Below are 42,546 nucleotides of genomic sequence, written 5' to 3'. Positions count from 1 at the left end.
GCGTATTGTGTCATACGACACTAAATTACTACCCAACGTTCGAATGTTCATTGATTTTCTAGAACAAAACAAAATATGATCTCATCTCATCTCAAAAATAGGGTGATAAATCTTGAATAAAAAACATTTTTAGGACACCGTTGCGTTATAATGGATCATAGCACACTATAGAAACGGATATGATTAAAACATGAAAACATTACTCATTGTTGGCTATAATGCTTTTGATTTAGGCATTTTTGATGAAAAGGACATGAAATTAACCGTGATTAAGACTGCCATACGCAAAAATCTTGAAGCATTCGCAGCGGATGGCCTAGAATGGTTAATTTTTGGTGGTAATCTAGGTTTTGAATACTGGGTACTTGAAGTGGCTAATGAGATGAAAAAGGATTATAACCTTAAATTTGCGACCATTTTCCCGTTTAAAACGCATGGTCAAAATTGGAATGAAGCTAATCAAACCAAGCTTGCACTTTTTAAACAGGTGGATTTTGTTCAATATGCCTATGATGATTATCAAAATGCAGGTCAATTTCGTGAGTATCATCATTTCTTGATTAGTAATGCGAATGGTGCTTTTGTCTTTTACGATGAAGAAAATGAAACTAAGTTGAACTATTTAGTGGCGCAATTGAACCGAGCGGACAATTTCCCTGTTCAGATGTTGCGATTTGATGCCTTGCAGGATATTGCAGATGAAATGGCTGATGAGATGAATCAGTAATGATATCAAAAAGCTATACTCCCTAGATTTAACGGGGCATAGCTCTTTGATAACTCCTTATTTTCTCTCTTATTGTTTGTCTTTGACTAAACGGGATTGCATTTCCTCATAGATTTTTTGCGCAATATTTTTGGCTTTTTGAACCTTATGATATTCTTGAGAATGTTCTTTTTCTGTCACTTCTTGTTCTGATTCAGTGATCGTATCAACTTCATCTACGATAAGAGCTTGCTTCTCTTTAGCCACTTCGAGCTCTTGCTCTTTTTGCAGATGTGATCTTTCAAGTTGATTTTCGAACGCCTCCAACTGCTCTAACGTTTCCTCAAGATGAGCATTTTCATTTTTGAAATAAACAATCTCTTTTTGAAGCTCTGGACGACTATTTCTACACTTCTCTTTAAGATCGCTTTTTTTCTGCATTAACTCATTATTTGTATCATTTAGTTGACCATTCGAATCTTTTAATTCACTGATAAGCTTGTTTTGATCAGCAAGATTTTCTGCCATCTTATCCAACGATTGTCGAATTGACACAATCATCCCCTGGTAATCTGACAGTAAAACTATACTAGCATAAAGACTTTTTCCACCGATTTTCAGGCAAGATAATTCATTTTTTCATATCAGGCTGATGATCTTTCACGATTGATAATTCCTTTCTCCACTCTTACACGATTGATATCTAACTAATTGCTAGGTAGCCTTTTTATAATTAATCCTAAAATTTCTAATCTCTAAAAGCTTGTTAAAATTTATTTTCTCTTATTTATTGCAATACATTTTTGGTTTAAATATATCGAATTCACATGGTACATATACAATTCTAACAAATAAATGTAATCTAAAATAGATATTTTCAGGACAATCAGATTGTATTATTAGGACTTTTTATCCTTTTCTTATTTTTATGTTTTTCCTTACTTTTGTAGAATACTCGGGTTATGAAATCAAAAAACACCTAAGTCTTTTCAGACTTAAGTATTCTTTGAACTTCTTTAATGAATCAAACGACAGTATATCTCAATTTAGATCATTTACATCTTTTTTCTCTTTTTCCAAAATGCTAGCATGCCAAATGTGGCTGCCACAATTGTCAATAGAACACCTGTTGTTTTAGTTCCTAACTCTTTATTTTCACCTGTTCGAGGCAGTCTGATCTTATCATTTGAATCCCCTTGGGCGTAAGTCCCCTTAGATATTAATGATGGTCCAGAAGGTTTGGGTGTTTGGGGCATATTAGGTTGTTCTGGTGTTTTTGGTGGTACATTATGTTGCGGTGCAGGTACGTCTGGAGTGTTGGGCACACTTGGTGTTGCGGGAGGTTCCGGATCATCTGGTGTTACAGGAGGCTCTGGAATATCTGTAAAAGCTTGTTCCTGCCAGTTAACTTGGTATTTATTATCATTTAATTGCAAACTTTGTTGGTGGTTGACAGGTGCTTCTTTCCAAGTTGTCACCGATGATTTTGCAATCTCTTCCCATGCTTGCTCAGGACTTGAGGTATAAATCAAAGCATTGATTTTCACTTGCTGCAAATTAGATGAATAGCCTGTTGACCCTGAAATCATAAATTTCACATTGGTACCAGCTTCTTTTAGCCATTCTGAAATATCCTGTGTCCAGGTATGCCCTTGATAAGTAATAGTCATGGTTTGGCTTGCTGCATCATAATGGATTTTGATGTTTTGCCATGGTGTTGTTTGACCATTATTGCCACTGATAATGCTTGCGAGTTGACTTTCTTTGGATTCACTAGCATTGATAGTCGCAATATCCATTTGACCAATGCCTTTATTTTGACCTTGACTAGGATCATCAATAAAGTACGGATTACCACCCTCACCATCATAAGTATCCCCATAGGTATGTACTGTGCCATTTGAATCGGTATAAATGAAGGCACCAAAACTATGGCCATTCATATTATCCTGAGGTGTTCCATCAGATTTGGTTTGAAGAGGATCTGGACCATATGGCAATGAACCGTGTGCCTCAGAAAGTTTTTTATTGTTATATTGGCTGGCATTGTCTGCCATAACATCTTTGATATTATTGTAATAGGTATCTAGCTTAAAGCCAAAAGAATTGTTGAGATAGCCTAATCCAAAAGAATTGCCCCAATGGCCGACATCATCATTACCAATTGGGTTGAAACCAAAGGAAATACCATCACCACCTTTTTCAGGACCTGTATGTACTTGCACCCATTCCCCGTCTTCTTTTTTTACCCATTTGTTCGTGCCACCGTCGCTTTTCTCTACGCTGTGACTACCAAGATTGACACTAGCATCAAGATCAAAATCTTGCGATAGGTCAATGCTTTTATCACTACCTAATATCGCTGTTCCTGCTTGGTCGTTTTTATCTGGTGTGAGCTGAATCACATTATTGGCTTGATCAAGGGTTGCACTGTTGACGATATTTTGACCTGTAACCGCATCATTGATATGTTTAGGAATGGTAAAGCCTTTTGTTTCATCTACATTTTTTCCTGGCTTATTTTTAGTAAAGATAACTTTAGACGTTTTTTGAGCGTCAGAATAATACGTTTGGCCAACATTGACATTTCCCAACTGGACTGAATTACCGTTTTCATCATAAACCATGCTTGGTGCGACATCACCATTGATCGTCGCATAAAGTGTTGTCTTACCATCTTTTGACGTCGTCACGACATCTGATACAATCGTTTTACCATCCGCTGTTTTATCAGTGACAGTATCATACTCTGGCAAAATATCGCCATTTTCTGTTGACTTCTGAACAGGTGTGCCAATGGTGGTTGTCACATCGCCAACGATAGCTATTTGAGACTTATCTGCAGAGGTATACGTACCTCTTGACACATTACCGTTTGAATCTATTGCAACATCCTCAAAACCAGAAATGCTATTTTTCACTTCATCAGGAGCTTTATTTTCGGGTGTCCCTATTACAGAGTCTTTCGCATCTGTCGATACTGCTGCGCCATTTGCATCTGCAATGTGTTTAGCTTGACCATAACTTAAATTGCTTTCATTATGATCTGCGCTTGAAACCTGTTTCGCACTTGTTAAACCATCTGGTGTTTTAACAGGCTTTGTTTGATCGTTTCCAGTTGCTTCTAAACCTGCACCTACTGGTGTTAGTTCAGCTGCATAGGCAAGGTCATTACTCGTTGCAACAGAATCATCTCCTCCAACAGTTAATGTCGGTGTTAATTCAGCTGTGTTGACATTGTTAAAATCCGAAATCACACAGGTTACTTCATTTGTCTCAGCAAGTGCCTTGTCTGTATCGACTGTTTCCTTTACTTTTTCACTTTCACCAAAAAAACCGCCTCTAATAGCACCAGCAGCAATCGCCACAAAGGCGCCCGCTTGCACTAAAAATCTGTGTTCTTTTAATGATTTGTTCTTTTGTTTTTGTGCCATCCTGTTACCTCCGTTAATTATGTTGGACAATGGTTTCTGAAATTTACTTGTAAAATCATTGTTCTACGACATATTGTACGCCTTCTTCGACAATAAATCTAATCAAAAGCACTGTTTTTCAAACTTTTTCTATTGGATTATTAAACTTACCTTATACGCTTATTATATCTAATTGAATATTATTTCTCAACAAATATGATAGCGTTTTCTTTTGATGGCTTGTGTAAAAACAATAAAGTCTTTAGTAGATAAAGAGATAAAAAACGAGCATGCCAATTAAAGCAATACTCGCATTTTCATATGGCATAACTCTGACAAAGCTTTTCCTTAAAATTTTTCTAGATGAGACACCTTATTTTTTCATTTCAAATTCTGAAATTTCAATACTTGATGTTTCTGAAAGCGTCCTAAAAAAATGTGCTGACTTTTTTAAAGATTTTTTTTGCGTATGGTAGTTTACCGAAATCAAACCATAGCGATTTCGATATGAATTACGCCAGCTGAAACAATCAATCGGTGCCCAAAGATGATAGCCAAAGCAATTTGCACCTTCCTCTATTGCCTTATACAGATAGTAAAGATGCTCTTTAATAAAGGTCATCCGATAATCATCATGAATCATACCATCTTCAGATAAATATCTGTCTTCACGACTAACCCCCATGCCATTTTCTGACACAAACCAGGGAATATTACCATAATTTTCTTGAATATTTTTAGCAATATCGAAGAGTGCTTTAGGATAAATTTCCCAACCTTTATCAACATTCATTCGAACACCACGTTTGTCATAGGCTTCAAAATACTTATTGGGTAACCAGTCTACAGCAAGCGAATCAGACGAATATCTCGGTGCCTGGGCTCTATTGGGATGATAAAAATTTACACCTAAATATTCAACTGTATTTTTCTTAATCGTTTCCAACTCATCATTTGACGTTTGCCAGATAACGTTATCTCTAGTTAAAATATCTACCAATTCTGTTGGAAATTCACCATTGACCGAAGCATCCATAAATAAACGATTTTGCCATAGATCTGCAAAATGTGCTGCTGCTTGATCACTTTCAGAATTCGTAGCGGGATAATTAGGTGTGAGATTAAGCACAATACCAATTTTCCCATCAGGATGTTTATTTAACTTACGAAAGGCTGCGATTGCCTTTGAAGAGGCGAGCTGCAAATTGTAGGCAACTTGTACAGCTTTTCTACCGTCGACGATATCTGGATAATGAAATTGATAAAGATAGCCGCCTTCAACAACTACCATAGGTTCATTGTGCGTGAACCAATCCGACACCCGATCAGAAAACAGCTCAAAACATTTTTCAGCAAATGCCACATATAAATCGACAACATGCTTAGATTCCCAGCCACCATAACGATGAAGAAGCGTAACTGGCAAATCAAAATGGTGTAAATTAAGAACAGGTCTGATATCATTTTTTATAAATTCATCAATGACATCATTATAAAATCTGACCGCATCTGAATTGACCGTACCTGTTTCCAAATCATCGATTAGTCGTGTCCATTGGATTGATGTTCTAACTGAATTTAACCCTGCTTCTTTCATCAAAGCAATATCTTGTTTAAAATCATTATAGAAGTTTGATGCTGTATCTGGACCAATACCGTGCCAAAAATGCTCTGGAAATTTGTCAAAATCATAGTCGAAAATATTCGCATGAGACTTATGAAATCGACCTTCTGTTTGTGGTCCAGATGTTGCAGCACCCCACCAAAAGTTTTTTGGAAATTCAAGTCTTGTCATAAATGTACTTTCTATTTTTTACTAATAATCTTAAATCTTACGACATTCAGGTCATCACGAAATGTTGTAGAATTTAAGTTTAATCTTCTTTTATTTTATCTATCATCATTAAGAACGGAAGATAAATCAAACCAACAGCAATCATTTGCACAATTTGAAGTAGACTGCCCATAATCGAATTGGTGGCAAGAAATCCTGAGATAACAGCAGGCATCGTCCAAGGCACTTGTGCACCCGTTGTCAACGGTACAATGCCTGAGGCAAATCCAGCATAGGCAATGATGACTGATACGATTGGCGCAAGCAACCACGGAATAAATAATGACGCATTCATAACCATTGGTAAGCCAAAGATAACTGGTTCATTGACATTAAAGATTCCAGGTGCAATGGCTAAACGTGCCACTTCTTTATACTGCTTCTTGGTCATAATCACCATAATCAAAATCAAGACGATCAAGGTTGATCCAGATCCACCCAATGACACTGTAAAAGTATCCATAAATGATTTTGTGACAATGTGACCATGCTCTTGAAGAGCAGCATTTCCTTTTTTAAGTAACTCAGCATTATCAAGACCATTCGTTTGCCAGAATGGTTCAAAAACTGAATTGACAATAACTTGACCGTGGAGGCCAAAGAACCAAAGAAACTGAACAAAGAAAATGGCAACAATTGTTCCTGGTAATGACGTGCCTAAACCTGTCAATGGTTTTTGTATAATATTGTAAATCACATCATGCAAGTTTGTATCAAAGACACCAATCATCACAGCATTACCAATTAGAAATGGTAAGAGTGTTCCCAAAACTGGGATCAAAGCTGAAAATGATTTTGATACAGCAGGCGGTACGCCATCAGGCATTGTAATCACAAAACCTTTTTGTGTCAAATAAACATAAATCTTTGCTGCTAGAAAAGCAGCAATCATACCAAGAAACATCCCTTTAGCACCAAGTCTATCAAGAGACATTAAACCAGAAGCTTGAATTTCTTTTTTACCATCTACAACTGTCATGAAAAATGGTGTTAAAATTAGAAATGAGGCCAATGAAACAACTGCACCAAAAATGGCTTCAACTTCTTTAGCTTTTGAAAAATAATACCCTATACCTAGTGTTACAAATACTGTCATTATAGACATTGTGGCATTTTGACCATTGCCAAACAAATTTGAAAACTGTGTTTTGATTGAATCCGGCCAAAATGGCAAATTATTAAAGACAACGATAAATGAGCCAAACATTGTGAGTGGAAAACTAAGCATAAATGCATCCCGGAGCACCGTCAAATACAGGTTAGCACCAATTTTTTGTGCAATTGGTGCTATTTTGGCACCCAGAGCATCCATAAAGTTATTCATAAGAAACCTCCAAACATTATTTTATGTTCTCATGATAACGCTTCCATGTTCGCATTACAATAGCATTTCTAGTAATGTATAGCTATTATAGTACTATTTGACTGAAAACTATAGGTATTTCTCTTTTAATGTATAGCTTAATTTTTACGTGTTAAGATAACTTCTAGGCTAAATTCTTCACCTATATGTGTTACTCTGGAATATTCAAATACTTGTCCTGTTAAAAATCGTGCTGTTTGTGTTGTTAATACCACTGGTTTTCCAATATCAATCTTCAGCAACTTCGACTCTTGTTCATCCGCTACATGAACAGCAATCCTCCTATGTGATTCTTCAATAATATAACCTAAATGTTGTTCAATATATTCATAAATGGAATTTTCCACATGCTCTAGTTTCAAATTTAAAATCAGTTTGACAGGCATCCACATTTCCTCTATAACAAAGGGCTTAATTTCCTTACTTCTTACACGTTTGATATGGTATACTTGCTCATCTGCTGTCATAAGACTTAACTTTTGCTGGACAGTTGCATCAGCAGAAACAACTTCAAAAATCAAAACATTAGAGACTACTTTTTTATCTGCATATAAAGCTGTTGAGCCTCTAAAATAATTAATTTCTCGCATTCTATCTAGTGATGCCTTCGAAAAATCATTGACAAAGGCACCTTTAGCTTTAACTTTCGTGATGAGTCCTTCATCCATCAATAAATCTGTCGCTTTTTTCACCGTCATTTTAGACGCATGAAAAGTTTCGATTAATTCTCTTTCATAAGGCAATTTACTTTTAGCAGGGAATTCACCCGATAATATTTTATTTCTAAGAATATTTGCTATCGTCAAGTATTTTTGTATTTTCATGCTTTAATTTTAGCATAAATTTCAATCATTTTTTCTAATTCGTCTACAGACTAAAACGAAAAAACACTTACGACTAAATCGCAAGTGTTTTTGTCAATTATTCAGTTACTTCTTCAACAACTTCTTGTGTTTCAGCAACTTTTGCTAACGGTTCAAGGTTACGGTAACGCGCCATACCAGTACCAGCTGGGATGATTTTACCGATGATAACATTTTCCTTAAGACCAAGCAATGGATCTTTCTTGCCACGGATTGCAGCATCAGTCAAGACACGTGTTGTTTCTTGGAAGGATGCAGCTGACAAGAATGAGTTCGTTTCAAGCGATGCTTTAGTAATACCCATAAGAACTGGGCGAGATGTCGCAGGGATGCCACCATCAAAGAGAATTTGTTGGTTGGCTTGCTCGAAATCAGCGATGTCCATGAGTGTACCAGGCAAGAGATCTGTATCGCCGGCATCCATGACGCGGACTTTACGGAGCATTTGACGGACCATTACCTCAACGTGCTTGTCGCCGATCTCAACCCCTTGGCTTCTATATACTTTTTGCACTTCTGCAAGTAAGTAGGTTTCAACTGAAAGTGTATCGCGAACTTGAAGCAAGTGTTTTGGTTGAATAGAACCTTCTGTCAACGGTGTACCACGGTGAATGAAATCACCAACTTCAACGTGCATACGCGCTGTAAATGGGACTTCGTATGTCCGTGTATCTGTTTCACCTTTGACTGTTACTTCTTTCTTACGAGTCGCTGCTTCTTCAGTGATTTCAACGACTTCACCCGTCACTTCAGTGATGACCGCTTCCCCTTTAGGGTTACGGGCTTCAAAGATTTCTTGGATACGAGGGAGACCTTGTGTGATATCTTCAGATGACGCTACACCACCTGTGTGGAAGGTACGCATGGTCAACTGTGTACCAGGTTCACCGATTGATTGGGCAGCGATTGTTCCGACTGCTTCACCAACTTCAACTGCATCACCAGTTGCCAAGTTGACACCATAACAATGTTTACATACACCATGACGTGTTTTACATGTAAAGACTGAACGGATTGTGACTTCTTTGATACCAGCTGCAACGATTTGCGCTGCAATAGCTTCTGTAATCAACTCATCTTCACCGATGATTTGCTCACCTGTTTCAGGATGTACAACCGTTTTACGTGTGTAACGACCATTGAGACGCTCAGACAATGGTTCTACCATTTCTTTACCGGTCGCAATATCGCTAATCACAAGACCACGGTCAGAACCACAGTCATCTTCACGGATAATCACATCTTGGGCAACGTCAACGAGACGACGTGTCAAGTAACCTGAATCGGCTGTTTTAAGGGCCGTGTCGGTCATCCCTTTACGGGCACCATGGGTAGAGAAGAACATTTCCAAAACGGACAAGCCTTCACGGAAGTTTGAGATGATTGGGAGCTCCATGATTTTACCATTCGGTGCTGCCATCAACCCACGCATACCCGCGAGCTGTGAGAAGTTGGAGATGTTACCACGGGCACCAGAGTCCATCATCATAACGATTGGATTTGACATGTCTTGCGCTGCGATCAATCGACGCTCAAGTTCTTCTTTCGCACCACGCCAAACGTCTGTTACCATTGTATAACGTTCATCATCAGTCATGGCACCACGACGGAATTTCTTCGTGATTTGCGCCACTTTATCATGCGCTTCTTCGATGATAATGTGTTTATCTTCAACGACAGGAATATCTGCGATACCCACAGTCAAACCAGCCTTAGTAGAATGGTGGTAACCGAGGTCTTTGAGACGGTCAAGCATTTCAGATGTCAAAGTCGTACGGAAACGTTTGAAGACTTCTGCGATGATATTACCCAAATGTTTTTTCTTGAATGGTGGGACCAAATCAAGATTTTGGATAAACTCAATCACATTTTCACCAGGCGCCATGAAGAAACGGTCGTCTGTTTGTGATGTCAAGTTTTCTTGTGTTGGTTCATTTAGATAAGGGAACTCTTCTGGCATAATCGCATTGAAAAGGATTTTACCAACAGTTGTTGCCATGATCTTATCTTTTTGATCAGCCGTCCAAGGTTTGTTCAATGATTTTGTTGCGATCCCGACACGTGTGTGCAAGTGAACAAAACCATTACGCCAAGCCACTTCAGCTTCATCTGCGTTAGAGAAGACCATGCCTTCACCTTCACGACCAGCTTCTTCCATGGTAATATAGTAGTTACCCAAGACCATATCCTGTGACGGTGTAACAACTGGTTTACCATCTTTCGGGTTAAGAATGTGCTCAGCAGCTAGCATCAAGATACGCGCTTCTGCTTGGGCTTCTTCAGAAAGTGGCAAGTGAATCGCCATTTGGTCCCCATCGAAATCGGCATTGTAGGCTTCACACACAAGTGGGTGAAGACGAATCGCACGACCGTCGATAAGAACTGGTTCAAAGGCTTGGATACCAAGACGGTGAAGGGTAGGTGCGCGGTTAAGAAGAACTGGATGTTCTTTAATCACATCTTCAAGGACATCCCAAACATCTGGATCTTGACGTTCAACTTTACGTTTCGCAGCACGGATATTCGGTGCCATGTCACGTTTCACGACTTCGCTCATAACAAATGGTTTGAAGAGTTCAATCGCCATTTCACGTGGCACACCACATTGGTACATTTTAAGTGTTGGACCAACGACGATAACCGAACGACCAGAGTAGTCGACACGTTTACCGAGCAAGTTTTGACGGAAACGTCCTTGTTTCCCTTTCAGCATGTGGCTGAGGGATTTAAGTGGACGATTACCTGGACCTGTAATTGGACGACCACGACGACCGTTATCAACCAATGCATCAACAGCTTCTTGTAGCATCCGTTTTTCATTTTGAACAATGATATTTGGTGCATTCAATTCCATCAAGCGTTTCAAACGGTTATTCCGGTTGATGACACGACGGTACAAATCATTCAAGTCAGAGGTTGCAAAACGACCACCGTCAAGTTGCACCATTGGACGTAAATCAGGTGGGATGACTGGTAAAACATTGAGTACCATCCACTCTAATTTATTGTTTGATTTATTGAAGGCATCCAAGACATCCAAACGACGGATGGCTTTGACACGTTTTTGACCTGTTGCAGTTTGCAACTCTTCTTTAAGGGCTGAGATTTCAACATCCAAATTCACATTTTTAAGCAAATCTTGAATGGCTTCAGCACCCATTTTCGCAACAAATGAACCAAAACCATTTTTGAGCATTTGTTCGCGGTATTCGCGTTCAGTCAAAAGTTGTTTTTTCTCAAGTGCTGTTTCTTTAGGGTCAATGACCACATAACTTGCGAAATAGATGATTTCTTCAAGAGAGCGAGGACTCATGTCCAAGGCCAATCCCATACGTGATGGAATCCCTTTAAAGTACCAAATATGTGAGGTTGGCGCTGCTAATTCGATATGGCCCATGCGTTCACGGCGAACTTTCGCACGTGTGACTTGGACACCACAAATTTCACAGACTTGGTTTTTATAAAAAACGCCTTTTAGCTTACCACAGCTACATTCCCAGTCTTTTGATGGTCCGAAAATACGTTCATCAAAGAGGCCTTCGCGTTCTGGTTTTTGTGTACGATAGTTAATTGTTTCAGGTTTTTTGACTTCACCAAAAGACCAAAAACGGATTTTTTGAGGAGACGCAATCCCAATTTGCATACTCTCAAATTTATTTACATCGACCATTTTTTCTCCTGTAAATTGAGATTATCTTTAGTGACTTGACTTGCAACTAAGCGCAGATCGCTGTTTAAAGATAAGCTCAGCAAGATATGAGTCAGCCTTTCTTCAAAGTCTGACTAACATCTTTTCGTTTATGATTTTCTGCTCTGACACCAAGTTCAAAAGCTTTGGCATGAAAAAGCTTATTGACCAGCTTCTTCAATTGCCACTTCCTCAGCTTCAATCGCTGCGGCAACTTCTGCTTCTTTGGCTTCTAACATTTCCAATGTCACTTCGACTTTGTCGTTGTTATGTGGATCTGTATCGTCATCCAATTCACGAAGTTCTAAGACATTATCATCAACGTCCAAGACTTTCATGTCTAAACCAAGTGATTGCAATTCTTTTACCAAGACGCGGAATGACTCAGGTAGACCTGGTGCAGGGATTTTTTCACCTTTAACAATCGCTTCATAGGCTTTAGTACGGCCAACGACGTCATCAGATTTATAAGTCAGGATTTCTTGCAGAATATTGGCAGCACCATAAGCTTCCAGCGCCCAAACTTCCATCTCCCCAAAACGTTGTCCACCAAACTGCGCTTTACCGCCGAGTGGTTGTTGAGTAACGAGTGAGTAAGGTCCGACTGAACGGGCATGGAGTTTATCATCAACCATGTGGTGAAGTTTGATCATGTACATGACACCAACTGACACACGGTTATCGAAGGCTTCACCTGTACGACCATCATAGAGTACAGTCTTAGCATCATCTGCCATGCCTGCTTCTTTAACGGTATTCCAGATGTCCTCATCACGCGCCCCATCAAAGACAGGTGTTGCAATGTGGATACCAAGTGTACGAGCTGCCATCCCAAGATGAAGCTCCATAACTTGTCCAATGTTCATCCGTGATGGGACACCCAGTGGGTTCAACATGATATCCACTGGTGTGCCATCTGGCAAGTAAGGCATGTCTTCTACTGGCAAGATGCGGGATACAACCCCTTTATTACCATGACGACCGGCCATTTTATCCCCAACATGAATTTTACGTTTTTGAACGATGAAGACACGAACGAGTGTATTGACACCAGTTTGAAGTTCATCACCATTTTCACGACGGAAAATCTTCACATCATGGACGATACCATCGGCACCATGCGGTACACGAAGTGATGTATCACGAACTTCACGTGCTTTTTCACCGAAGATAGCACGGAGCAAACGTTCTTCTGGTGTTGGATCTGTTTCACCCTTAGGTGTGACTTTACCAACGAGAATGTCGCCTTCTTTAACTTCAGCACCAATACGGATGATACCAAACTCGTCCAAATGACGCATGGCTTCTTCACCAACGTTTGGAATCTCGCGTGTAATTTCTTCTGGCCCAAGCTTTGTATCACGTGTTTCAGATTCGTATTCCTCGATCGCAATTGAAGTATAAACGTCATCTTTAACAAGACGTTCACTCATAATAACGGCATCCTCGAAGTTATACCCTTCCCAAGTCATGTAGGCAACAAGTGGGTTTTGACCGAGGGCCATTTCGCCACCTTCCATTGAAGGACCGTTACCGATGATTTCATCTTTATCAACTTTGTCACCAACTTGAACAAGCGGGCGTTGGTTGTAAGATGTTCCTGAGTTTGAACGACGATATTTAGTGACCGTATATTTGTCTAATTCACCAGTTGTGCGACGGATGCGGATTTCACCACCGTCAACAAATTCAACTGTTCCTTCATGTTTAGAAAGGATGGCAGCACCTGAATCATGCGCTGCTTGATGTTCCATACCAGTTCCGACAAATGGTGCATGCGGATCAATCAATGGTACTGCTTGACGTTGCATGTTGGCTCCCATGAGGGCACGGTTGGAGTCATCGTTTTCCAAGAAAGGAATACAAGCTGTTGCGACTGCGACTACCTGTTTAGGTGATACATCCATGAAGTCAGCTTTATCCGCTTCAACTTCAATATTGTTACCACGTGTACGGGCCATAACTGTTTCACCAGAGAATTTATTATCTTCTGTTAATGGTGAGTTAGCTTGGGCAACGATGTAGTTATCTTCTTCATCAGCTGTCAAATAATGAATTTCGCTAGTTACAACACCATTAGCACGGTCAATACGACGGTAAGGTGACATAATGAAGCCATATTCATTGATTTTACCAAATGATGACAAGTTATTGATCAACCCGATATTTGGTCCCTCAGGTGTCTCAATCGGACACATACGGCCATAGTGGGTATAATGCACGTCACGTACTTCATAGCCGGCACGGTCACGTGTCAAACCACCAGGTCCGAGGGCTGACAAACGGCGTTTGTGAGATAACTCAGACAGTGGATTATGTTGGTCCATGAACTGTGACAACTGTGAGCTACCAAAGAACTCTTTGATAGCTGCCGTTACAGGACGGATGTTGATCAAAGATTGTGGCGTCATGTTTTCGTCATCAGCTGAACTCATACGTTCACGAATGACACGTTCCATACGGCTCAAACCAATACGAACTTGGTTTTGGAGCAATTCGCCAACTGAGCGAATCCGGCGGTTACCCAAGTGGTCAATATCATCCACACGACCAATACCTTCGTTAAGTGCTAACCAGTAGTTAACGTTTGCGATAATATCAGCAGGTGTTAAATGACGAACTTCTGGTGCGATTTGACCATTTGAAATCACGTTGATCACTTTTTCTGGATCTTTTGGTGAGTAAACTTTAACGACTTGGATCTCGATAGGTTCTGTGACCACAGCATCATCTGACGGATAAAGTGTGACAGTGTTCAAACCATTATCAAGTTCAGTCTCAATGCTGTCCAACACATCACGTGTCAATTCTGTGTCTTTATCAACTAAGATTTCGCCAGTTTCACCACTTACTAATGCTTCTGCAAGCGTGAGACCCAAGAGACGGTTTTTAAGGGCTAATTTTTTGTTAACTTTGTAACGACCAACTGGTGCAAAGTCGTAACGACGTGGATCAAAGAAACGTGCTGTTAGTAAGCTTCGTGAGCTATCAGCAGTTTTGGGTTCACCAGGACGAAGGCGGTCATAGATGTCTTTAAGGGCTTCTTCTGTCCGTGTGTCGCCGGCATATTTATGAATGTCTTTTTCGATTGTTGCGCGAGTTAATTCGCTATCACCAAGGATTTCGAAAATGGCTTCATCTGAACCGAAACCGAGAGCACGCATGATGGTTGTAAATGGTAATTTACGTGTGCGGTCGATACGGACATAACCGATACCTTTGGCATCAGTGTCTAACTCAAACCAAGCACCACGGTTAGGGATTGTTGTATGGCCATATGATTCCAAACCATTTTTATCAACTTTTGGATGGAAATAAGTACCAGGTGAGCGAACCAACTGAGAAACGATGATACGTTCAGCACCATTGATGATGAAGGTACCCATTTCTGTCATGAGTGGAAAATCACCGAAGAACACTTCTTGTGTTTTCAACTCGCCAGATTCTTTGTCAACCAAACGGAAAGTCACAAATAAAGGTGCTGAGTAGTTGGCGTCATGGGCGCGCGCTTCCTCAATTGTGTATTTAGGTTCTTTCATTTCATAACCAACAAATTCCAGGTCTTTTGTACCTGCAAAGTTGTCGATTGGTAACATTTCTTTAAAGACATCAGCCAATGACTGGTCTAAGAAACGTTGATAAGAGTCGGTTTGAATTTCGATCAAATTCGGCAAATCAAGTACTTCTTTGATTCGCGAAAAGCTGCGTCTAGTACGGTGTTTACCGTATGCTACGTCATGTCCTGCCAAGATCTTCTCCTCTAATACTTCTGGTCATCTCTGCTACGATTTGAGCGATGACCTTTACAGTGGATTATATGCAATGCGGCCAACTGATTTTGCAATCATTGACCATTTTTTAGTTTGTCGTTGTTATACTTAATAAAGTATACTTTCTGAAAATATTAAGAATTTTCAGAAAGATTTTTTTTGCGTTACAATTTGCAGTTTTTACTGCTTCAGACGTCAAAAAAAGCAACGAAAATAAAACTTCTCGCTGCTCACAAAGCACTAGGGACAATATTTCCTAGCATTTTGCCGACAAACTCTTTAAAACATTATAGCATATTTCATGCCAGATTTCAAGGGATAATGCTTTAACTGACTGTGTTTGAGTACTTGTCAAAGAATAAGTTTACTACTGGTATTGAAATCAAAACAGGTAACTCTTATTAATTTTTTAGCCTACTTTAAGTTAAATCGTTTACAATGAGACTTGTAATACTTATAACAGCTCTCAGGAGCCATTTTGAAAGGTAAGAAAGATGAATTTTTTCAAGAGATCGTGGCTGTATTTAACAGCGAAATTAGGAAAAACTGCTATTTTAATGTTAGTTTTCACTGCAATTATGGTATTTGTTTTAGCCGGTTTAACTATTCGGCAAGCTGCTATCAAAGCAACAGAGAATGCCAAAAAAGAAGTTGGGGCATCCGTCACCTTATCCGTTGACCGAGATAAGATGATGCGAAAAGCGATGTCGATGGCAAATAATGATGGCTCGCCTCTCCGTATCGAAGAAACACCTGTTCCACTTGAACAAGCGGAAAAAGTTTCGAAAATGAAGAATGTTAAAGATTATTCATTTTCAACATCTGCTAATGCTGCAGCAGGCGAAGGTGTCAAACCCATTACCGGAAACGCCGACAACTCTGCTCAACAAGGCCTTTCAGGTCGTAGTCCTGGTGAAGAAATTGATGAATCAAAGAGTACCGTTTCCATGAACCCTGATTTTCATGTCACAGGTGTCAATACCCTCTCAAGCCTTCCAACATTTGAAGATGGAACAGCTAAAATGATTAATGGTCGAGCCATTAACGAAAAAGATAAAGGGACCAACCATGTCAACATTGAAAGTCAACTAGCAACCGCTAATAAATTAACTATCGGTAGCACCTTCACCTTAAAAGATGAAGATGGTAAAAAACGTGAAGTTAAGGTTGTCGGTATCTACAAAACATCAAAAACAGCCGATGCGGCTACTCAACGGATGACTTCTTTAAATCCGGCCAACACCATCTACGCCCATTATGTCTTGACCAACAGTTTTAAAGAAGGTGCAACCGATAAAAGCAAACAAACGATTGATAGTGCCGTTTATTACTTGAAAGATCCCGCAAAAATGGAAAAGTTTGTGGCCTCTGCTAGCAAGAAACTAGATACTGATACTATGACTTTATCGGCCAATGACCAAGCCTATCAACAAATGCTGACACCATTGAACAATGTCGCAAGCTTTGCAACCAACATTGTAATTCTGGTTGCTGTTGCCGGTGTGATCATTCTCAGCTTGATCGTTATTCTTAGTATTCGTGAACGTCGTTTTGAGATTGGTGTCTTGATGAGTTTAGGTGAAAACAAAGCCAAAATTATCGGGCAGTTCTTCATCGAACTTTTCGTAATTATGCTCGTCAGCGTCAGTCTTGCTGGTATGACAGGAAATGTCATCGGAAATGTCATCGGTAACCAACTCTTAAGCCAACAGAATGCTACACATCAAGAACAATCGCAAAACAATACCTCTCAAGGCGGGGGTGGCTTTATGGGCGACCTAAGTAGTCCTTTTACACCAAGCAAACAAGAAGCGAAGCAAATTGAGAAGATGAATGTCAAAATGACTCAAAAAACAATTTCCCTACTAGGCGCTTTAGCCTTAGGTATCGTTCTGATCGCCATCTTCGTTGCCTCTATCGGCATCTTGAGGATGGAACCTAAAACGATACTGACAAGCAACTAAAGCATTTAGCAAGAGATGAATCACCGGAGGAAGATAAATGTTAGAAACAAAAAAACTTGGTTTTTGGTATCAAGATAAGGTAGATACCCTATTTGAAAACGTTAATTTACAATTTGAAGCAGGCAACATGTATGCCATTCTAGGTAAAAGTGGGAGTGGGAAAACAACTTTTCTATCGCTCATCTCAGGCTTAGATTCAGCAAAAGAAGGCGAGATCTTTTACCAGGATAAAAGCTTGAACCAAATCGGTTTAACCCGATTTAGAAAGCATCATCTTGCCATTGTTTTCCAAGCCTATAACCTCTTTACTTATATGACTGCCTATCAAAATGTCAGCAGCGCACTTGAAATTAGTGGTGAGAAAAAAGAAAATAAGCGCGCATTCATTACAGAAAGTCTTAAGTCTGTTGGGATTACTGAAGACTTACAACATAAAAAAGTTGGACAGTTATCCGGCGGTCAACAACAACGTGTAGCTGTCGTCCGTGCCATGGTGACTGGCGCTGATATCATCGTTGCTGACGAGCCAACAGGAAATCTGGATGAAGAAACAGGACGTGATATCATCAATCTATTTGAAAAAATCGCCCATGATCAAAAGAAAATCGTCATTTTGGTCACTCATGACAATGATATCGCCAAGAAAAGTGATGTAACCTATGAATTGAAAGATAAGGTCTTTCATAAACGAGTTAAAAAGTTAAGCCAAACGAAATAAACGCCAACTCCAAAAACTCTCAAGAGATCAATCTTTCTCTTGAGAGTTTTTGCATGTTAAATCGAAATCGAACAGTCTAACCAAGCGCAGCTAAGATTTTTTTAACAGCATCTTCTGTGCCTAGTGGCAGAGCATGATAGGCATTCATTTCTAGTTTTTTAGCTTCGATGAAACGTAGACGTTCTGTCATACTCGCTTTTAGCGACGCAACATAACCTTCGTGTTCAAAATCAGGATTGAGATGCTTAATTGGCAGATAAGACAAACCTTCGATTGGACCAAAAGGCACGAAACTACCAATGCCATCAATAATTGCTTCGATAGCACCTAATGTATGATGTGGTTTAACTTTAGCACCATTGAAATAACCGGTATTGAGGATGTAGCAATCAATGGCCTTATCCTCAAATAATTTTTTGAAGGCAGTAAAATCCTCACCTAAGGCGTAAGAGCGAAATGGATTGGCGAAAGGTTCGATGACGATCTCATTGACATCAATATCCCCAACTATATTTTCTGCGGTAGAACGCTTGGTCGCCAAGGTCAAACCAAAAATAGATGCCAGATTGGGTTCACTAACTTTTACAACCGGCGGTAAACTTTCGTCCTGCATGATCCAGTAGACAGCATTGATCTTTTCTTGGATATGGTCCACACGATTAGGTGTGACTAGTTTAGACTTGACTGTTCGACCATTTCCATTGCGAATATCTTCTGTGACAAGAACTTTCCTACCAGCTTCATCTAAAGTAACCCCAACATTTTGACAGGTTAGGAAATATTTGACCATTTCACTGGTCATGGGATAGTCCTGCGTTTTGTCGAAATATGCAGGTTCCAAGGCTGTAGTTGACCCATCTTGGTGATTGATGATAAAGGCGTCATCATGCAGGACGGTGACGTGATACTTACTATCATTTTTAGCTAGGGTGATCGTTGATTTTCCGGAACCTGATAAACCAAAGGCTGCCATGGTGTATTTTTTACCATCGCTTAAGGTGTATTGTTTCATTCCTCCATGACAGGCAATATAATTATGATCATGTGCCGTTGCCCAAGCCAGTGTTAAGGTCGCCTTCTTATACTCGCCGAAATACCGTAGGCCTAAAATCACAGCAACATTATGCTTGGGATCAAAGAGGGCTAAACCATTAGGATAATCTGGCTGCTGCCAGTCTGGATCGCCGAATATGTATAAATCCCCTGTCTGATAGGATTTAGAATGGGTATACATCTTTTGGTAATCTTTCGTTAACCGTTGGAAATTAAGTAAATAATTTAAGATGGTATTGGCATAAGCTGTGGGTAACAAGAGGTGACTTTTAAGCATGAACTCAGGATCCAGGCCGACGTAAACTTCAGTTGTATAAACTTTTTTCTGACTGATACCGAACACAGCTTCACGAACCAGACGTGCAAAATAAGCAGTATCCACACCTGGTTGACCGATGATTTTTCTAGCAGCTGAGGTGCGCCCGACGACTTCACCGTCGTTAAAGACAAGTACTTTGCTGTTTTCTGGGAATCCATGGACTTTTGGCTCATGAATCGGTAAATCAGTGACGATGGTACCCCTTGTTTCCTTAGCTAAGGCATAGGCCTCCGCGACTGTCTCAATTTTTTCGACATTATTGGCATAAAAAGCTGTTTCGACCGTTGCTCTAATCGCCGAAAACAAGGGATTCTTTTTTCGAATGTCCTCGATTTTATATTTTTCGATAGATGTCATCTGATATCCTCCTTGATACCTTATCCTAATCACATGTTCATGTTTTTATTATACGCCTTTTATCGAAATTTTCAAAAAATTTGTAAATCTTTTTATCCCTTGCATTTTTGATAAATAAAAAACCTTGCCACGCCATATCTCATTTAAGAATAGAAAGTAGACAAGATTTTAACTAGAAATTACCAGATTTTAACGCGTTCTGCTTCAGCACGCCACATACCGTCACCTTCTTGAATATCAAAAGTTGCAAAGAATTCATCTAAGTTACTCGCTTGCACATTGGCACGGAGTTTACCTGGGGCATGGACATCCATTGACAGCAACATTTGTTGGTATTCTTCTGAAGCTTTGAGGCGCCAGATTTCTCCCCACTGGGTGAAAAAGGCTTTCAGATCTGCGTCAGGTTCTCTGAGCGCTGCGGTCATGGCTGCTGTCAATCCGCCGGCATCGGCGATATTTTCTGAAACGACCAGCTTGCCATTGACCTTGCCGCCTGCGATTTCTAGGCCGTCAAACTCGGCAATCATCAGCTCTTGCTTGGCTTCGAAGGCTTTGAAATCTTCATCCGTCCACCAGTTATTCATATTGCCGAATTCGTCAAAGAGGGCACCATTATTATCAAAGGCATGAGAAATTTCGTGAGCGATTACCGCACCGATGCCGCCGTAATTTTGACTAGGCGTTTGCTCTGTCGCTGAGTAAAAGGGCTTTTGCAAAATGGCTGCAGGAAAGACGATGGTGTTGCTATCTGGGCTAAAGTAAGCATTGACCATGTGTGCTGGCATGTGCCACTCAGTCTTATCGACATCTTCGTTGAATTTGTCATAGTGTTTGTGACTACGTGCGACATCAAATCGCGCAATATTACTATAAAGACTGTCATGAGAGACAGTAAATTGCTGATAAATTTCTGGTAATTTATCAGGGAAACCGATAAAGACCGTCATGGCATCCAATTTCTTGATGGCTTTATCAATCGTCGCACGACTCAACCAAGTATTTTTATCCAAACGTTCTTGGTAAACTTTGATCATCTCAGAGGTCATCCGTTGCACATCTGCCTTGGCTGCTTCACCAAAATATTTGTGACCATAATATAAACCAACAGCTTGCGAAAACTGACCAGTTGCCAAATCAAAAGCATGTTTTTCTTGGCTACGCGCTTCAGAAGTCCCTGATAATTTGCGTGAAAAGTCACTTCCCAAAATCCGCATATCATCAGACAAGTACTGGGTTGAACCTCTCAGTAATTTGACCAACATCCATGACTTAATCAGCTCAAAATTAGCCACATTAACGATTTGATCAAAGTTTTCATAGAAACGTTTTTCATACACAACAATTTTTTCAGGTAACTTGCCGATCAGCGCTTCGATGATTTGGGCAAATGGTACAGACTTGATGTGCGACGTGAAATCACTGATGACAACAGGATTATAGAGCTCAGCATACTTGGCCCATTCTTCTGATGTATTGACGTACTGGGCTAAAATAGCATCAAATTTGACTGTGTTCTCCACTTGTTGCTGTGCTGCTTCTGCTGAAAAGCCAAACTCACGCAAAATTTCTACAGTATTCGTCCTATAAAAATCAAGCAACTCAGCCTTACGTGGATGTTCATCCGCATAGTACGTTGTATCAGGCAAAATCAAGCCAGCACCAGAGAAAGTCATGGCATAATGCACAGCATCTTTCATATCTGTGTCAACTGACAAACCAAAAGGTACTGGCACTTGAGAGTTTAAAATCAAGTCCGCAAATTTGCTAGTTAAAGTTTCAAAATCTGAAATAGCTGAAATTTTTTCTAACTCTGGTTTAACAGGCTCTGTCCCAAACTCGAAACGTTCGATAAAATCGCCTGCTTTTTTATAGAATTTTGCAAATTCAGTCATGACAGGTTCATCAAATTCATAAATCGTCGCAAAATCGTGCATCAAGGTTTGTTCATTACTAATGACAAGTTCATCAAAGGCTGCAATTCGTGGGCGATCTGATGGGATTTCTGTTTTCGCTAACCACTCGGCGTTGACTGCTTCAAATAAATCATCCTGAATTCTAACCATTCTCAAAACCACCTTCTAAAATTTCAATCACGCGCAACATCTGCGCATCCGTTATCAGTTTTTCTGCACCATTGATCACAGTTTCGTAAGCTGCATCATAAATTCGACCGTAATCCCCCATCTCTGATGGGATATATTTCTCGATTCGGTCACCGTTTTGGTTGAGATAAGTCAGATGACCGTAGGCTTGCGGGCTATCCTCACCAAATCCTACTGTGCCTGGCATAATGCCAGCTTTCAGATCATTTTCCTGCTGGTCAACATCTTGCTTGATGAAAGTACCTTTGGTACCTTGTATCAGCCATTTTGGATAAGGCACAAGCGCTGACTCTGTCGCATGCACGCTAGCTTTCAAGTTATCGGGATAAAACAAGTCCACGGCAAAATGGTCGTCGAGTGTGCTCAAAGGTTGGCGGGTACTTCTAATATCGTACTGCACCTTTTCAGGACTACCAAATAGACTGACCATTTGGTCCACCAAGTGGACACCATGACCGTAGAAAGCACCATCGAAGTTCGATCCAGTGACGGTTGTGTCATCAGGTCGGAAATGATCCATGTGTACCTGAATGTCGATCACGCGCCCCAGATAACCAGTTTCTAACATTTTTTTAACCGTCAAAAAGTCACTGTCAAAACGGCGATTTTGAAAAGGCATGAAAAAGAGATTGGCATCCTGGGCAAGCGCTACTAACTCTTGCATTTCAGTCAATTTTTCAACAGCAGGCTTGTCTAGTAAGACGTTTTTACCCGCCTGTAATAATTGTTTAGCCAAGGCAAAATGAGATTTAGCAGGTGTTACGACAACAACCAGATCAATGGTCTTGTCTTGGATAATATCCTGAATGTCTGTCGAAAAAAGCGTACCAGTTGCTTCTAAAGCAAGCTGCGCCTCAGGATTTTTCATTAAGGTTGGCGTCACGATTCGGACAATCTCAAAATTGTCGCGTGTTTGCAAGTAAGGAATGTGATAACGGTTGGTTGATTTGCCAAAACCAACATAGGCAATTTTCATTTTTTTCATGTCTATATTTTAACACACTCATCAAGCAAAAGCAGGTCTTAAAAATTGCTAAGCCACACACATTTCAAACCGCACGACTTAAGCATGAAAACGTTTTAGCATTAACGACTCTATCTAGGCTTCTAGCTTGACCAAAATTTGGTTGTTAGAAAGATCTTCGATTACAAGACTGTGATCTGTGTAAGATTGCAGCCGTCCTAATTCGTCAGCTTTTACTTTGATCCTTGCTAGATCATCTGAAGTCGCAACATAGACTGTGAAACCAAATAATCCCGGCGTATTATCTAGATGATTGGCTAGATTTGTGCCTTCCCAACTATTGAAAGCAAAATGATGATGGTAATCACCAGAAGCAATCCAACTACCAGAGGGCACTGCAAATTTTTCAATCATACCAAATAGGACTTGATAAAAATGAGATGTCTCAGCGACTGACTTCACACTCAAATGAATATGACCCATTTTCGTTTGAGCTGGTATGTGAAAGTCACTCGATTGACCAGTCGCATCTGCTAGAATCCCCGCAACGTCAAGTTCTTCGGTGATGGCAATGATTTGATCCCCTTGTTTATCCCAGACTGTTTCATGGTTATCCTGATAAACTTCTATCCCATTTCCTTCTGGATCCTCTAAGTAGATGGCCTCACTATAGCCGTGGTCAGCACCACCAATAATTGGGACTTTGTTTTGAATTAAGTGATTGAGAAAATCACCTAGATCCGAACGCTTTGGTACAAGTATGGCGATATGATACAGGCCAAAAGTTTTTGATAGATTAGCCGGCACTTGCTTTAAGCGGACCAATTCTGTCTGAGTTGACACAACGCCCAAGATAGCGTCTGTGCTCGTTTGACTTATAATATCCAGTCCTAAGACTTTTTGATAATACTGAATTTCAAGTTCTAAATTACTCACATTTAGAGTAACTGCGCCTAAGCGGACTTTGGATTGATAGGAATACATGATGTTCTCTTTCTATAATAATAACAATGGATGATATCATCTATAGTTTACAAATGTAAACATAAAGTTATTATAACGATATTTATAAATATAAACAAGCAAAGCAACTCAGATTTTTGAAATTTTATGCCAATCAAAAAAAGTGCCGTAGCACTTTAGATTAATTTTTCTTTATGAAACTGTTCCACGATTTGTTCACCATCATTGAGTTTCTCCCAGATGACAACTTTTCCTGCTTTCAGAGATTTTTGAACATCAATAATCCGCTGATTGCTTGAGCCGCGGAATTGTAGCAAGAGATTTTTCTTAGAGAGGTCAAAACGGCCATCAACTAAGATGTCAATATTGGCTAACAACTCGAGTTTATCTGGCGTCTCTAACATGAGCTCATCCCATGTATAGCCAGTCCATGACCAGATATCCTTGCCAGGCAGCTCAGACTTGATTCTTTTCACAAGCGGTAAAACCGTGCCAGTGTTAAGGAATGGCTCGCCACCTAACAAGGTCAAACCTTGTACGTAAGACAGTGCCATATCTGCCATGATCCGCTCTTCTAGTTCAAGCGTATAAGGTACGCCGAACCTAAAGTTCCAAGTTGCTTCATTATAGCAACCTTCACAATGAAAAGGACAGCCACTCACATAGAGGCTATTTCTCACACCCTCACCGTCAACGAAATTGAGCGGTTTATAATCTGCGATATAACCCTGAGATAAATCTTCAGCACGCCATTCTTGTGGTTTGGGATTGTTCATTTTTTGCCTGATTTCTTTTTGTTGAGATACTGCGCTTTAATCGCTTCAAGTTTCAGTTGTTTATCGGATTTTCCGATATTTTTTTCGTGGAACTTTTGGACACTTTGTTGTCCCTTATTATCTAATTGGTATTTACCCATTTTTCACCTCTATATAAACTTTAAATATGCAATTTCCGGCGAAGGGATGTGCCTTTTGCACCAAATAATTTTTCTAAATAGCCTAGTTTCGCTGCCATAACTAAGTAAGCAGCGAACCCAAAGCCTCCCGCTACGACAGTTTTCAGCAGGACATGGTTCGGCAGTAACCATTTGGCCAGGCTCACAATGATGGCCATAATTAAGGTCATTGTGGCGATACCCAAGAAGCCACGGAAGGTCACTTTGATCGAAAACTCAGAGACTTGCTGGACTTTGCGCAAGAAGAGGTAGATCCCGATACCAAAGGCAATGGTCGTCGCAATCATCGGTCCGTAAGCCTCGTAAAGCAAGATCGCCGGTACCTGAAGCACTAACTTGATCACTAGCGTCAAGGCAAAGTACCGCATCGCAATGCGACTATGGCGCAAGGCTTGAAGCATCGGTGATAACAAGGCATAGCTTGCAAGAAGGAAACTCTGTAGAAAGGCAAAGACAAACAAATTGAGCTGGAGTTGGCTTGGTGACACGTAGAAGATCGTATAGATTTCACGCGCCAGAATACTCATCCCCACAACAGCTGGCAACATGAAGACAGCAAATAACTGGAGGTTATAGCTGATCACATGCGCCGTCTCTTTTTTATCACCCTTGACATAAGATGAGGTGATGACGGGAATCCCAACCCCACCCAGAGTCGTTGCCACACCAATCAAGACCATGGTCAACTTATCTGTATTAGCAGAAAAGTATGAGAAGAAAATCGCCAATTGTGCATCGGTATAGTTGGCAACCATCCGCATGACATGTGGGAAAGTCGTTTGGTCGATCAGTTTGAAAATCTGAATCGCAGAGCCAATCACGATGAAGGGAATGGCCTGCGTCAAGGTTTGCGTGAGGAGATTCACCGCATTAATCTGATGTTTGGACGGTCCAGGATTAGCAATGTTAGCAATATCGCCCTGTTTCATCAAGGCTAAAATCAATACAACAGAACTTGCGATCATCCCGATAAAAGCGGCAGTCGTTGACTGTGTCACCGCCGCCACCCAGTCGCCTGAGCCAAGTTTCATGATCATAAAAGCTGTGACTAACATCCAGATCACGCGCACAATTTGCTCAAAAAGCTGACTAAGAGCGTAGGGTTTCATATTGCTCAGCCCTTGGAAATAGCCTCGAATCACCGACATGGCCGGAAAAACAAGAACAGCTAGAGACAGGGATTTCATGACCGGAATCAGATCCTTACCACCACCCGAAAGCGCCGCAAAAAATGGCGCAAGCAAGTACATAACCCCTGCAAAAACAGCTCCCAAGATGACCATGAAAACCAACATTTGGCGAACCAAACGGTAGGACATGTTGCGATCACCGAGCGCATTATATTTGGCCACTTCCCGGGAAATGGCGACTGGAATACCAGCCGTCGAAATCAAAAGAAAGAGGGCGTAGACATTGTAGCCCATGGAAAACAGTGCATTGGCCTGGTCACCATGACTGCCCATCCACGCATACCAAGGGATGATATAGACAGCACCCAAAATTTTCGACAGGAAATCACCTGCCGTCATCCAAAAAGTACCCGCCAGCATTTTATTCTGCTGATTTTGTGAGCTAGAAATTTCTTCTTCTATAAACTCTGCATTTTCCATTTTAGACAGTCACCCTTAAAAATCATCTTTACGATAACCCATTGCTTGGATATCAATTTTTTTATCACGCCAGTTAGCTTTAATTTTGACCCAAGTTTCTAGGTAAACTTTATCGCCTAACATGACTTCGATATCACGGCGGGCCATCTTACCAACCTTACGGATCATATCACCACCTTTACCAAGAATGATCCCTTTTTGGCTCTTACGTTCAACGTAAATCGTCGCCATGATATGGATTTTTCCTGTGTCTTCATCACGTTTCATCGAATCAACCGTTACAGCGATTGAATGTGGGACTTCTTCACGTGTCAAAATCAAGACTTTTTCACGGATCATCTCACCTACCAGAAAACGTTCTGGGTGATCTGTAATCATGTCATCTGGGAAGTATTTAAAGCCTTCTTCGAGATTACTTTTCAGAATCTCAAGGAGTTTTTCTGTATTGTTACCTTCAAGGGCAGAAATCGGCACGACTTCTTTGAAATCCATTTGTGTGCGGAAATCATCGATTTGTGCTAATAACTGATCTGGATGGACTTTATCGATTTTATTAACAACCAAAATCACAGGGACATTGGCTTTTTTCAAGCGCTCAATAATCATATTGTCGCCCTTACCACGCGCCTCATCAGCTGGCACCATGAATAAAACCGTATCCACTTCACGTAAAGTTGAATAGGCAGACTCAACCATATAATCGCCCAAAGCGTTGTGGGGTTTATGAATTCCAGGCGTGTCGATGAAAACGATTTGCTCGTTTTCTGTTGTATAAATCCCTTGGATTTTATTACGTGTCGTCTGCGCTTTGTCACTCATGATGGCAATTTTTTGCCCCATCACGTGGTTAAGCAAGGTTGATTTCCCGACATTTGGTCGGCCGATAATTGAAACAAATCCTGATTTAAAGGTCATATTTTTTCTTTCTGTTTTGAGGTAATCTTGACATATATTCTGTCAACGACTGCAGGTGTCTTTTACGCCTATCCAAGATTGAACAGACTTATTTTATTATAACATAAAAAGCCGTTGCCGACTTTTCAGTTTTGTGACGGGAGTCATTTACTCTCGTCTTATTTGTCGCCTTTATTACGAATCACGAAACCAGGTTTCTTTTCAGTCGCTTTAGGGTGAACTTTTTGTTTATCTTTTTTGTAGTAATCTTTTTTGTTGCGATCATCACGGTCGCGACCACCACCACGTTTGTCACGGTTATAACCACCGCCACCACGACGATCGTTACGTCCGCGGCCACCGCCACGATTGCCGCCACGACCGCCGCCTTTACCACCTTCACCGTTAAATGGTAGTGGTTTTTCAGCAGCGATTTCTACTTTAGGACGTGTATCAGGATCATTAACTTTGGCTTGCAACAAGAGTGAAACTAAAAGTTTCACATCGTATTCAGCAAGTAAGTTTTCAGCATCTTGATCAAATTTATCTAATTTAGCTGAGATTTTTGGATCAGTCAAATCACGTTTGATTTCGTCGAAAGCAACAGCGAGGCTAGCTTGGTAAGCTTCTTCGCGTGTTGGTGGCTTCATGCCTTTCATTTCTTTCTTAGTCAAACGCTCAATGGCACGTAAGTAGCCCATTTCGTTGTTAGACACGAAAGTGATTGACAAACCAGATTTACCAGCACGACCAGTACGGCCGATACGGTGAACATATGATTCTTGGTCTTGTGTGATATCGTAGTTATAAACATGAGTTACGCCAGAGATATCCAAACCACGTGCTGCAACGTCAGTTGCGACTAAAACGTCAAGGTTATCATTTTTGAAATCGCGCAAGACAGCCAAACGTTTTTGTTGAGCCAAGTCGCCATGGATACCTTCAGCACGATAGCCGAGTAATTTCAAACCACGTGTGATTTCGTCAACACGACGTTTAGTCCGACCAAAGACGATTGCCAATTCAGGTTTTTGCACATCAATCAAACGTGTCAAGACATCGAATTTCTCGAATTCTTTTGTTTTAACATAGTATTGATCGATTAGGTCAGACGTCATTTCTTTCGAAACGATTTTGACGTGTTGTGGTTCTTTCATGAATTTCACGCCGATTTTCTTGATGGCGTCAGGCATTGTTGCTGAGAACAAGAGAGTTTGGCGCTCAGCAGGTGTTGCTTTGATGATAAACTCAAGGTCATCGATGAAGCCCATGTTCAACATTTCGTCTGCTTCATCAAGGATCAATGTTTCGATGTCGCCAAGTTGCAAGGCACGACGTTTGATCAAGTCAACCATACGACCTGGTGTGCCGACAACAACATGTGCACCAGATTTAAGTGCTTTGATTTGCTTGTCGATGCTTGCACCACCAAAGACTGAACGGACTTTGATGCCTTTATCGCGACCGAAGCGGAAAAGTTCTTCTTGCGATTGTACTGCTAATTCACGTGTCGGTGCAATAACAATTGCTTGTAAACCACCGTTAACGTCGATTTTGTTCAAGGTTGGTAGACCAAAAGCAGCTGTTTTACCAGTACCTGTTTGGGCTTGACCAATCACGTCTTTGCCATCAAGGGCGAGCATGATTGTTTGTTCTTGAATCGGTGTTGGTGTTTCGTAGCCAGCTTTAACGATGGCTGATAGGATGTCTTCTGACAATCCGAGTTCTGTAAATTTCAAGTGTTTCTCCATTCATATAGAAGTGGAGTTTTCGGTTATTTTTTCTAGTTTTCTGTGAGAAGATGCTAGTGTGCCACATCTTCGATAGGCTGCTAATCGATGTCCTAAAATTAGACATCTCACGACCTATCAATATATAAAAACTTGTCTGCATTCTAAGCAAACAAGCTCAAAACGCTAAATACAATAGATAACTCTAGACTTTATTAGTCTAAATTCAAACAAGGTTGATTTTATCAAAGTTGTCTATCAATCCAAATACTCCATTGGGTGACGGTTGCCCCAATTGGACAACTTAATCAGTATAGCACAATTTTAGGGTAAATGATAGGGAAGCATTTAAGAATACGTTTTCACGATAAATGCGATTTTTTATTCTATCAAACTGACAAGAAATTTAACTGGAAAGATTACTTTTTTCTAACCTAATCCAATGGTAATCACGGTTCTGCGAAATCAACGATTTTTTACCAATTTCGCATTGTTTCTCTGAAAGAATACGAAATTGGTATTTTTCGACACGATTTACGATCGCGTAAAAAAATCCCGACACACAAGCATCGGAATTTCAAGTACTTACTATATTATCTCTCAACAAACGGCGTATCACTCAAGACAACATCCGGATATTTGTCCGCAAACCAACGTTCTGCAAATTGATTTTCAAATAAGAACAAAGGATTGTCAAAACGATCTTTAGCTAAAATATTACGCGAGCTAGACATGCGCTCATCCAAATCTTCTGGCTTAATCCAGCGCACTGTCTTTTTGCCCATCGGCGTCATAACCACTTCGGCATTGTACTCACCTACCATGCGGTGTTGGAAGACTTCAAACTGAAGCTGACCAACAGCACCCAGCATGTACTCGCCAGTCTGGTAATTTTTATAGAGCTGAATCGCGCCCTCTTGCACCAACTGCTCAATCCCTTTATGGAAAGATTTTTGCTTCATGACGTTTTTCGCTGCAACTTTCATGAAAAGTTCCGGCGTAAAAGTTGGTAGTGGCTCAAATTCCACTTTAAGCTGCCCTGTTGTCAACGTATCGCCAACCTGGTAAGTGCCCGTATCATAAACCCCGATAATATCACCAGCCACAGCATTTTCCACATTCTCACGGGCCTCCGCCATAAACTGGGTCACGTTACTAAGCTTCACAGCCTTACCAGTACGCGCTAGCTTCACCGACATCCCACGCTCAAATTCACCCGAAATAATCCGAACAAAAGCGATGCGGTCACGGTGACGCGGGTCCATGTTGGCTTGGATTTTAAAGACGAAACCTGAAAACTCGGGAGTCGTAGGTGACACCACCTCATCAGTTGTGGTTTTGTGCCCTTGCGGCTCTGGTGCGTAGTCTAAAAATGAATCTAGGAAAGTCTGCACCCCGAAATTCGTCAAGGCTGAGCCGAAGAAGACAGGGGTCAAATCACCAGCAAGAACCGCTTCAGCATCAAAAGGATTGCCAGCTTCCGTCATCAACTCAATATCATCTTTAGCTTGTTGGTAGAAAGGATTTAAGGCAAAAACTTGATCACCTTGCTCAAAGTCAACGTAACGCGTGTCCCCTTTGTAGAGTTCCAAACGTTTGTTGTGCATGTCATAGAGACCTTCAAAGTTTTTACCCATCCCGATTGGCCAGTTCATCGGCGTTGAGAGAATGCCCAAGACATCTTCCAACTCCGCCAGCAAATCAAGTGGCTCACGACCATCACGGTCAAGTTTATTGATGAAAGTAAAGACTGGAATGCCACGTTGTTTGACAACTTGGAAAAGTTTCTTGGTCTGTGCTTCAATCCCCTTAGCGCTATCAATAACCATAACTGCAGCATCGACAGCCATCAAAGTCCGGTAAGTATCTTCTGAGAAGTCCTCATGCCCAGGTGTATCTAGGATATTGACACGTTTACCGGCATAGTCAAATTGCATCACTGATGAGGTCACCGAAATCCCACGTTGTTTCTCGATATCCATCCAGTCGGATTTAGCAAAATGGCCGGTTTTCTTCCCTTTAACGGTTCCCGCTTCACGGATTTCACCACCAAAATAGAGCAATTGCTCAGTAATTGTCGTTTTACCAGCATCTGGGTGACTGATGATGGCGAAGGTCCGTCTACGTTTTATATCTGTTTCTAATGTCATTGTTCTTCCTTTAAGTGTTTGTATCAACTCTTGTCATGCCTAGCTTGGATTCTAGTTTACATAATAGTAGTTACCTCATATTTTGACTCAGTTACTCCTATTATAGCATATTTATAAAAGTCCTTTTGTAATAAATTGTCATATTCGTCATTAAAAGTTCACGCATCTTTCATATTAGGGATAAATTTATCTGATAGAATAAAGAACATGAAAACTTATAACAGTAACACAAACAACACAACAGCAAAACTGTCACTTAAAACAATGGCACTTTTAGCTGGTATACTCTTTACTAGTGGCTTATTCGTGACAAGCCAAACAGCTAGCGCTGATCAAGTCACTTACACCGTTCAATCTGGTGATACCCTATCAAGCATTTCAGATCAATTCTATCATGACCAAGCACATGTACAAACGATTGCAACAGCTAATAAAATAGACAATATCAGCCTGATTTATGTCGGTGAAGAACTCAAATTCGACACAAACACTAAGGCTGACAGCAAAGCACCCGCTAAACCAAGTGCAGCGCCTAGCTCACCTGCTGTTGCGCCAGTCGCAGCCGTTGCACAGCCTACAGCGAGCATTGCGACCAACAACGGTTTTACCGCAAACTCTGCCAAAGAGGCAATCGCCATGACTGAATCCGGTGGTTCTTACACGGCGCAAAACGGGCAATATTATGGTCGTTACCAACTGACGTCTTCGTATCTTGGTGGTGACTTCTCACCTGCTAACCAAGAACGTGTTGCCGACGCTTATGTCGCTGGCCGTTACGGTTCATGGGAAGCTGCTTGGCAGTTCCACCTTGCCAATGGTTGGTATTAAGCTGTAACTCAATAAATTTGATCAAAGCGTTCGAGGAGCGCTTTTTTTGATGCTACAGTGAGCTTTTGGATTCAAAAAAACTTTAACGAATTATCATTCGTTAAAATTTTTAATTATTAGTATCAACTCAATGAATTGATACTATTTTGTTACCATCCCATCTTTCGATTAAAGTCTCGCCGTTCTTCATCACGAGCTTCTTCAAGTTCTTCTTCTTTCATTTTCAAGATGCTATCATACTCATTAAATTCTTGTTCAAACTGAAAGCTTAAATCCCTCGGTGCGCCACCAGGTAAATTTTGATAAAAACTATAAACATAATCAACTAACTGACTTGTTTTTTGGTTCACCTCTCTACGATAATCGTTTATGATTCCCTCTGCTTCATTGAATAAACGTACATTATCATCATGCGCATCCTCAATTTGTTGGCGTTCGTAATTATCCATCATCATTTCCTCTATACACCAGCCTTTACTGGACTTTTTAACTCTGGTTTAAATTTACTTGTCTTCAAACTTTCTTCTGCTGCGACCGCAGATTGACCCGATAATCCCTCTTTAAAATTAGAGACAATGGTTTGACCCGCAAAATCAGTCATCTCAGTTTTCTATTCACTTAGGCTTTGAGATAAGCTCATGCCTTGAGCTGTTATTTCTACTCTCTTTGCCTCAAGGATGGCTTTAATGGTAATCCGCTCTTGCGCCTTCATTGTTTCTGTAAATTGATTATTCATAAAATTAATATCTACAAACGGATTTCCTAGCGTATTTTCATATAACATTTTCCTACCTCCAGTTCACTTTTGTCTCATTCATCAAGTTGCTAAATCCCGTAGCACCCTGTGCATCCACTTCTTGAATGTTTTGGGCGATTTTCAGCAGAGTTGCAGAAAATTGTTCTATTTCTGTTTGATACTTTTGAGCTGCCTTGTTCGTCCCTTCTTCAATACCAACATCCCAAAAATTTGACAGATTAAACTCTGATAATAGATTATTCACTTCCCAATACTCTAAATACTGGATCACATTATTCACAGCTTGGTGCCCATCATTGATTCCTTTTTGAACTTTTTCTTTGGCAGATGTTAACTTTTCGTTGACATCTTTCGTAAAATCTTCAGACTTCATGACAGCATTCTGTGCAACCATTTGTAATAGCTCTGCTCGAAGTGCTATTTTTTGAACACCAGTCGCTGAACGAATTCGATCTTGATACTCAGGCATATGTTTTTTATTCCATTTCTCGGCTGCTTTCTTAGCTTTTTTGATAATCTTTTTATAGTCTTCATCAAACTGATTATAGATAGCCTTAGCTTGATCAGTTGGCAGACCAAGTTCAATCAAACCGGTAATACCTTTTGAAAGTGCTGCAATTATGGTTTCTGCTGAAATTACCCCAAGCATTCCTTCTGCTTTGATGAAAGTATTTTGAATTAGCTTTGCCAAATTAGTCCCAGCTTCTAACATTTCTGGGTGAAAATCTTTCGTCGCGACCATCGGCAGGCCTTGAGCATTTATCTGAAATTCACCAAAATCATGACTACTATTTTTGGTTTCAAAAGTCGTATTAAAATTTAGTGGTACAATGACATGTACTGTACCAAACTGCTCTTCATAAGGCGTTGTCCGATTCAACATACTTACAAGGTCAAATGGATTTACATAGTAGGTAACCTTTTTACCAGGTGCTTTGATTTCTTTATCTGTCATCCCCATATTTTTTAAGCTCTGTGTCACATCTGCTCCATCAAACAGTACCACTTCCCCTATCGTCTCAAATGCTTTTGGATCATCATGATAAAGTTTTGCGACTGCTTGTACTGCGACCATCGTACCGAGTGAATGACCAGTGACATTAAGCTTGGCATTCGGCGCTTGTTCGTTTAACGCTTTGATTTTTGATACCAAAACTTGATTGGCAAGTTTGGCTTGTGGGATATAGGAATTGGTCAGAGCGAAGTTGGCATCGTTTCCTATCCAGTCGTTTAGCGTGGCGATGCTTGCCTTATCACTCCCACGAATAGTCAGATAGGTTTGCTTGGTATCTTTATTTAAGCTAGGTGTATCTGTCAGCATACCTTGTTCTTTCCCACCAGTTGGATACGTTTGAGTTTCATAGCCACCGTTCGCTTTAGGAACTTGGATACTCATTGTTTTATCTACGAGATCGGGTTGGAGATAGACGATGCCATCGTTTGGAAGATTGGTCCCGCCTTTTGTGAAACTGGCTTCTCCGCTATTAGTCTTGTAGAGGGTATCTTGGGAGTAGTCAATTTTTTTCCATATTGAGTTTTTTTGATATTGTGGAAAATTAAGTGGTCGTTTATTATATGCTGATTCGGCTAAATTTGCATACATATTATTAAAATTGCTTAGATTACTCATAGTCAACCCAACCTCCATTTTTTACTACACTTACATCAGTAAGATACATCGCACTTATCTTAGGAAAAGATTTTTCATCTTTTAGTTGCCAAGTCATGGTTAATTTTGACTCTTCAATATCATTGAATTTTCCTGATATATCTAAATAAATTCCAGCTCCTTGTGGCGTTCCATTACCTGCCACACCTACGTCTAAACTATCCCAATCCCATTGCACGCTTTCAACTTTCGAGTTTTCAGATTTGACATAATCTGTCATTTTTTGTTCGTATTTTTTTAAATAATTGATTTGTTCATCTTTTGTTGGTTTAGTAAAATCTTTGATTAAAAAAATATCAAATGGTGTTTTCATTTGTGTCATGATAATGCCTCCTATTATCCCCGATGCTAAGATAGTTATGCTTATTCCAACCACTAATTTTTTATGTTTCATATTATATTCCTTATCTAATTAATTTTATGTTTTTAGACATATTATATAGAAAATAAACATTATTACCTCCCAAATCGTTTAGCGTATCAATACTTACCTTATCACTCCCACGAATAGTCAGATAGGTTTGCTTGGTATCTTTATTTAAGCTAGGTGTATCTGTCACAAAATACGAGTTAAACCCTGCCTTGGCATCTGTCAGCATACCTTGTTCTTTCCCGCCAGTTGGATAAGTTTGAGTTTCATAACCACCGTTCACTTTAGGGGCTTGGATACTCATTGTTTTATCTACGAGATCGGGTTGGAGATAGACCTTACCATCGTTTGGAAGGTTAACTCCGCCTTGGGTAGTTTCATAGATTGCTTTACCATCTTTATCTTTGCCAATCTTTACGGTAGCATTTTGAGAAAAATCAAATTTTACTGATTATCCTGACTCTAAGTCTTTCTTTTGATATGAAGTCAATTGATCATAGGGAAAGTTATTGGGACGTTTACCATTATATGCGCTCTCGGCTAAATTTGCGTAAATATTATTAAAATTGTCTAGATTACTCATTTTATTCTCCCAAATTTTGTATTACTTGTCCTAATGTCATACTACTTATTTCAGGTAAACCTGTATCATCAACATCAAGATCCATTCTAAAATCTTTATCTTTATCATTATTCACATAACCAAATAATAATAAATAATCCCCAGCACCCTGCAGTGTTCCGTTCCCAGTTACGCCAGTTTGGATACTATCCCAATCAAACTTTACGCTTTCAACTTTTGGATTTTGAGTTTTGACAAAATCTATCATTTCTTGCTCGTGTTTTTTTAAATAATCGATTTGTTCATCTTTTGTTGGTTTGGTATAATCTTTAATTAAAAAAATATCAAACGGTGTTTTCATTTGTGTCATGAGAATGCCTCCTATTATCCCCGATGCTAAGATAGTTATGGTTATTCCAACCACTAATTTTTTATGTTTCATATTATATTCCTTATCTAATTAATTTTATGTTTTTAGACTTATATAGAAAATAAACATTATTACCTCCCAAATCATTTAGCATGGCAATACTTGCCTTATCACTCCCACGAATAGTCAGATAGGTTTGCTTGGTATCTTTATTTAAGCTAGGTATGTCTGTCACAAAATACGAGTTAAAACCAGCCTCGGAATCTGTTAGTAAGCCTTTTTGTTTCTCTCCAGTGATATAAGTTTGAGTGTCATAACCACCATTCGCTTTAAGAAGTCGATGGGTAATTGTTTTATCTGTGACTTTTAATGTTGGGTCGGGTTGGAGATAGATGATGCCATCGTTTGGAGGGTTAGTGTCACCTTGAGTTTCAACTAACCCTGTATTGGGATCTGTAAAATCATTCGAATAATTAAATTGAAGTGTTTCATCAGAATCTAAAACCTTTTTCTGATTTTTTTCAACTTGTCATAAGGAAAACTATTAGGACGATTATTATAAGCACTCTCAGCCAAGTCTGCATAGATATTGTTAAAGTTAGATAAGTCACTCATATAAATTACCACCTATTCTTAAAGGCTGAGTTATTGATTTGTGTTTCATATTGGGATATAAAGTTTTATTATCAAAACCAAAACTTAATACAAAATTTGAGTCTGTAATATTATTAAAACCACCTTCAATATCTAATGATTGATACTTATCTCCTGTCGGAATTCCTCCTGCATCAGGTTGAATTGTTTCAATTTCCACACTATCCCAATCCCATTGAACGTTTTCAACTTTCGGATTTTCAGATTTGACATAATCTGTCATTTCTTGTTCGTGCTCCTTTAAATAAGCAATTCGCTTTTCATACAAATTCAACGTAGGTGTAGGATTTTTCTGTCCCTATACTGTGCCAAATATCAAGAAAACAACAAATCCCATAGCAGTTATTATCATTAATCTTTTTTTCATACATTTTCCCCTATTCTTTCAAATGTTAAAAGGGTTACGACCAAAATCGATATTTTTTGTGATTCATCTCATATCCTCAATTAATTCCTTACTTTAATTTTTATAAAAAGCAAATAGAGTTGTCTGTTAAGCCATTCAAAATCACATTATCCGGAGCTTCCTTTTTTATAATTATCAGAAAAATCTCCTAATTTACCAACCTGTTTTTTAATATTATAACATTTTATAGAAAACGTTTCCATTTTTTCTTATTTAAATAGTGAGATAAGAATGATGTCCAGAAGCAAAACAATTAATTGCTTTCACAAAAAAAAGCTGAGTTCGCACTCAACTTTTTTTAGTCTATAACTTTAAACTTCAACTGTTCATCAACTTGCAATTGCCCTGTTTTCTCCAAATAGGCAATCATCAAGTCTTGAATCGTCAAACCTGTATCTTGAACGACTTCTGCTGCTTTATAAGCATTGTACTCACCACCACCGACTGCTCGATAGTTATTCAGTGCAACACTCAGGACATCCGTGTCTTGAACTGGCTGACCTTGATAAGTCAGCTCGCGCACACGACTGCCGACTAGCTGTGACACATCAAGTGTATAGCCCAGACCGTAATAGAAATCGTAATTATAGTGCTCGGTTTTCGGCACCAACCACTTAGGATTGATGACGATTTCTCCCGCATCCAAGGCAAAGTACTCGGCTGTCTTCTCAAGATTTTGCTTGAGTTGCTGACCTGTAACTTTCATCAAAAAGAGGGTATTGTCATAAGGATAATTTCTCAGAATATCCCGGACTTTCACATCTTGCGGCAAATACAAGGTATTGTTATTCATACTAACGATTGAAATATCAGCCCCTGTCGCAAGTCTTTGAACATGTGCGGTGAGTGCGAGGATAGCGTTGCTGGTTTGCGCCAAGTCTAGGTGACTTTGCGCCGCAACTTCGGTATCGAGATGAACGATAGGTCTATCCAGATAACGATTAACCTCAGTCTGGAGGTCGTCCAAAGCTGCTTTCAAGTCAGGAGATTGATTAATCCCTGGCGTTTTCAGCTCACTTGTGATGCTCGGTTGTAGATTATCGTCAAAATTAACGGCAATCTCGAAGTATTTGCGTGCCATGTTGGGTGGCTGTAAGGTATAAGTCCCGTGGACAGATTGTCCCTCGATTGTCGCGTGCTGATGGCCAGTCAAAAGGAGGTCAAAGTCCAATTCTTCTAAAAGTTGATAGCCGACATTTTCACCAGTATCAGACAAACGTTCACCTGTTGCCAGGTCAGACTCAAAGCCACCGTGATAAATCCCAACCACAAAGTCCACTTGAGGTTTCAAGCGCTCAAGCTCAGCTTTCATGGCTGGAAAAACTGGTGTAATTTGGATATCTGCGATATTTTCAGGATTTTCCCAGATATTAACATAGTCCGTGACGGCACCAATCAAGCCAATTTTCAAGCCATTGCCCAGTGTCTTTATCTGAGCTGGAAAGAGTTGCGCACCAGACTTGTCTAAGACATTGACTGCTGTGACTTGGGCATCTAGATTTGAGAGATTTTCTTTTAGAAAATCAAAACCGTAGTTAAAGTCGTGATTGCCTAGTGTAATGACATCATAGCCACCGGCATTCATGACTTTAGCGATACCATTGTCAGACCGTTTTTGATTTTGAAAATAATTGATAAACGGTGAACCTTGGAAAATATCACCACCGTCAATCACAAGGGTATTTTCATCCTTATCAAAGTCAGTGATGGCCTGCATGAGCCCCATGCCTTGCGCCTCATTTGAGAGGTAATCGGTCGGGTAGAGATAGCCATGCACATCACTGGTATAATAAATCTTCATTTTTTTCATGAAAAGATTATCCTTTCAACAAATAAGACCGAATTTGATCAGAAATTTGCTCAATCACAAGGATTAAGATAAAGAGACCAATCAAGATAGAGCCAACCTGTGGCCACTTATAGGCACTCATGGCAAAAATCATCGGCGCACCGATACCGCCCGCCCCAACAAGACCTAAAATACTAGCATCCCGCAAATTCATATCCAAACGATAGAGCAAGATAGACAAGAAATCAGGCATGAGCTGAGGCATAACGCCAAAACGAATTTTTTGGAAGGTTGTCGCACCTGCTGCTTCCATTGACTCCAAGATCCCTTGATCCAAGTCCTCAATGGTTTCGATGAAGAGTTTAGAAATCATCCCGATCGACATAAGGCCTAAAGTCAAAGCACCCGCAGATGGCCCAGGACCTGTCACGCGGATAAACATCAAGCCGTAAACAAAAGGTGGGACTGTCCGCAAAGCCATGATGAAAAAGCGAATCACGTAGGCAACCCAAGCCGGCATCATATTGGTTGCTGATAAAAACGATAATGGCACCGCGATAATCGCCCCAATTAAAGTCCCTAAGATGGCAATGGCAATGGTTTGGAGCAAGAGATAGCCGACGCCTGATGTATCAAGGGCAAAGAGAAATTTCAAGTCTGGATGGAAAATCCCTTTGAAGATATTCCCTGCAATCTCAGTGCCTTTTTCTGACATCCCTGACATGTTCATCACGGTCATTGACCAGACGAAGATACCCGCTACAATAGCGAAAATCACCAGGTAATAAGGCCAACGACGAGGACTTTGTGCATATTTTTCTTTTATTAAATCTGTCATGTCATCCTCCTTAGGTCAACTTGCGACGAATTACTTGACTTACCAGCTCGATCGTCATCACAGTCACGAGTAAGGCAAGTAAGATCATGCCTACACTGGTATAGTCTCGGTTATTGACCCGATCGTTTAAGATCATCCCGATACCGCCGGCACCAACATAACCCAAGATCGCGGCATATCTGACGTTCCCTTCAAAGTTAAAAAGAGTTGTTGACAGATAAATCGGCATGATTTGTGGCGCAATGGCAAAAGTGAAAGCTTTCAGCTTCGTCGCCCCCATTGATTCCATGGCTTCAAAAGCACCCATATCCACCGTTTCGATGACTTCAAACATTTGTTTACCCATGTAAGAAAACGAGAAGATGAAGATCGCAAGCGTTCCTGCAAAAGTACCGAGACCAAAAATATAAGTGGCGATTAAAGCCGTCACAAGCGTTGGCAAAGTTCGCAAGAAAGTAAAGAGCACGCGCACGATTTTGTTAATCAAAATGTTATGCACGATGTTGCTAGATGCCAAAATCGCAAACGGAATAGCTAAGATACTGCCGAGAATCGACCCGATAAAACTCATTTTTATCGTATCAAGCAAGGGTTTGATAACCTTAAGCAAGTAATCCGTATCAGGTGGTACCATTCTTTTCAACATATCAAAGAAGTTCGAGCCACGTTCGATGAGCGCTGAAAACTGGAAATTCGTGAATTTGAGCGAGAAAATCAATAGCGCAATAAAAATGAGCCAGACGATCGGTGTACGCGTCGCTTTTTCATAGACGACCTCACCCGAGTCCAAGACTAATTTCTTAGGCTTGAAAATTTTATCATACATCCTAAGCCTCTTTTCTGTAGACATCATCTAAAATTTCTTGCGTCACGCTACTAGATGGGCCATCAAAAACAATTCTACCTTTTTTCACAGCGATAATGCGGTCTGTATATTCAAGCGCCAACTCCACATGGTGGATATTGATCAAGACTGTTTTATTTAACTCTTGATTAATCCGTTTGAAATCATCCATCACTTCACGAGCTGTGACTGGATCAAGTGCAGCAACCGGCTCATCCGCCAAAAGAATGTCAGCATCTTGAGCTAGCGCACGCGCTAATGATACCCGTTGTTGTTGACCACCAGAGAGTTGGTCGGCACGGATATAAGCCTTGTCCAAGATCCCCACACGATTTAAGGCATCAAGGGCTTTGAGTTTATCCTCTTTAGAAAAGAGACCAAAACAGACTTTAAGAAAAGACATATTAGGCACACGAGAGCTGAGGACATTACGGATAACAGAAACACGTGGAACGAGGTTGTAAGACTGAAAAATCATTCCGACGTGTTTACGGAACTCACGCAGACCCTTGCCCTTTAATTTGGCAACATCTGTATCATTGACGATGAGTGTTCCCGCCGTAATATTGTTCAGGGCATTAATGGTGCGGATAAGTGTTGACTTCCCAGCACCAGACGTTCCGATGATGCCCACAAACTCGCCTTGTTCAATTTCAAGATTGATATCTTCAAGACCGCGAGTACCATTAGGATAAACTTTTGAAACATTTTCGAACTTAATCATTTAGCTGATTGCTCCTTACTTATAAGTGGATAAGATGACTGCTTTACTAGTATCAGCAAAGCGATGAAACTGTCCTAGACACGAAAAACAAACAGTCAACGCTTGTCTGACTGCTTGCTTTTCGCGTTTTAGTTAGTCACGCTAATGTCTAGCTTATTTAGCGTTTTTTTGCGACAATTTTTCTGCCGCAAATTCTGATTTATAATCAGATTCTTTTGCATCTTTGTATCCTTTATGTGAGTAGACAGCAAGGACTTTTTTACCGTCTTCAGTCGTACCCATATCTTTAATTGCTGCTTTCAAGGCTTTTTGGAACTCTGGTGTCATGATTTTAGATTCTTTTGAAACCAAGATACCATCGTTATAAATTGCCGGTGTCACACCAATGACGTTTGTTTCAGCCCAGATAGACTCTTTTTGTCCATAAGTTGATGTCCAGGCATCAGCGAAATCACGACGCGCATCCGCATACATTGGCAACACATCGATTTGACCTGAAGCAAGACGTGCCAAACCTGAACCATAAGAATCAATCGTCACGGTATGTGCTAAGTCAGTCACGGTGTGTTTGAAGTTGTCGTTTAACCAAAGTGATGGATAAACATATCCTGCTGCTGAGGTTGTTGAAGAAAGTCCCCAGTTGGCATCTTTTAAATCATTCCATGTTAATTTTTCGCCAGCATTGACTTTTTTAGCCAAGGCTTGACCTTTCTCAGATGGACCTGTAACTAAGATTGAACGGTAACTTGTCGCTTGTTTATCCGTTGGCTCAGTCGCTTTACCATCATTCCAATCTTTAGCGTCACTTGAGTCTTTATTAAGACCTGCACGTGTCGCAGTCAAGATAACATTCACGTCGTCTTTATACAAAGCATAAGTTGAACCTGGAACGCCGTAACCTACATCAGCAGCACCAGAAGCTAAGGCTTCACCAACTGCTTCGAAGTTTGTGCCGACAGTCACGTCAACTTTCTTCACGGTATAGCCTTGTTTTTTAAGCTCATCTTGTAACAGTGATGCCATCGGTTTTGTTGCGACGGCAATATCATCTGGGTTTCTAGATGGGACAAACGAAATTTTCAATTCGTCAATTGTCTTATCTTCTGATTTTTTATCAGAAGTTTTACTCCCACAAGCTGCCAATGCTGCAACTGCAAACAATGCAACACCTGCTGTAACGAGACCACGTGTCAATCCTTTTTTCATGAAAATGGATACTCCTCAATATTTTTTGCAACCTAAAGATCAGGGACAATTCCGTGATATTTGACTACCTGTCTATTATATAATACTTTTTCCTTTTTGGTATCTTTTTTTGA

The 42,546-nt window shown here is 40.2% G+C and carries 34 protein-coding genes; 4 read left to right on the top strand and 30 right to left on the bottom strand.

The annotated features are described in order from the left end of the window. Positions 1-190 precede the first annotated feature (190 nt). Entirely contained in the window at positions 191-727 is a 537-nt protein-coding gene (locus tag LRA01S_RS05435) for an SLOG family protein (RefSeq protein WP_061774601.1), read from the top strand. Between the two features lie 69 nt (positions 728-796). Here the strand turns inward: LRA01S_RS05435 and LRA01S_RS05430 are convergent, their stop codons facing one another. The 7 genes from LRA01S_RS05430 to rpoB all read right to left on the bottom strand — a co-directional run bounded on the left by LRA01S_RS05430 (position 797) and on the right by rpoB (position 15,616). Beyond that, complete coding sequence (locus LRA01S_RS05430) at positions 797-1,261, bottom strand: GumC domain-containing protein (protein ID WP_144259882.1); 465 nt, start codon at positions 1,259-1,261, stop codon at positions 797-799. Between the two features lie 500 nt (positions 1,262-1,761). Beyond that, positions 1,762-4,140 (bottom strand): lectin-like domain-containing protein, encoded by a 2,379-nt coding sequence (locus LRA01S_RS05425; RefSeq protein WP_061774599.1) that lies wholly within the window; start codon positions 4,138-4,140, stop codon positions 1,762-1,764. Between the two features lie 352 nt (positions 4,141-4,492). Beyond that, positions 4,493-5,914, bottom strand: coding sequence for a glycoside hydrolase family 1 protein (locus tag LRA01S_RS05420; protein ID WP_061774598.1), 1,422 nt, complete (start codon positions 5,912-5,914; stop codon positions 4,493-4,495). A gap of 79 nt (positions 5,915-5,993) precedes the next feature. Next, the gene (locus tag LRA01S_RS05415) at positions 5,994-7,277 is read right to left on the bottom strand and encodes a PTS sugar transporter subunit IIC (protein ID WP_061774597.1); all 1,284 of its coding nucleotides are present in this window, start codon (positions 7,275-7,277) and stop codon (positions 5,994-5,996) included. Between the two features lie 137 nt (positions 7,278-7,414). Then, a complete protein-coding gene (locus LRA01S_RS05410) occupies positions 7,415-8,140 on the bottom strand; it encodes a GntR family transcriptional regulator (protein ID WP_061774596.1) in 726 nt (241 codons plus the stop codon). 97 nt (positions 8,141-8,237) lie between these two features. Beyond that, positions 8,238-11,849 carry a DNA-directed RNA polymerase subunit beta' gene (gene rpoC, locus LRA01S_RS05405; RefSeq protein ID WP_061774595.1) on the bottom strand — a complete coding sequence of 1,204 codons (3,612 nt, stop codon included), beginning with the start codon at positions 11,847-11,849 and terminating at the stop codon, positions 8,238-8,240. Positions 11,850-12,028: 179 nt separating this feature from the next. Then, positions 12,029-15,616, bottom strand: a complete 3,588-nt coding sequence (gene rpoB / locus LRA01S_RS05400; RefSeq protein ID WP_061774594.1) for a DNA-directed RNA polymerase subunit beta — start codon at positions 15,614-15,616, stop codon at positions 12,029-12,031. Between the two features lie 515 nt (positions 15,617-16,131). Between rpoB and LRA01S_RS05395 the strand changes: the two genes are divergently transcribed. Both LRA01S_RS05395 and LRA01S_RS05390 read left to right on the top strand, forming a co-directional pair. Further along, positions 16,132-17,601: an ABC transporter permease gene (locus LRA01S_RS05395; protein ID WP_082785399.1), complete on the top strand. Its 1,470-nt coding sequence runs from the start codon at positions 16,132-16,134 to the stop codon at positions 17,599-17,601. A gap of 37 nt (positions 17,602-17,638) precedes the next feature. Next, positions 17,639-18,319, top strand: coding sequence for an ABC transporter ATP-binding protein (locus tag LRA01S_RS05390; RefSeq protein ID WP_061774592.1), 681 nt, complete (start codon positions 17,639-17,641; stop codon positions 18,317-18,319). A gap of 76 nt (positions 18,320-18,395) precedes the next feature. On the opposite strand, the gene LRA01S_RS05385 is transcribed toward LRA01S_RS05390, so the two are convergent. The 10 genes from LRA01S_RS05385 to LRA01S_RS05345 all read right to left on the bottom strand — a co-directional run bounded on the left by LRA01S_RS05385 (position 18,396) and on the right by LRA01S_RS05345 (position 31,416). Continuing rightward, positions 18,396-20,048, bottom strand: a complete 1,653-nt coding sequence (locus tag LRA01S_RS05385) for a phosphoenolpyruvate carboxykinase (ATP) (protein WP_061774591.1) — start codon at positions 20,046-20,048, stop codon at positions 18,396-18,398. A 179-nt stretch (positions 20,049-20,227) separates the two neighbouring features. Beyond that, the gene (pepO, locus tag LRA01S_RS05380; protein ID WP_061774590.1) at positions 20,228-22,111 is read right to left on the bottom strand and encodes an endopeptidase PepO; all 1,884 of its coding nucleotides are present in this window, start codon (positions 22,109-22,111) and stop codon (positions 20,228-20,230) included. Further along, on the bottom strand, positions 22,104-23,135 hold the full coding sequence (locus LRA01S_RS05375; protein ID WP_061774589.1) for a Gfo/Idh/MocA family oxidoreductase: 1,032 nt from the start codon (positions 23,133-23,135) through the stop codon (positions 22,104-22,106). Before LRA01S_RS05375 ends, pepO begins: the two co-directional genes overlap by 8 nt. Before the next feature lie 114 nt (positions 23,136-23,249). After that, a complete protein-coding gene (locus tag LRA01S_RS05370) occupies positions 23,250-24,098 on the bottom strand; it encodes a VOC family protein (protein WP_061774588.1) in 849 nt (282 codons plus the stop codon). A 155-nt stretch (positions 24,099-24,253) separates the two neighbouring features. Next, complete coding sequence (gene nrdG, locus LRA01S_RS05365) at positions 24,254-24,853, bottom strand: anaerobic ribonucleoside-triphosphate reductase activating protein (RefSeq protein ID WP_061774587.1); 600 nt, start codon at positions 24,851-24,853, stop codon at positions 24,254-24,256. Beyond that, complete coding sequence (locus LRA01S_RS11055) at positions 24,850-24,993, bottom strand: hypothetical protein (protein WP_003138887.1); 144 nt, start codon at positions 24,991-24,993, stop codon at positions 24,850-24,852. Before LRA01S_RS11055 ends, nrdG begins: the two co-directional genes overlap by 4 nt. Positions 24,994-25,013: 20 nt before the next feature. Further along, positions 25,014-26,642: a putative polysaccharide biosynthesis protein gene (locus LRA01S_RS05360; RefSeq protein WP_061774586.1), complete on the bottom strand. Its 1,629-nt coding sequence runs from the start codon at positions 26,640-26,642 to the stop codon at positions 25,014-25,016. 15 nt (positions 26,643-26,657) lie between these two features. Continuing rightward, positions 26,658-27,557 (bottom strand): GTPase Era, encoded by a 900-nt coding sequence (gene era, locus LRA01S_RS05355; RefSeq protein ID WP_061774585.1) that lies wholly within the window; start codon positions 27,555-27,557, stop codon positions 26,658-26,660. A gap of 158 nt (positions 27,558-27,715) precedes the next feature. Next, the gene (gene cshA / locus LRA01S_RS05350; protein WP_061774602.1) at positions 27,716-29,275 is read right to left on the bottom strand and encodes a degradosome RNA helicase CshA; all 1,560 of its coding nucleotides are present in this window, start codon (positions 29,273-29,275) and stop codon (positions 27,716-27,718) included. A 584-nt stretch (positions 29,276-29,859) separates the two neighbouring features. Beyond that, positions 29,860-31,416, bottom strand: coding sequence for a peptide chain release factor 3 (locus tag LRA01S_RS05345; protein WP_061774584.1), 1,557 nt, complete (start codon positions 31,414-31,416; stop codon positions 29,860-29,862). A 207-nt stretch (positions 31,417-31,623) separates the two neighbouring features. On the opposite strand from LRA01S_RS05345, the gene apf reads away from it, so the two are divergent. Continuing rightward, complete coding sequence (gene apf, locus LRA01S_RS05340; protein ID WP_061774583.1) at positions 31,624-32,244, top strand: aggregation-promoting factor; 621 nt, start codon at positions 31,624-31,626, stop codon at positions 32,242-32,244. Between the two features lie 149 nt (positions 32,245-32,393). Here apf and LRA01S_RS05335 read toward each other — a convergent pair whose 3' ends face one another. The 13 genes from LRA01S_RS05335 to LRA01S_RS05285 all read right to left on the bottom strand — a co-directional run bounded on the left by LRA01S_RS05335 (position 32,394) and on the right by LRA01S_RS05285 (position 42,433). Continuing rightward, positions 32,394-32,693, bottom strand: coding sequence for a hypothetical protein (locus tag LRA01S_RS05335; RefSeq protein ID WP_061774582.1), 300 nt, complete (start codon positions 32,691-32,693; stop codon positions 32,394-32,396). 11 nt (positions 32,694-32,704) lie between these two features. Continuing rightward, on the bottom strand, positions 32,705-32,845 hold the full coding sequence (locus LRA01S_RS10925; protein WP_156470222.1) for a hypothetical protein: 141 nt from the start codon (positions 32,843-32,845) through the stop codon (positions 32,705-32,707). A 9-nt stretch (positions 32,846-32,854) separates the two neighbouring features. Continuing rightward, a complete protein-coding gene (locus tag LRA01S_RS10920; protein ID WP_156470221.1) occupies positions 32,855-33,028 on the bottom strand; it encodes a hypothetical protein in 174 nt (57 codons plus the stop codon). Between the two features lie 4 nt (positions 33,029-33,032). Continuing rightward, positions 33,033-34,631, bottom strand: coding sequence for a lipase family protein (locus tag LRA01S_RS05330; protein ID WP_163604797.1), 1,599 nt, complete (start codon positions 34,629-34,631; stop codon positions 33,033-33,035). Then, on the bottom strand, positions 34,624-34,992 hold the full coding sequence (locus LRA01S_RS05325) for a hypothetical protein (RefSeq protein WP_061774580.1): 369 nt from the start codon (positions 34,990-34,992) through the stop codon (positions 34,624-34,626). Before LRA01S_RS05325 ends, LRA01S_RS05330 begins: the two co-directional genes overlap by 8 nt. A gap of 82 nt (positions 34,993-35,074) precedes the next feature. Continuing rightward, complete coding sequence (locus LRA01S_RS05320) at positions 35,075-35,344, bottom strand: hypothetical protein (protein ID WP_061774579.1); 270 nt, start codon at positions 35,342-35,344, stop codon at positions 35,075-35,077. 280 nt (positions 35,345-35,624) lie between these two features. After that, complete coding sequence (locus LRA01S_RS05315) at positions 35,625-35,972, bottom strand: hypothetical protein (RefSeq protein WP_061774578.1); 348 nt, start codon at positions 35,970-35,972, stop codon at positions 35,625-35,627. 607 nt (positions 35,973-36,579) lie between these two features. Continuing rightward, positions 36,580-36,849 (bottom strand): hypothetical protein, encoded by a 270-nt coding sequence (locus tag LRA01S_RS05310; RefSeq protein ID WP_144259883.1) that lies wholly within the window; start codon positions 36,847-36,849, stop codon positions 36,580-36,582. A 481-nt stretch (positions 36,850-37,330) separates the two neighbouring features. Next, positions 37,331-38,842 (bottom strand): bifunctional metallophosphatase/5'-nucleotidase, encoded by a 1,512-nt coding sequence (locus tag LRA01S_RS05305; RefSeq protein WP_061774576.1) that lies wholly within the window; start codon positions 38,840-38,842, stop codon positions 37,331-37,333. Between the two features lie 7 nt (positions 38,843-38,849). Continuing rightward, positions 38,850-39,659: a phosphonate ABC transporter, permease protein PhnE gene (gene phnE, locus LRA01S_RS05300; protein ID WP_061774575.1), complete on the bottom strand. Its 810-nt coding sequence runs from the start codon at positions 39,657-39,659 to the stop codon at positions 38,850-38,852. A 10-nt stretch (positions 39,660-39,669) separates the two neighbouring features. Continuing rightward, on the bottom strand, positions 39,670-40,485 hold the full coding sequence (gene phnE, locus LRA01S_RS05295) for a phosphonate ABC transporter, permease protein PhnE (protein ID WP_061774574.1): 816 nt from the start codon (positions 40,483-40,485) through the stop codon (positions 39,670-39,672). A gap of 1 nt (position 40,486) precedes the next feature. Beyond that, the gene (phnC, locus tag LRA01S_RS05290; RefSeq protein WP_061774573.1) at positions 40,487-41,227 is read right to left on the bottom strand and encodes a phosphonate ABC transporter ATP-binding protein; all 741 of its coding nucleotides are present in this window, start codon (positions 41,225-41,227) and stop codon (positions 40,487-40,489) included. Positions 41,228-41,380: 153 nt separating this feature from the next. After that, on the bottom strand, positions 41,381-42,433 hold the full coding sequence (locus LRA01S_RS05285) for a phosphate/phosphite/phosphonate ABC transporter substrate-binding protein (protein ID WP_061774572.1): 1,053 nt from the start codon (positions 42,431-42,433) through the stop codon (positions 41,381-41,383). Positions 42,434-42,546 lie beyond the last annotated feature (113 nt).

It is taken from the genome of Pseudolactococcus raffinolactis NBRC 100932, from assembly GCF_001591765.1.
Taxonomy (GTDB): domain Bacteria; phylum Bacillota; class Bacilli; order Lactobacillales; family Streptococcaceae; genus Pseudolactococcus; species Pseudolactococcus raffinolactis.
Note: the sequence above shows the minus strand (reverse complement) of the source record. Positions and strands in the feature narration are given on the sequence as shown.

Coding starts and splice junctions, on each gene's coding strand:
- era (WP_061774585.1), bottom strand. CDS start 27,557: ATGACCTTTAAATCAGGATTTGTTTCAATTATCGGCCGACCAAATGTC.
- LRA01S_RS05345 (WP_061774584.1), bottom strand. CDS start 31,416: ATGACATTAGAAACAGATATAAAACGTAGACGGACCTTCGCCATCATC.
- LRA01S_RS05320 (WP_061774579.1), bottom strand. CDS start 35,344: ATGAGTATCCAAGCCCCTAAAGTGAACGGTGGTTATGAAACTCAAACT.
- phnC (WP_061774573.1), bottom strand. CDS start 41,227: ATGATTAAGTTCGAAAATGTTTCAAAAGTTTATCCTAATGGTACTCGC.
- LRA01S_RS05315 (WP_061774578.1), bottom strand. CDS start 35,972: ATGACACAAATGAAAACACCGTTTGATATTTTTTTAATTAAAGATTAT.
- LRA01S_RS05360 (WP_061774586.1), bottom strand. CDS start 26,642: ATGGAAAATGCAGAGTTTATAGAAGAAGAAATTTCTAGCTCACAAAAT.
- LRA01S_RS05420 (WP_061774598.1), bottom strand. CDS start 5,914: ATGACAAGACTTGAATTTCCAAAAAACTTTTGGTGGGGTGCTGCAACA.
- LRA01S_RS05285 (WP_061774572.1), bottom strand. CDS start 42,433: ATGAAAAAAGGATTGACACGTGGTCTCGTTACAGCAGGTGTTGCATTG.
- LRA01S_RS10920 (WP_156470221.1), bottom strand. CDS start 33,028: ATGTTATATGAAAATACGCTAGGAAATCCGTTTGTAGATATTAATTTT.
- LRA01S_RS05425 (WP_061774599.1), bottom strand. CDS start 4,140: ATGGCACAAAAACAAAAGAACAAATCATTAAAAGAACACAGATTTTTA.
- LRA01S_RS05390 (WP_061774592.1), top strand. CDS start 17,639: ATGTTAGAAACAAAAAAACTTGGTTTTTGGTATCAAGATAAGGTAGAT.
- apf (WP_061774583.1), top strand. CDS start 31,624: ATGAAAACTTATAACAGTAACACAAACAACACAACAGCAAAACTGTCA.
- LRA01S_RS05410 (WP_061774596.1), bottom strand. CDS start 8,140: ATGAAAATACAAAAATACTTGACGATAGCAAATATTCTTAGAAATAAA.
- LRA01S_RS05330 (WP_163604797.1), bottom strand. CDS start 34,631: ATGAGTAATCTAAGCAATTTTAATAATATGTATGCAAATTTAGCCGAA.
- LRA01S_RS05335 (WP_061774582.1), bottom strand. CDS start 32,693: ATGGATAATTACGAACGCCAACAAATTGAGGATGCGCATGATGATAAT.
- LRA01S_RS05305 (WP_061774576.1), bottom strand. CDS start 38,842: ATGAAAAAAATGAAGATTTATTATACCAGTGATGTGCATGGCTATCTC.
- LRA01S_RS05325 (WP_061774580.1), bottom strand. CDS start 34,992: ATGACACAAATGAAAACACCATTTGATATTTTTTTAATCAAAGATTTT.
- pepO (WP_061774590.1), bottom strand. CDS start 22,111: ATGGTTAGAATTCAGGATGATTTATTTGAAGCAGTCAACGCCGAGTGG.
- LRA01S_RS05310 (WP_144259883.1), bottom strand. CDS start 36,849: ATGACAGATTATGTCAAATCTGAAAATCCGAAAGTTGAAAACGTTCAA.
- phnE (WP_061774575.1), bottom strand. CDS start 39,659: ATGACAGATTTAATAAAAGAAAAATATGCACAAAGTCCTCGTCGTTGG.
- LRA01S_RS11055 (WP_003138887.1), bottom strand. CDS start 24,993: ATGGGTAAATACCAATTAGATAATAAGGGACAACAAAGTGTCCAAAAG.
- LRA01S_RS05415 (WP_061774597.1), bottom strand. CDS start 7,277: ATGAATAACTTTATGGATGCTCTGGGTGCCAAAATAGCACCAATTGCA.
- LRA01S_RS05370 (WP_061774588.1), bottom strand. CDS start 24,098: ATGTATTCCTATCAATCCAAAGTCCGCTTAGGCGCAGTTACTCTAAAT.
- LRA01S_RS05395 (WP_082785399.1), top strand. CDS start 16,132: ATGAATTTTTTCAAGAGATCGTGGCTGTATTTAACAGCGAAATTAGGA.
- LRA01S_RS05385 (WP_061774591.1), bottom strand. CDS start 20,048: ATGACATCTATCGAAAAATATAAAATCGAGGACATTCGAAAAAAGAAT.
- nrdG (WP_061774587.1), bottom strand. CDS start 24,853: ATGAACAATCCCAAACCACAAGAATGGCGTGCTGAAGATTTATCTCAG.
- LRA01S_RS10925 (WP_156470222.1), bottom strand. CDS start 32,845: ATGACTGATTTTGCGGGTCAAACCATTGTCTCTAATTTTAAAGAGGGA.
- phnE (WP_061774574.1), bottom strand. CDS start 40,485: ATGTATGATAAAATTTTCAAGCCTAAGAAATTAGTCTTGGACTCGGGT.
- LRA01S_RS05375 (WP_061774589.1), bottom strand. CDS start 23,135: ATGAAAAAAATGAAAATTGCCTATGTTGGTTTTGGCAAATCAACCAAC.
- rpoC (WP_061774595.1), bottom strand. CDS start 11,849: ATGGTCGATGTAAATAAATTTGAGAGTATGCAAATTGGGATTGCGTCT.
- LRA01S_RS05435 (WP_061774601.1), top strand. CDS start 191: ATGAAAACATTACTCATTGTTGGCTATAATGCTTTTGATTTAGGCATT.